The sequence below is a fragment of the Natrialba asiatica DSM 12278 genome (genome assembly GCF_000337555.1).
Lineage (GTDB): Archaea > Halobacteriota > Halobacteria > Halobacteriales > Natrialbaceae > Natrialba > Natrialba asiatica.
The window spans coordinates 1-55,491 of sequence record NZ_AOIO01000028.1; the positions used below are offsets into that span (position 1 = coordinate 1).

60 protein-coding genes (1 of these 60 only partly in view) are annotated in these 55,491 nt (G+C 65.2%); 33 read left to right on the plus strand and 27 right to left on the minus strand.

Translation table 11 applies throughout. The annotated features are described in order from the left end of the window. The 10 genes from bioD to C481_RS10405 all read left to right on the plus strand — a co-directional run. On the plus strand, positions 1-393 hold a 393-nt coding region (gene bioD / locus C481_RS10365), incomplete at its 5' end, for an ATP-dependent dethiobiotin synthetase BioD (RefSeq protein WP_006109151.1). Between the two features lie 110 nt (positions 394-503). Next, complete coding sequence (locus C481_RS10370; RefSeq protein ID WP_006109152.1) at positions 504-1,406, plus strand: 1,4-dihydroxy-2-naphthoyl-CoA synthase; 903 nt, start codon at positions 504-506, stop codon at positions 1,404-1,406. A gap of 198 nt (positions 1,407-1,604) precedes the next feature. Further along, positions 1,605-2,945 (plus strand): DUF7405 family protein, encoded by a 1,341-nt coding sequence (locus C481_RS10375; RefSeq protein WP_006109153.1) that lies wholly within the window; start codon positions 1,605-1,607, stop codon positions 2,943-2,945. A gap of 42 nt (positions 2,946-2,987) precedes the next feature. Next, the gene (locus tag C481_RS10380; RefSeq protein WP_006109154.1) at positions 2,988-4,487 is read left to right on the plus strand and encodes a DUF7350 domain-containing protein; all 1,500 of its coding nucleotides are present in this window, start codon (positions 2,988-2,990) and stop codon (positions 4,485-4,487) included. 90 nt (positions 4,488-4,577) lie between these two features. Next, on the plus strand, positions 4,578-5,519 hold the full coding sequence (locus tag C481_RS10385; protein ID WP_006109155.1) for a 1,4-dihydroxy-2-naphthoate polyprenyltransferase: 942 nt from the start codon (positions 4,578-4,580) through the stop codon (positions 5,517-5,519). A gap of 2 nt (positions 5,520-5,521) precedes the next feature. Next, positions 5,522-6,607 (plus strand): mandelate racemase/muconate lactonizing enzyme family protein, encoded by a 1,086-nt coding sequence (locus C481_RS10390; protein ID WP_006109156.1) that lies wholly within the window; start codon positions 5,522-5,524, stop codon positions 6,605-6,607. Continuing rightward, the gene (locus tag C481_RS10395) at positions 6,604-8,187 is read left to right on the plus strand and encodes a class I adenylate-forming enzyme family protein (RefSeq protein ID WP_006109157.1); all 1,584 of its coding nucleotides are present in this window, start codon (positions 6,604-6,606) and stop codon (positions 8,185-8,187) included. Before C481_RS10390 ends, C481_RS10395 begins: the two co-directional genes overlap by 4 nt. Before the next feature lie 170 nt (positions 8,188-8,357). Continuing rightward, positions 8,358-8,513 carry a rubrerythrin-like domain-containing protein gene (locus tag C481_RS21695; protein WP_006109158.1) on the plus strand — a complete coding sequence of 52 codons (156 nt, stop codon included), beginning with the start codon at positions 8,358-8,360 and terminating at the stop codon, positions 8,511-8,513. A 92-nt stretch (positions 8,514-8,605) separates the two neighbouring features. Continuing rightward, positions 8,606-9,499, plus strand: coding sequence for an NRDE family protein (locus tag C481_RS10400; protein WP_006109159.1), 894 nt, complete (start codon positions 8,606-8,608; stop codon positions 9,497-9,499). Positions 9,500-9,602: 103 nt separating this feature from the next. Then, positions 9,603-9,953 carry a helix-turn-helix transcriptional regulator gene (locus C481_RS10405; RefSeq protein ID WP_006109160.1) on the plus strand — a complete coding sequence of 117 codons (351 nt, stop codon included), beginning with the start codon at positions 9,603-9,605 and terminating at the stop codon, positions 9,951-9,953. A gap of 108 nt (positions 9,954-10,061) precedes the next feature. On the opposite strand, the gene gatA is transcribed toward C481_RS10405, so the two are convergent. Further along, complete coding sequence (gatA, locus tag C481_RS10410) at positions 10,062-11,351, minus strand: Asp-tRNA(Asn)/Glu-tRNA(Gln) amidotransferase subunit GatA (protein WP_006109161.1); 1,290 nt, start codon at positions 11,349-11,351, stop codon at positions 10,062-10,064. Positions 11,352-11,363: 12 nt separating this feature from the next. Beyond that, positions 11,364-11,648 carry an Asp-tRNA(Asn)/Glu-tRNA(Gln) amidotransferase subunit GatC gene (gatC, locus tag C481_RS10415; RefSeq protein WP_006109162.1) on the minus strand — a complete coding sequence of 95 codons (285 nt, stop codon included), beginning with the start codon at positions 11,646-11,648 and terminating at the stop codon, positions 11,364-11,366. A 239-nt stretch (positions 11,649-11,887) separates the two neighbouring features. Between gatC and C481_RS10420 the strand changes: the two genes are divergently transcribed. From C481_RS10420 to C481_RS10455, 9 genes are all read left to right on the plus strand, one after another. Further along, the gene (locus C481_RS10420; protein WP_006109163.1) at positions 11,888-12,913 is read left to right on the plus strand and encodes a transcription initiation factor IIB; all 1,026 of its coding nucleotides are present in this window, start codon (positions 11,888-11,890) and stop codon (positions 12,911-12,913) included. A gap of 135 nt (positions 12,914-13,048) precedes the next feature. Then, positions 13,049-13,174 carry a hypothetical protein gene (locus tag C481_RS22950; RefSeq protein WP_006109164.1) on the plus strand — a complete coding sequence of 42 codons (126 nt, stop codon included), beginning with the start codon at positions 13,049-13,051 and terminating at the stop codon, positions 13,172-13,174. A 95-nt stretch (positions 13,175-13,269) separates the two neighbouring features. Next, positions 13,270-14,193, plus strand: a complete 924-nt coding sequence (locus C481_RS10425; protein WP_006109165.1) for an alpha/beta fold hydrolase — start codon at positions 13,270-13,272, stop codon at positions 14,191-14,193. Positions 14,194-14,318: 125 nt separating this feature from the next. Next, positions 14,319-14,987: a helix-turn-helix domain-containing protein gene (locus C481_RS10430; protein ID WP_006109166.1), complete on the plus strand. Its 669-nt coding sequence runs from the start codon at positions 14,319-14,321 to the stop codon at positions 14,985-14,987. Positions 14,988-15,223: 236 nt separating this feature from the next. Then, positions 15,224-16,861, plus strand: coding sequence for a 4Fe-4S ferredoxin N-terminal domain-containing protein (locus C481_RS10435; RefSeq protein WP_006109167.1), 1,638 nt, complete (start codon positions 15,224-15,226; stop codon positions 16,859-16,861). Then, positions 16,858-18,231: an NrfD/PsrC family molybdoenzyme membrane anchor subunit gene (nrfD, locus tag C481_RS10440; RefSeq protein ID WP_006109168.1), complete on the plus strand. Its 1,374-nt coding sequence runs from the start codon at positions 16,858-16,860 to the stop codon at positions 18,229-18,231. The genes C481_RS10435 and nrfD overlap by 4 nt, the downstream gene beginning before the upstream one ends. After that, on the plus strand, positions 18,228-18,542 hold the full coding sequence (locus C481_RS10445; protein WP_006109169.1) for a hypothetical protein: 315 nt from the start codon (positions 18,228-18,230) through the stop codon (positions 18,540-18,542). Before nrfD ends, C481_RS10445 begins: the two co-directional genes overlap by 4 nt. Before the next feature lie 346 nt (positions 18,543-18,888). Next, a complete protein-coding gene (locus tag C481_RS10450) occupies positions 18,889-19,980 on the plus strand; it encodes an Mrp/NBP35 family ATP-binding protein (protein ID WP_006109170.1) in 1,092 nt (363 codons plus the stop codon). 59 nt (positions 19,981-20,039) lie between these two features. After that, entirely contained in the window at positions 20,040-20,375 is a 336-nt protein-coding gene (locus C481_RS10455) for a cupin domain-containing protein (RefSeq protein ID WP_049904593.1), read from the plus strand. 21 nt (positions 20,376-20,396) lie between these two features. Here the strand turns inward: C481_RS10455 and C481_RS10460 are convergent, their stop codons facing one another. Together C481_RS10460 and C481_RS10465 are read right to left on the minus strand one after the other, a co-directional pair. Next, positions 20,397-21,506: an asparagine synthase C-terminal domain-containing protein gene (locus C481_RS10460; RefSeq protein WP_006109172.1), complete on the minus strand. Its 1,110-nt coding sequence runs from the start codon at positions 21,504-21,506 to the stop codon at positions 20,397-20,399. Next, the gene (locus C481_RS10465) at positions 21,503-22,189 is read right to left on the minus strand and encodes a PHP domain-containing protein (protein WP_006109173.1); all 687 of its coding nucleotides are present in this window, start codon (positions 22,187-22,189) and stop codon (positions 21,503-21,505) included. The genes C481_RS10460 and C481_RS10465 overlap by 4 nt, the downstream gene beginning before the upstream one ends. A gap of 135 nt (positions 22,190-22,324) precedes the next feature. Between C481_RS10465 and purL the strand changes: the two genes are divergently transcribed. Together purL and C481_RS10475 are read left to right on the plus strand one after the other, a co-directional pair. Beyond that, on the plus strand, positions 22,325-24,535 hold the full coding sequence (gene purL / locus C481_RS10470) for a phosphoribosylformylglycinamidine synthase subunit PurL (protein WP_006109174.1): 2,211 nt from the start codon (positions 22,325-22,327) through the stop codon (positions 24,533-24,535). Between the two features lie 106 nt (positions 24,536-24,641). Further along, on the plus strand, positions 24,642-25,301 hold the full coding sequence (locus C481_RS10475) for a HalX domain-containing protein (RefSeq protein WP_006109175.1): 660 nt from the start codon (positions 24,642-24,644) through the stop codon (positions 25,299-25,301). 8 nt (positions 25,302-25,309) lie between these two features. On the opposite strand, the gene C481_RS10480 is transcribed toward C481_RS10475, so the two are convergent. Together C481_RS10480 and C481_RS10485 are read right to left on the minus strand one after the other, a co-directional pair. Then, positions 25,310-27,313 (minus strand): sensor histidine kinase, encoded by a 2,004-nt coding sequence (locus C481_RS10480; protein ID WP_049904588.1) that lies wholly within the window; start codon positions 27,311-27,313, stop codon positions 25,310-25,312. Between the two features lie 142 nt (positions 27,314-27,455). After that, positions 27,456-28,439, minus strand: coding sequence for an ornithine cyclodeaminase family protein (locus tag C481_RS10485; protein ID WP_006109177.1), 984 nt, complete (start codon positions 28,437-28,439; stop codon positions 27,456-27,458). 137 nt (positions 28,440-28,576) lie between these two features. Between C481_RS10485 and C481_RS10490 the strand changes: the two genes are divergently transcribed. Continuing rightward, complete coding sequence (locus C481_RS10490) at positions 28,577-29,770, plus strand: NAD(P)/FAD-dependent oxidoreductase (RefSeq protein WP_006109178.1); 1,194 nt, start codon at positions 28,577-28,579, stop codon at positions 29,768-29,770. 39 nt (positions 29,771-29,809) lie between these two features. After that, positions 29,810-30,361, plus strand: a complete 552-nt coding sequence (locus C481_RS10495) for a dihydrofolate reductase family protein (protein WP_006109179.1) — start codon at positions 29,810-29,812, stop codon at positions 30,359-30,361. 175 nt (positions 30,362-30,536) lie between these two features. On the opposite strand, the gene C481_RS10500 is transcribed toward C481_RS10495, so the two are convergent. Further along, positions 30,537-30,761, minus strand: a complete 225-nt coding sequence (locus tag C481_RS10500) for a hypothetical protein (RefSeq protein ID WP_006109180.1) — start codon at positions 30,759-30,761, stop codon at positions 30,537-30,539. A gap of 137 nt (positions 30,762-30,898) precedes the next feature. Here C481_RS10500 and C481_RS10505 point away from each other — a divergent pair, with 137 nt between their 5' ends. Then, complete coding sequence (locus tag C481_RS10505) at positions 30,899-31,117, plus strand: hypothetical protein (RefSeq protein ID WP_006109181.1); 219 nt, start codon at positions 30,899-30,901, stop codon at positions 31,115-31,117. A gap of 255 nt (positions 31,118-31,372) precedes the next feature. Here C481_RS10505 and C481_RS10510 read toward each other — a convergent pair whose 3' ends face one another. From C481_RS10510 to C481_RS10530, 5 genes are all read right to left on the minus strand, one after another. Beyond that, positions 31,373-31,639 carry a hypothetical protein gene (locus C481_RS10510; RefSeq protein WP_006109182.1) on the minus strand — a complete coding sequence of 89 codons (267 nt, stop codon included), beginning with the start codon at positions 31,637-31,639 and terminating at the stop codon, positions 31,373-31,375. A 264-nt stretch (positions 31,640-31,903) separates the two neighbouring features. After that, positions 31,904-33,142 (minus strand): GNAT family N-acetyltransferase, encoded by a 1,239-nt coding sequence (locus C481_RS10515; protein WP_006109183.1) that lies wholly within the window; start codon positions 33,140-33,142, stop codon positions 31,904-31,906. A gap of 79 nt (positions 33,143-33,221) precedes the next feature. Next, positions 33,222-34,379 carry a pyridoxal phosphate-dependent aminotransferase gene (locus C481_RS10520; protein WP_006109184.1) on the minus strand — a complete coding sequence of 386 codons (1,158 nt, stop codon included), beginning with the start codon at positions 34,377-34,379 and terminating at the stop codon, positions 33,222-33,224. 9 nt (positions 34,380-34,388) lie between these two features. Further along, positions 34,389-34,874 carry an Lrp/AsnC family transcriptional regulator gene (locus C481_RS10525; RefSeq protein WP_006109185.1) on the minus strand — a complete coding sequence of 162 codons (486 nt, stop codon included), beginning with the start codon at positions 34,872-34,874 and terminating at the stop codon, positions 34,389-34,391. Positions 34,875-34,974: 100 nt separating this feature from the next. Continuing rightward, positions 34,975-35,628, minus strand: a complete 654-nt coding sequence (locus C481_RS10530) for a hypothetical protein (RefSeq protein ID WP_006109186.1) — start codon at positions 35,626-35,628, stop codon at positions 34,975-34,977. A gap of 175 nt (positions 35,629-35,803) precedes the next feature. Between C481_RS10530 and C481_RS10535 the strand changes: the two genes are divergently transcribed. Continuing rightward, positions 35,804-36,397 (plus strand): thioredoxin family protein, encoded by a 594-nt coding sequence (locus tag C481_RS10535; protein WP_049904589.1) that lies wholly within the window; start codon positions 35,804-35,806, stop codon positions 36,395-36,397. Between the two features lie 21 nt (positions 36,398-36,418). On the opposite strand, the gene C481_RS10540 is transcribed toward C481_RS10535, so the two are convergent. After that, positions 36,419-36,970: a cupredoxin domain-containing protein gene (locus C481_RS10540; protein WP_006109188.1), complete on the minus strand. Its 552-nt coding sequence runs from the start codon at positions 36,968-36,970 to the stop codon at positions 36,419-36,421. Between the two features lie 95 nt (positions 36,971-37,065). Next, complete coding sequence (locus C481_RS10545; protein ID WP_006109189.1) at positions 37,066-38,172, minus strand: NADH:flavin oxidoreductase/NADH oxidase; 1,107 nt, start codon at positions 38,170-38,172, stop codon at positions 37,066-37,068. 130 nt (positions 38,173-38,302) lie between these two features. Here C481_RS10545 and C481_RS10550 point away from each other — a divergent pair, with 130 nt between their 5' ends. Next, a complete protein-coding gene (locus tag C481_RS10550; RefSeq protein WP_006109190.1) occupies positions 38,303-39,133 on the plus strand; it encodes a BtpA/SgcQ family protein in 831 nt (276 codons plus the stop codon). An 86-nt stretch (positions 39,134-39,219) separates the two neighbouring features. On the opposite strand, the gene C481_RS10555 is transcribed toward C481_RS10550, so the two are convergent. The 5 genes from C481_RS10555 to C481_RS10575 form a co-directional block, all read right to left on the minus strand. Continuing rightward, positions 39,220-40,461 (minus strand): tripartite tricarboxylate transporter permease, encoded by a 1,242-nt coding sequence (locus C481_RS10555; RefSeq protein ID WP_006109191.1) that lies wholly within the window; start codon positions 40,459-40,461, stop codon positions 39,220-39,222. A gap of 90 nt (positions 40,462-40,551) precedes the next feature. Then, positions 40,552-41,229, minus strand: coding sequence for an HAD family hydrolase (locus C481_RS10560; RefSeq protein ID WP_006109192.1), 678 nt, complete (start codon positions 41,227-41,229; stop codon positions 40,552-40,554). A gap of 105 nt (positions 41,230-41,334) precedes the next feature. Next, a complete protein-coding gene (rpl12p, locus tag C481_RS10565) occupies positions 41,335-41,679 on the minus strand; it encodes a 50S ribosomal protein P1 (protein WP_006109193.1) in 345 nt (114 codons plus the stop codon). Between the two features lie 30 nt (positions 41,680-41,709). Beyond that, positions 41,710-42,756 (minus strand): 50S ribosomal protein L10, encoded by a 1,047-nt coding sequence (locus tag C481_RS10570; protein WP_006109194.1) that lies wholly within the window; start codon positions 42,754-42,756, stop codon positions 41,710-41,712. 1 nt (position 42,757) lies between these two features. Then, complete coding sequence (locus tag C481_RS10575; RefSeq protein ID WP_006109195.1) at positions 42,758-43,390, minus strand: 50S ribosomal protein L1; 633 nt, start codon at positions 43,388-43,390, stop codon at positions 42,758-42,760. Between the two features lie 197 nt (positions 43,391-43,587). On the opposite strand from C481_RS10575, the gene C481_RS10580 reads away from it, so the two are divergent. Beyond that, complete coding sequence (locus tag C481_RS10580; protein WP_049904594.1) at positions 43,588-44,199, plus strand: hypothetical protein; 612 nt, start codon at positions 43,588-43,590, stop codon at positions 44,197-44,199. A gap of 209 nt (positions 44,200-44,408) precedes the next feature. On the opposite strand, the gene C481_RS10585 is transcribed toward C481_RS10580, so the two are convergent. The 4 genes from C481_RS10585 to C481_RS10600 all read right to left on the minus strand — a co-directional run bounded on the left by C481_RS10585 (position 44,409) and on the right by C481_RS10600 (position 47,331). After that, positions 44,409-44,882, minus strand: coding sequence for a 50S ribosomal protein L11 (locus C481_RS10585; RefSeq protein ID WP_006109197.1), 474 nt, complete (start codon positions 44,880-44,882; stop codon positions 44,409-44,411). 106 nt (positions 44,883-44,988) lie between these two features. Then, positions 44,989-45,291, minus strand: a complete 303-nt coding sequence (gene cutA / locus C481_RS10590) for a divalent-cation tolerance protein CutA (RefSeq protein ID WP_006109198.1) — start codon at positions 45,289-45,291, stop codon at positions 44,989-44,991. A gap of 192 nt (positions 45,292-45,483) precedes the next feature. Continuing rightward, positions 45,484-45,672 (minus strand): HEWD family protein, encoded by a 189-nt coding sequence (locus tag C481_RS10595; RefSeq protein WP_006109199.1) that lies wholly within the window; start codon positions 45,670-45,672, stop codon positions 45,484-45,486. 147 nt (positions 45,673-45,819) lie between these two features. Continuing rightward, positions 45,820-47,331, minus strand: a complete 1,512-nt coding sequence (locus C481_RS10600; RefSeq protein WP_049904591.1) for a phosphoenolpyruvate carboxykinase (ATP) — start codon at positions 47,329-47,331, stop codon at positions 45,820-45,822. A 342-nt stretch (positions 47,332-47,673) separates the two neighbouring features. On the opposite strand from C481_RS10600, the gene C481_RS10605 reads away from it, so the two are divergent. Both C481_RS10605 and C481_RS10610 read left to right on the plus strand, forming a co-directional pair. Further along, entirely contained in the window at positions 47,674-48,546 is an 873-nt protein-coding gene (locus C481_RS10605; RefSeq protein WP_006109201.1) for an MOSC domain-containing protein, read from the plus strand. A gap of 81 nt (positions 48,547-48,627) precedes the next feature. Next, on the plus strand, positions 48,628-51,441 hold the full coding sequence (locus C481_RS10610; protein WP_006109202.1) for a disk-shape morphogenesis protein volactin: 2,814 nt from the start codon (positions 48,628-48,630) through the stop codon (positions 51,439-51,441). A gap of 36 nt (positions 51,442-51,477) precedes the next feature. Here C481_RS10610 and C481_RS10615 read toward each other — a convergent pair whose 3' ends face one another. From C481_RS10615 to C481_RS10620, 3 genes are read right to left on the minus strand one after another with little or no spacing between them, the layout of a single operon-like run. Then, on the minus strand, positions 51,478-51,867 hold the full coding sequence (locus C481_RS10615) for a cupin domain-containing protein (RefSeq protein ID WP_006109203.1): 390 nt from the start codon (positions 51,865-51,867) through the stop codon (positions 51,478-51,480). A 56-nt stretch (positions 51,868-51,923) separates the two neighbouring features. Next, the gene (locus C481_RS21700) at positions 51,924-52,055 is read right to left on the minus strand and encodes a rubrerythrin-like domain-containing protein (RefSeq protein ID WP_006109204.1); all 132 of its coding nucleotides are present in this window, start codon (positions 52,053-52,055) and stop codon (positions 51,924-51,926) included. 24 nt (positions 52,056-52,079) lie between these two features. Next, a complete protein-coding gene (locus tag C481_RS10620; RefSeq protein WP_006109205.1) occupies positions 52,080-53,324 on the minus strand; it encodes an MFS transporter in 1,245 nt (414 codons plus the stop codon). A 198-nt stretch (positions 53,325-53,522) separates the two neighbouring features. Between C481_RS10620 and C481_RS10625 the strand changes: the two genes are divergently transcribed. Then, positions 53,523-53,702, plus strand: a complete 180-nt coding sequence (locus tag C481_RS10625; RefSeq protein ID WP_006109206.1) for a DUF7501 family protein — start codon at positions 53,523-53,525, stop codon at positions 53,700-53,702. A 34-nt stretch (positions 53,703-53,736) separates the two neighbouring features. Here C481_RS10625 and C481_RS10630 read toward each other — a convergent pair whose 3' ends face one another. Continuing rightward, on the minus strand, positions 53,737-54,204 hold the full coding sequence (locus C481_RS10630) for a hypothetical protein (RefSeq protein WP_006109207.1): 468 nt from the start codon (positions 54,202-54,204) through the stop codon (positions 53,737-53,739). 142 nt (positions 54,205-54,346) lie between these two features. Here C481_RS10630 and C481_RS10635 point away from each other — a divergent pair, with 142 nt between their 5' ends. The 3 genes from C481_RS10635 to C481_RS10645 form a co-directional block, all read left to right on the plus strand. Then, a complete protein-coding gene (locus C481_RS10635) occupies positions 54,347-54,796 on the plus strand; it encodes an SHOCT domain-containing protein (RefSeq protein ID WP_006109208.1) in 450 nt (149 codons plus the stop codon). An 83-nt stretch (positions 54,797-54,879) separates the two neighbouring features. Next, on the plus strand, positions 54,880-55,323 hold the full coding sequence (locus C481_RS10640; protein WP_006109209.1) for a hypothetical protein: 444 nt from the start codon (positions 54,880-54,882) through the stop codon (positions 55,321-55,323). 62 nt (positions 55,324-55,385) lie between these two features. Beyond that, on the plus strand, positions 55,386-55,491 hold the 5' portion of the coding sequence (locus tag C481_RS10645) for a S66 family peptidase (RefSeq protein ID WP_006109210.1). 947 nt of this gene lie beyond the right edge of the window; the window shows 106 of its 1,053 coding nt (coding positions 1-106); the start codon lies at positions 55,386-55,388; its stop codon lies beyond the right edge, outside the window.

Below are 55,491 nucleotides of genomic sequence, written 5' to 3' on the forward strand. Positions count from 1 at the left end.
CTCGACGCGGCGACCCCGGGCGTCGTCGAGGGCATCGGCGGGCTGCGAGTTCCGCTGGCGGACGGCCGCGACGTGCTCGATCTGGTCGCCGATCTCGGCGTGCCCGCGGTTGTCGTCGCCCGATCGGGATTGGGGACGCTGAACCACACCGCGCTGTCGGCGTCGGCGCTTCGCCGTCGCGGCGTCGACGTAATCGGAATCGTCCTGAACCGGTACGACGGCGCGTCGCTCGCGGAGCGGACGAATCCCGACGCGCTCGCGGAGATGGTCGATTGCCCGATCCACACCCTGCCGTCACGTTCCGTCGCGGAGCCGTCGGACGCCGTCTCGGCCGTCAGTGCCGCGCTTCCGCGATCGATCTTCGACGATATTCTCCCCGCGGAGCGCGTGTAACCGCGAGTTCACCTTTCGGAGCCGTTGCACGCTGACCCGCGACGGGTTGCGGACGGAGACGGCCGGCGAGAACCGATACTATATCAGGACTCGCCCCCCACACTCGGGCGATGGTTTCGGAACTCTTCGACGAGGACCGCTGGGAGCCGATCGACGAGTTCGACTTCCGCGACCTTACCTATCATCGAGCGGTCGACTCCGGGACGGTGCGGATCGCCTTCGACCGGCCCGACGTGCGAAACGCCTTCCGGCCGGGAACGGTGGACGAACTGTACGACGCGCTGGATCACGCCAAGCGCCAGACGGACGTGGGCTGCATCCTCCTGACGGGGAACGGGCCGTCCTCGAAGGACGGCGGCTGGGCGTTCTGCTCCGGGGGCGACCAGACGGTTCGCGGCGAGGACGGCTACCAGTACACGGGCGAGGACGAGGAGAGCGAGGCCGCGCGCGCCTCGGAGCAGGGACGCCTGCACATTCTCGAGGTGCAGCGGCTCATCCGCCACATTCCCAAGGTCGTCGTCTGCGTCGTGCCGGGCTGGGCCGTCGGCGGCGGGCACTCGCTGCACGTCGTCTGCGACCTCACGCTCGCGAGCGAGGAACACGCGAAGTTCCTCCAGACCGACCCCGACGTGGCGAGCTACGACGCCGGCTTCGGCTCGGCCTACCTGGCCAAGCAGATCGGCCAGAAGAAGGCCCGCGAGGTGTTCTTCCTCGGCAAAACGTACAGCGCCGAGGAGGCGGCGGAGATGGGCATGGTCAACGAGGCGGTGCCCCACGCTGAACTCGAGGAGACGGCCCTTGAGTGGGGCGAGCGCATCAACGCCAAGAGTCCGACGGCGATGCGGATGCTGAAGTACGCCTTTAACATGACCGACGACGGGATGGTCGGCCAGCAGGTGTTCGCCGGCGAGGCGACCCGGCTGGGGTACATGACCGACGAGGCCGCGGAGGGCAGAGACGCCTTCGTCGAGGGCCGCGAACCGGAGTTCGACGAGTTCCCCTGGCACTACTGAGACGAACTGCTGGAAGTCAGTTCCGGCCCAGCCACGACTTGTCCTGCGGGTGCGCCGGCAAATCGGTACAGCAGACCGTACGAGTCGTAGCGGCGGCGGCAGCAGGCTGTCGCGAGTGCAGCACGGGCGGCTTTTTCGTAGCGGTAGTTCTCTCGAAAAGAGTAACGCTTTGGACCCTGCGCGACGGTAGTGGTGACTGTGACGCTCCCCGACCGGTCCGCCCTCTCCCGCCGGGCGTACGTGCGGGCGCTCGTCGCCGTCGGCGGCGGGGCCGCCCTCAGCGCCTGTCTCGACGTGACTCGCGACGGAGACGACACCGATCCCGTCCCCTCCGGCACGGACGACCCCGACTCGCTCCCGGCGCGCCAGCACGCCTGGAACGAGTTCAGTTCGCGCGACGAGGACGGGAACGTGCAGTTGCCGGCCCATCACGCGCTGGTTCCGGTGTCGCTCGCGTCGGGTGCCGGCGATGCCGATGCTGATACCGAAGCCGGGGCTGCGGCCGAGAGTGACAGCGCGACCGCACCGAGCGAGGACGCCCGCCGGACGACCGAAACCGCGCTGCGGACGCTCGAGCGAGCCTACGAGTGGAGCCCCGAGGGGCTGGTCTTTACGCTCGGCTACACGCCCGCGTACTTCGACCGGTTCGAGGGCTCGCTGCCCGACTCGGTCGATCTACCGGCACCCGAAGCACTGACGGCGCGCGAGGACCCCGCGTTCGACGAGTTCGACGCGTTGCTCCACCTCGCGAGCGACCGGCCGGACGTCGTTCTCGCCGCCGAGGAGGGCCTGTTCGGCGACCGTGATGAACTCAACGGCACCGACCTCGAAACTGACCTCACCGGCGTCTTCGACCGCCACGACGACCGCCGTCGGACCGGCTTCGTCGGCGCGGGGCTTCCGGCGTCGAAGACGGACGTTCCGGGCGTCCCCGAGTCTGTTCCCGAGGACGCACCCTTCTTGATGGGCTTTCGCTCCGGCTTCGCCCGCACGCAGGCGAGCGAGGACCGCGTGACGATCGACGCCGGCCCGTTCGCCGGCGGGACGACCCAACACGTCTCCTCGATGGACATCCAACTCGACGTCTGGTTCGGTCAGGACAACCACCACCAGCGCGTCTCGAAACTGTTCAGCCCGACCCACGCCGCGGACGAACTCGTCGGCGAGGTCGGCGACGAACTCGCGGACACAAGCGGCGTGACCGACGACGGAATCGCATCGGCCGAAGCCGCCGCGCGCGAACACGGCGTCGTCGGCCACGCACAGAAGGCCGCTCAGGCGAGAGAAGACGGCAACCCGCCGCTCCTGCGCCGCGATTTCAGCACCGTCGACGGCGACCGGCCGGGACAGCACTTCCTCGCGCTCCAGCGGGGAATCGGCGAGTTCGTACGCGTCCGCGAGGCGATGACCGGCGCGGACCTCGACGTCTCGTCGGCGAACAACGGCATCCTCCACTACCTGTTCGTCAACAGACGGGGGAACTACCTGCTGCCGCCGCGGTCGTTGCGGGCGCTGCCGCCGGCGGCGCCGAACTCGTGACGGCCCGCAAGACGCCCGTTCGATAGCGAAGACTCCCACACTATGGCTCCCGACGACCCGACCGCGGACGATTCAGCCGATAGCGCCGATCGAACGACAGCGACAGGCGCGGCCCCGGCCACGGACGCGACTACGACGGCCACCCGTCGGACGCTCCTTCGCCGAACCGGTGCGATATCGGGAGCGCTCGCGCTCGCGGGCTGTCTCGGCTTCGGCGGGGGCGGAGACGATAACGGAGAGGAGGACGGAAAGGAGTCGGACGGCGAGACGACCGACGCCGGTGGCGACTACGGCGGTCGACAACCGACGGTGACCGTCGAGGACCCGCCGAATGCGGTCTTCCTGCCGACCCACCGGGAGGCGATGCGAGTCGAAGAACCCGTGACGGCCGGCGAGTTCAGGTTCGTTCCGATGCTCTCGTATCCGCATCCGTTCTGGACGATCGCCGGCAGCGACGACGCGGCGGTCGAGCGCGAAACGCCCGAGGTCGGCCGCGGCGTGCACATGATGATCACGGTTCAGGATCGAGAGACGGGACTCGTGGTGCCGGTCGACGACGGCATTCAGTTTCGGGTTCGATCGGACGGCGAGCGGGTCGGCTCGCCGGTGTCGCCGTGGGCGATGCTCTCACAGGAGATGGGCTTTCACTTCGGGGACAACGTGGGGTTGCCGGGAGACGGGACGTACGAAGTCGAGGTGACGATCCCGCCGCTTTCGGTCCGTCGCACCGGCGCGCTGGCGGGACGAGGCGAGGAGCGCGTCACGGGTACGTTCGAGTTCGAGTACGACGACGAGTTCAGACACCAGGTTATCGACGGAATCGACTATCTCGAGCGGAATCGGCGGGGGGAGCGGGGGGCGTTGGAGCCGATGGGAGCCGGTGCCGATGGCGGTGATGGGAGTGGTGAAAGTGACGGTGACGGAAACGCCGGACACGCAAGCGAGATGGATCACGCGCACGTGCCGTACGCGACCGTTCCCGCGGTCGATGCGTACGCGGGAACTCGGCTCGTTGGCGGCGCGTCCGCCGGCGGCGCACCTTCCGCCGGCGCGGACGGCGAGGCGACTGCCGCCGACGAACTCCCGCGCAGCGACGATGCGCCGATCGTCGCCGTCCTGTTCGAGGCCGACGCCGACGAATCTGACCTGGCGCGCTTGGCCGGCGATGAGAACCGGGCCCAGAACCCCGCGCAGTACCTCCTCGTCTCCCCCAGAACTCCCTACAACCGGGTGCCGCTTCCCGACGCCGCGCTCACCGCTTCCACCGAGCGCGACGGTGAACTCGTCGCGGAGTACGAACTCGAGCAGACGCTCGATAGCGAGTACGGACACCATTACGGCGTCGTGGTGTCGGGGACAGGATCGGATACGTCCGATTCGGAGTCGTCGTCGGCCATCCGTTCGGGCGACTCCGTAATCGTTTCCGTCGACTCGCCGCCCCAGGTTGCCAGACATCAGGGCTACGAGACGGCGTTTCTGGAGATGGAAGCGGTGACGTTCGAGGTGCCAGACGGTGCTGAGGGCGGCGACACCGAAAATTAGTCGATTAGCGTCGACGGTAGCCGTGCTGACAGGGCACATGTTCGGCTGCAATGCCAACGTTGACACTCTCTCGAGTCGGACACTCGACCCATGAGCACGGCTGAGGTCGAACTGTCACGTCCGAAGGCGTGGCTACTGGCTGCACGCCCGCAGACCCTGCCCGCGGCCGCGGCACCGGTCATCGTCGGCTCGGGCGTTGCGGCCGCCGAGGGCGTCTTCGAACTGCTGCCGGCGCTGTTTGCGTTCGTCGGTGCTGCACTGATTCAGATCGGGACGAACTTCGCGAACGACTACTACGACGCGATCAACGGTGCGGACACCGAGGATCGGGACGGGTTCACCCGCGTCACGCAGGCGGGACTCATCCCGGCCCGGCAGGTCAAACTCGCGACGATTATCACGTTCGCGCTCGCAATCCTTTCCGGCACCTATCTGGTCTACGTCGGCGGCGTGCCGATCCTCGTCGTCGGTCTCGTGAGCGTCTTCTGCGGCTGGGCGTACACCGGCGGCCCCTATCCGCTCGGCTACCACGGGCTCGGCGATCTCTTCGTCTTCGTCTTCTTCGGCGTCGTCGCCGTCGTCGGTACGTTCTACGTGCAGGCTGCCGCTGCCGCCGTCGAACCGCTCACAACGACGCTTCCCGAGGGAACCGTCACTCGCGAGGCGATTCTCGCGAGCCTTCCCGTCGCTGCCCTCTCGACGGCGATCATCGTCGTCAACAACGTCCGCGACTTAGAAACCGACGCGGAGACGGGTAAACGCACGCTCGCCGTCCGACTCGGCTATCGCGGCAGCCGCATCGAGTTCACCGCGCTGCTCGCGCTGGCGTACCTCGTTCCGGTGTGGCTCTGGCTCGGCGAGGGGCTCGGAGCGAGCGCGTTGCTGCCGCTCGTTTCGCTGCCCTACGCGGCGTCGATCGCGCGGACGCTCTGGACTAGAACCGACGGCGAGGCGCTCAATCCCGCGCTCGAGGCGACCGGAAAGCTCCTCGCGCTGTACGCGGCGTTGTTCGCCGGGGGACTGGTGATCTAACCGTGGGGGCGAACGCCGACTGCGATCTCGAACTCGCGTATCGGCGGTTCTCGCTCGCGCTGACGTCGCCGCTCGAAACTGCGGCCGGCTCGATCGACGCCCGCGAGGGGTTTCTGGTTCGGATTGTCGACGGCACCGACACTGCCTCCCCGACCGCCGGCTACGGAGAGGCGACACCGCTTCCCGGCTGGACGGAGCCGATCGAGGATTGCGAGGCGGCGCTCGACCGCGCCGAGCGGGCACTCGCAGGTGGGGGACCGGAAGACGCACTCGAGGCTGTCGCGGGAAACGGCGCGGCCCGACACGGCGTGTCGCTCGCGCTCGCGGATCTGCAGGCGACCCGCCAGGCGACGCCGCTGTACCGGTATATCGGTCAGGGACCGATGATCGGCCGCGTTCCGGCGAACGCGACGATCGGCGACGGACCGCCGGACGAAACCGCCCATCAGGCAGCAGCCGCGGTCCAGCGCGGCTTCGACTGTTGCAAACTCAAAGCCGGCCGTCGGTCGGTCGAGGCCGACATCGACCGCGTCCGGCGAACGCGTGAGGTCGTCGGTCCGGATGTCGAACTCCGGGTCGACGCGAACGAAGCCTGGACGTTCGAGGAGGCGGCCCGAGCGCTCGATGCGGTCGCCGATCTGGGCGTCTCGATTCTCGAACAGCCGCTTCCGGCCGGCGCGCTCGCGGGACACGCCGACCTCCGCGAACGAGCGGCCGGAACCGTCTCGATCGCGCTCGATGAAGGCGTACTCGAACACGGCGTCGACGCCATCTGCGAGGCCCAGGCTGCCGACGCAGCCATCTTGAAGCCGATGGCACTCGGCGGGATCGATATCGCACGGAAGATCGCAGCCTGGTTTGCCGAACTCGGCGTGACACCGCTGGTGACGACGACGATCGACGGCGTCGTCGCACGAACGGGTGCCGTCCATCTCGCGGCTGCGATCCCTAACGTTCCGGCCTGCGGACTCGCAACCGGCGAGTTGCTCGCCGAGGACCTCGGCCGCGACCCCGTCCTCTTCGAGAGCGGTGCCGCCGTCGTCCCGCAGGCAAAGGGCCTCGGCGTCGAAGGGGTGTGGCAGGAATGACTCCCGCGTCCCTCGAGTGGCCGACGCAGGACCTCCTCGCCCACCGCGCGGCGGCGACGCCACAGCGCCGGGCGCTGATCGACATCGAAACCGAAACCGCGTGGACCTTCGCCGAGTTCACCCGGCGGGTGGATCGAACGGCCGCCGCACTCGAGACAACCGTCGGTCGCGGCGACGGCGGTCACATTGGCGTCCTCACGGACACCCGCCCCGCCTTCGCGACCCTCTTTTTCGCCGCGATGCGACGCGGCGCGACCGTCGCCCCGCTGAACGTCCGCGAAACCGCGTCCGAACTGGCCGCCAAAGCCGACCGGCTCGACCTCGACGCGCTCGTCTGCGAGCGCGAGACGGCATCGACCGCGAGCGAACTCGTCGACGAACGGACGCCGATCCTGTCCGTTGACGACCCGACGACCGACGGCGTGACGGCGCTGTCGGCTGGCCATATCTCTCCCGACTCGGACGAGTCGACCGCAGGCGAGCCGGAGGTCGAGGTCGAACCGGCTCCACTCGACCGCGAGGACGTGCAACTGCTCATGTTCACGTCCGGAACCTCCGGCGAACCGAAGATCGTCCAGTTGACGGTCGGCAATCTGGTCGCTAGCGCGACCGCCTCGGCGTTTCGGCTGGGCGTCGATCCCGCCGACCGGTGGCTCTGCTGTCTCCCGATGTACCACATGGGTGGAATCGCGCCCGTGATCCGGTCGACGCTGTACGGAACGACGGCCGTCGTCCAGCGAACGTTCGACGACCGCGCGACGGCCCGCGCGATGGACGAGTTCGGGATCACCGGCGTCTCGCTGGTGCCAACGATGTGTAAGCGGTTGCTCGACGCCGGCTGGGAGCCGCCCGAATCGCTCCGGTTCGTCCTCCTCGGCGGCGCGCCGGCCTCGACGGAGTTCATCGAGCGCTGTCGCGAGGCGAGCGTGCCGGTCTATCCGACCTACGGGATGACCGAGACGGCCTCCCAGATCACGACCGCGACGCCGACGGAGGCGACGGCCCACGAGGGGACCGTCGGCCAGCCGCTCGTCGTCACCGACGTGTCGGTCGTGGGCGAGACCGGCGATCCCGTTCCGACCGGCGAGCCGGGTGAACTCGTCGTTTCCGGGCCGACGGTGACGCCGGGCTATCTCGACGCGGCGCGCACGGCGGACGCCTTCTGCGACCGGGGATTACGGACGGGGGATGTCGGGTACCGGGACGATGAGGGACGGCTGTGGATTCTCAATCGGCGCAGCGACCGCATCATCACGGGCGGCGAGAACGTCGACCCCGGCGAGGTGATCGACGTCCTGCTCGCCCATCCGCGGATCGAGGCAGCCGCCGTCGTCGGCCTCGAAGACGAGGAGTGGGGCGAGCGGGTGGGTGCGCTCGTCGTGCCGGCCGAAGGGACAGCATCGCTCGCGGTCGAGTCGGTCCGGAACCACTGTGACGACCGCCTCGCCGGCTTCAAGCGCCCGAAGACGATCGGTGTCGTCGACGAACTTCCGCGAACGCATTCGGGGACCGTCGACCGGGACGCGACTCGGGATCGGTTGCTCGAGGTCGGCGTCGACGTGACGGAGCCATCCCGGTAGTCCCTGGCCGGTGTCGTCGGTCCGCTCTCGGGCCCGTTAGTGCATTCCGCGTCGGAGGGTGACTCCGAACCGGGCCGCATACAGGGCTATCCTGCACGGAATTCCGTCGAGGAACGTCAGCGGACATAACACGCGGTTAGTATTTACAGCTGGGAGTCATACACGAGCGTATGCCGCACGGTCAAGACATCGAAGACGACACCTCAGAAATGACGTCGGAGTACGAGTGTCTTCAGTGCGGGCGCATAGTCGAGGCCGAGACGAACCCCGGCGAGTGCGAGGAGTGTGGCGGCGACTTCCAGAACCGGGCAAAATCGATCGAGTAACGAATTCTAGTCGCCTCCGATACTCCTCCCGCGTACTCCGAGCGTGCAGCAGCGGACCCGGAGTTAAGACGCTCGACCTCCTCCCTCGAAACGTGTGTACACTGACGCTCGCCTGGCAGGTCTTCGACGACGCACCGGTCGCCGTCGCCGCGAACCGTGACGAAGCTCTCGACCGCGACTCGCGTCCGCCCGAGCTATACGGCGAGGACCCGCTCGTCGTCGCCCCGCGGGACGCCGATGCCGGCGGCACCTGGCTCGGCTACAACGAGTTCGGCGTCGCCGCCGGCATCACGAACAAGTGGACCGACGCCGACCTCGCCGGCGACCGCTCGCGGGGGCTTCTCGTCGCGGACGTCCTCGAGGCGCGCTCCGTCTCGGACGCAACCGCGATCGTCGAGGCGCGCTCCGTCTCGGACGCAACCGCGATCGTCGAGGACGCGACGGCCGCCGACGAGTACGAGGGCTTCTCGCTCGTCATCGCCGACGCGGCCACGGCCGTCTGCTACCAGTGGGACGGCGACCTCTCCGTCACCGAGTTCGACCCGGGCGTTCACGTCGTGGTTAACGTCGCCGTCGACGACGACGTCGATCTGCCGTCGAGTCGACCCGATGTCGGACGAACGCAGGCCGACAATGCACGGCGCGTTCGCGCTGCACTCGCCGCCGACGCGGACGAATCCGTCACCGAGTGGCTCACCCGCGCCGGCACCGTCCTCGGCGATCACGAGTTCGGCGTCTGCGTTCACGGGGACGGGTACGGGACGCGGTCGTCCTCGCTGCTGGCGGTCGGGCCGGGGTCAGCAGCGCCGGAGCGGCCGCCCGAAGCGACCTATCGGTTCGCCGATGGGCCGCCCTGCGAAACGCCGTACAGACCGGTCGAACTCGGGCGGGAAGACGACGGGAATGACGGCGATACGGAGCGAGTCGCCGCGCTCACAGCGGCGCCCGCGTCAGCGTTCGGAACGACGACTCATCGAAACGAATGACACTGGCGTCGAAGGGCACATTTAAGCGGCTCCCTGCCTCTCATACGCACATGGACGCACACCTGCCTGTCGCGACGAGCACGGATACGAAGTGGTGGTCGCCGTGAGCGTCTCTGCAGCCGAAGCAGAACTCTCCGAGGACGAATACGCCGGTCTGGAACTCGTTCGCGAAACCGGCGGTATCCACCAAAGCGACTTCTGGAAGGAACTCGACGTCTCCTCGCGCAAGGGCAGTCGGATCGTCGAGTCGCTCGTCGAATACGAACTCGTCGACCGGGAGGACACGGTCTACAACGGGCACAACACCTACTACATCACGCCGACCGCTCGCGATCTGGATTTCACGCTCCTGATGGCCGGGGACATGCTCTCGCCGTTCATCGGTGAGGAGGAGGTCGATCCCAACAGCGATGCGTTCTCGCAGTGGATCATGAACCTCGCGTACGAGGAATAGATCGAATAGAGCGGCCGCCGCTTCGATTTTACGGAACGGCCGATCGGGTGCGTGAGACGCCAAATTGACAACGAAAAGCTCCGGCCCCGGCTCACCTCCGTTGCTCGATTATTCGAGCGCGCTTGCGGCCCGGATGAGCCGTTCCTCGCCGAAGGACGGGCCGACGAGTTGCAGGCCGACGGGGAGGCCGTCGACATCGCTTTCGCCGGCCGGAACCGAAATCGCGGGCAGATCCGCGAGGTTCACGGGAACGGTATTCGCGTCTGCAAGATACATCTGCAGCGGGTCATCCAGGCTTTCGCCCTGTTCGAACGGCGTGACCGGCATCGTCGGCGAGGCGAGCACGTCGGCTTCGGAAAGCGCCTCGTCGAAGTCCTGTTTGACCCACGCACGGGCGTCCTGCGCTTTTTTGTAGTACTTGTCGTGGTAGCCGGCCGAGAGCGCGTACGTCCCGAGGAGAATTCGGCGCTTGACCTCGTCGCCGAAGCCCTCCCTGCGGACCGCCGAGAAGGTCTCGTTCCAGTTGCCGTCGGCGTCGGTGGCGGGTCCGTACCGAACGCCGTCGAAACGGGCGAGATTGGACGAGGCTTCGGACATCGCGATCACGTAGTAGGCCTCGACGGCGTGCTCGACGGACGGTAGCGAGACTTCGTGATACTCCGCGCCCTGGGCCTCGAGTTCAGCGATGGCGTCCCAGAAGGTGTCGACGACGCCGTCGTCCGCGCCCTCGACCAGTTCGGTGGGGACGCCGATCGTAAGGCCGTCGACGTCGCCGGTTGCGGCGTCGGCGTAGCGTTCGCCCTCGAGTTCGGCTTCTCGAGTCGTCGCGTCTCGTTCGTCCGGTCCTGCGATGACGTCGAGCAGCGCGGCGGCGTCTTCGACGGTCTCGCCGAAGGGGCCGATCTGCTCTAGGCTGTTGCCGTAGGCGACGAGGCCGTAGCGCGAGACGAGGCCGTAAGTCGGCTTGATCCCGACGACGCCGCAGAACGCGGCCGGACAGCGGATCGAGCCGCCCGTATCGGAGCCGAGCGCGAGTTCGGCTTCGCCGGCGGCGACGGCGGCGGCTGAGCCGCCGGAGGAGCCGCCGGGAACGTGGCCCGGCGCGGCGGGGTTGTCGGTCGGACCGAAGGCCGAGGTCTCGGTGGTCGTACCCATGCCGAACTCGTCCATGTTGGTCTTGCCGACGATGGTCGCGCCGGCGTCTTTGAGCCGGGAAACGACCGTGGCGTCGTAGGGCGGGACGTAGTCCTCGAGCATTGCCGACCCGCAGGTCGTCCTGACGCCCTCGGTTGAGATGTTGTCTTTGATGGCGACCGTGCGGCCGGCGAGCGGGCCGTCTGCGTCGGTGTCGGTATCGCCGTCGATTCGCTCGTCAGTGATGAAGATGGTATCAGCCATTGGGAGCGTCGATCAGGAGACGTTCGGCCCCTTGAAGAAGCCGTCCTCGGTCTCGGGTGCGTTCTGGAGTGCCGCCTCGCGGTCTAAGGAGTCACGTTCCTCGTCGGGGCGCATGACGTTCGTGAGGTCGGCCTCGCGCTCGACTTCCGGAACCTCGTCTAAGGTCTCGAAGTACTCGAGGATGTCCGCGAACTGGCCGGTAAACGCCTCGACCTCGTCGGCTTCGAGATCGACGCGAGCCAGGTCCGCAACGTGGCGGACAGCCTCGGGATCGACGGTGTCGGCGTCGTCGCTCATACGTGTCCGAACCGCCCTGCAGGGAGTAAGCGTTTCGATTACAACTGTCGCGGCCGCCGGTGCAGTCGAGTTCACTACGCCTGCCATCGCGCGGTTCGGATATCATAGATCGTAGCGAACGAATTACTCGCTCGGACGCGCGTTCACTACCTGTACGATCACAGTCTTTAAGTTTCCGACAGCCGTTATACTGGCTACGAGAGAGCGTTTTCAGCGACGGTTCGATCGGATTCATTACAATGACTGATTCCAGCATTCGAACTCGCAGCGACGAGCGGCGTCAGACCGAGCGAGTGGGCTCCGGTGAACGGACGAGTCAGCCGGCAGAACGCGAGCAGGACGAACAAGAACAAGAACAGGAATACGAGCACGAACAGTGTCCGGAGTGCGGTGGTCGCCTCGTCTCCGACGCCGAGCACGCCGAAACCGTCTGTACGGACTGCGGACTCGTCGTTCAGGAAGGAGAGATCGACCGCGGCCCGGAGTGGCGGGCGTTCGATGCCGCAGAGAAGGACGAAAAGTCTCGCGTCGGTGCCCCGACGACGAACATGATGCACGATCAGGGGCTCTCGACCAACATCGGCTGGCAGGACAAGGACGCCTACGGCCGCTCGCTATCGAACCGCCAGCGCCAGAAGATGCAGCGGCTGCGAACCTGGAACGAGCGCTTTCGCACCCGCGACTCCAAGGAGCGCAACCTCAAACAGGCGCTCGGCGAAATCGACCGCATGGCAAGCGCGCTCGGTCTTCCCGAGAACGTTCGGGAGACGGCGTCGGTCATCTACCGACGCGCACTCGAAGAGGACTTGCTCCCCGGTCGCTCGATCGAGGGCGTCTCGACCGCGTCACTGTACGCCTCGGCTCGGCAGGCCGGGACCCCGCGAAGCCTCGACGAAATCGCCGGCGTCAGCCGCGTCGAGAAGGACGAGATCGCCCGCACCTACCGCTACGTCATTCGCGAACTCGGGCTCGAGGTCCAGCCCGCCGATCCGGTGAGCTACGTCCCCCGGTTCGCGAGCGATCTCGAACTCTCCGACGAGACCGAACGCCGCGCCAGGACCCTTCTCGAGACGGCGAAGGAGTCGGGTATCCACAGCGGCAAGTCGCCGGTCGGTCTCGCCGCCGCAGCCGTCTACGCCGGCGCGCTGTTGACCAACGAGAAAGTAACTCAGAACGACGTCAGCGAGGTCGCGAGCATCTCCGAAGTGACGATCCGCAACCGCTATCACGAGTTGCTGGAGGTCGACGGCGGCGCGCCGGCGTAGGGGCTCGCCGATTCCCGTCGTCAAGCCGTTCAATGTGTTATTTACCGGTCGCCATCGCGGGCCCACGACGACCGTTGCGAGTTCGGGACGCGCTAATAAGTGCATACTCAAGCGGGTTGTCGTGCTGGTGCAGGTATGGAGTGCGATAACTGCCGGGCGAACGACGTTGCATACACCCTTACGACGCACGTCGCCGGGGCGGCGGACGAACAGGTCGACTTACACTTCTGTTCGACGGAGTGTCTGCGCGTCTGGACGTAGCGCTGGTGGCGGCTATTCAGCGTGGTCGCGCCGCAGTCTACGCGACGAGTTCGTGTTGGCTGACATTCAACTAGTCCCGCGTGAATGCTCTCCGTATGGCACGCACCGACAGTCCCCCGCCCGCGACCGACGCGTCGGCCCTCCCGTCAGTCGCCGTCGAATCGACGACGCGCGACCTTCCGAACGTTCGCTTGCACGCCGTCGTCGGTGGAAACCCGGACGGGCCGCTCGTCGTCCTGTTACACGGTTTTCCCGAGTTCTGGTACGGCTGGCGACACCAACTCGAGGCGCTGCTGGATGCGGGCTACCGGGTCGTCGTTCCCGACCAGCGCGGGTACAATCGCAGCGAGAAACCGACCGACGTCGGCGCGTACCGGCTGCGATACCTGACGCGGGATATCGTCGATCTCATCCGCGCCGAGGGCCGCGAGGCGGCGTCCGTCGTCGGCCACGACTGGGGCGGAATCGTCGCGTGGGACCTCGCGACGCGCTACCCCGACGTCGTCGACCGGCTCGTCGCCGTCAACGCGCCGCATCCGGCCGCGTTCCAGCGCGTCCTTCGCTCGACGCCCGAGCAGGCGGGGCGAAGCTGGTACGCGTTCGCGTTCCAACTCCCCTGGATCCCCGAACGGTTCCTCGAAGCCGGCGAGTTCAGTCCGCTCGAACGGATGCTTCGAGGCACTGCCCCGCCGGGGACGTTCTCGGCGTCGGAACTGGCACGCTACCGTCGCGCCTGGAGCCAGACCGGTGCACTCACAGGCATGCTCAACTGGTATCGTGCGAGCGGCCGCTACCCGCCGATCCGAGCGCGCGTCGGGACTCGGGACGCCCTCGTCGACGCGCCGACCCTCGTCGTCTGGGGCGACGGCGATGTCGCGCTGGTTCCTGAACTCGCCCACGAGAGCGTCGGCGTGTGCGCACAGGGGAGACTCAAGCTCTATTCCGGAACCAGTCACTGGGTTCTCCAGGAGGAACCTGCGAGACTCACTGCGGACGTTCGGTCGCACCTCCCGCTGTGACTCCACGACCGCGACATCGGTGCTGAACGCCGTTCGACTGCCCGTCTCGAGCGACGATTCCCACGGAATAGGAACGCACCGAACCTATTCGTTCGTCTCCTTCCAACCATCGTGTACCGATTGCCATGGCGCAGGCGACACTCACCCTCACGTTGCCAGACCACGTCTGGATTCAGCAGGTATCGGCGGCGCATCCGAATACCACGTTTCGAGTTCTTGCCGCCGTTCCCGACGCGGAGACGGGGTTCGCACTCGTCCGTCTCTCCGGCCCATCGGTCGAGCACGCGCTGCAGGACATGAACTCCCACCCGCAGCTCACCGAACTCACGCTCACCCAGCGCAGCGATGGCGAGGCAACCGTCCACTTCGAAACGACCGAGCCACTGCTGTTGTTCTCGTCTCGCGACGCCGGCATGCCCATCGAACTCCCCGTCGCGATCCAGGACGGCCGCGCCACCGTCACGGTCACCGGCTCGCGCGACCGGCTCGCTGAACTCGCCGAACGGTTCGACCACCTCGGGCTCCAGTACCAGATCGACACCGTCAGCGAACAACTCCACGAGAGTCAACTCCTCTCGGACCGCCAGCTCGAAGTCCTCGTCACCGCCGTCAGGGAGGGTTACTACGACACGCCCCGGCGGTGCTCGCTGACGGATCTGGCCGACCACCTCGGTATCGCCAAGTCGACCTGCAGCGAGACGCTCCACCGCGCCGAGGAAGCGATCATCAAACGGTTCGTGGACCAGATCCCCGAGACGACGGCCGACGAGTCACTCGAAGAGCAGTTCGCCTGAAACTGACGGATGGGATTTGTCCGACGAGAGAGGAGTTCGCGCGTCCGTTCTCCGTACTGACTTATATGTGCGAATATGTTCGCCCCAATTCTCACGACGTGGAAATCGGCTCGACGGTTCATCGGGCTCAAGTTGTGAGTGCGCTGTAGAGGAACCGCAAATGAACGTATTCAAGTGGGTGCCGTTGCGTACTCACGTCATGACTGGAACCGCATGTCAAGAGGTGTTCTAAGCAGATGAGTACGGACGATGAATCGTTCCACCCGCTCGGCCAAGAGTGGGAGGATGAACTCGAGACGATGCTCGACGATACCGAGTACGATAGCGACCTCGGTATGGAGATGGCCAAGGACGCGATGCGCGTCACCAAGGGCGAGCTGTCGGAAGCCGACTTCCACGAGAAATATCACGAGGACGTGATGGATGAGTTCGGCGTCGACGACCGCCCGACGGAGGAAGCTTACGAGGAAGCCAAGAAGAACGCCGGCGGCTTCGCCGAGATGCTCAAGAGCTTCGACGGCGACGGCGACGAGAGTCGCCGCGACGTGATGAAGAAGATGGGCGTCGGCGCGGCGGCCGTCGGTCTCGGTGCCTGGGGGACCGCTGAAGGCGGTCAGCCGAACGTCGCCGACGAGTCGGGAGGACACTCAAGCGAAGCCCACCGGGAAGGCGACACCCAGTGGGGCATGGCGATCGACCTCGAACGCTGTGACGGCTGTCTCTCCTGTGTCGTGGCATGCGGCGAGGAGAACAACCTCGACCAGGGCGTCAACTGGATGTACGTCCTCGACTACGAGGACGCCGGTGCGGACACGAGCCGCAACCGTCTCGTCCGGCCGTGTCAGCACTGTACCGACGCGCCGTGTGAGAAGGTCTGTCCGACGACGGCCCGCCACACGCGGGACAAGGACGGCCTCGTGCTGACCGACTACGACGTCTGTATCGGCTGCCGGTACTGTCAGGTCGCCTGTCCCTACGGGGTCAACTACTTCCAGTGGGACGAACCGGACGTCTCCACCGAGGAGATCGCAGAGGCGAACGATGGCGAAGGCGATATGATGGTCGACGATCGCGGTCGATGGGTCGACAGTCGCTCGCCGCGCGGAACGATGAGCAAGTGTACCATGTGCCCGTCCCGCCAGGACGGGTTCAGTGGCGAGGAGAAGGTCGGTACCTCCGCCTGCGAGGACGCCTGTCCGCCGGACGCGATCCAGTTCGGCAACATGCGCGACGAGAACAGCGACCCGCAGCGGTACATCGAGAACCCGAGCCGCGGTCGCGCGCTCCGCGATCTCGGTGATAAGGAGACGACGGCACCGTCGCTTAACGCCATCGAGGAAGATATCGCGGATGCCGACGCCGATCTCGCCTCCGTTCTCGAAGCCTCCGAAGACCTCGACGAGGAGACGCTCCGGACGATGAAGGCCATCGAGATCGTCACCGAGGACTTCGGCGAGGGCGATGCCGACTCCGTCGACTACGAGGTGCACATCAGCGACATCTTCGATCTCCTCGAAGAACACGGGCTCGACCTCGACAGTCAGGAGGTCCTCGTTGAACTCGATCTCGCCGACGAACCCGACGAGGGTGAGGAGTTCGACGGTGCAGACGAAGGCGATGCCCAGGACGCAATCGACGACTACGACGGGCGTCCGTCCTCGAGTTTCAAGCTGCTCGAAGACGTTGGGACCAACCCGAACGTCGTGTACTTCGGGAACGAACCCGGTCCGAACGCCGAGCAGGTCGAGGGCCCAAGCGCCTATGCAGACATATCATACGAGCGCGCCGACGGATCCGAGCCGAACCTCGTCGACAACCGCAAGGAGGAAGTCCTCGACGAGGGCACCGTCGGTGACGCCGGGGTGAGTTTATGAGCACCAAGACGCCATCCAAGGCGGATATTCTTCGCCCCATCGGGACGTTCTCGAAGAAGTACCTCGCGGTCTACAGCATTGCAGCACTGGGACTCATCGCCTTCCTCATCGCCTGGGCCTACCAGCTCCAGAAGGGCCTGATCGTCACCGGCCTCGGCGACTGGGGTACCGGTGGCGGTGCGACCTGGGGACTGTACATCGGCGCGTTCATCTGGTGGGTCGGCGTCGCACACGGCGGGATCATCCTGTCTGCGTCCGTTCGACTCCTCGGGATGGACCGGTATATGCCGGTCGCTCGTATCGCGGAGATGACGACGATCGGTGGTCTCTCGGCCGCCGGATTCTACATTCTGGTCCACATGGGCCGTCCGGACCGGATGGTCACAAGCGTTCTCGGCCACTTCCACATCACGGTTAACAACTCGCCGCTGGTGTGGGACGTGACCGTCATTACGGCCTACTTCGTGCTGTCGGCGACCTACCTCGGTCTGACGATACGGTACGACGTCAACCGGTTGCGCGACGATCTGCCGGATAAATTCGAGCCGATCTACAAGATTATCACGTTCGGCTACTCCGAGAAGGAAGACGAAATCATCCAGCGGATGGTCTGGTGGCTCGCGGCGGCTGTCATCATCATGGCTCCGCTCTTGCTCCACGGCGGCGTCATCCCGTGGCTGTTCTCGCTGCTGCCGGCGATGCCCGCCTGGACTGGTGGCATTCAGGGGCCGATGTTCCTGAGTATCGCGCTGATGTCTGCGATCAGCGGCGTGATGATCATCTCGTATACGTTCCGACGCGTTTACAACTGGGAGCACATCATCACGGACGACATCTTCCGCGGCCTGCTCCTGTGGCTCGGATTCTTCACCCTGTTGTTCCTGTGGTTCCAGCTGCAGTCGGTCCTCAACGGCGTCTTCCTCGGCCCGCTCAACACGGCACACGCGGCCGAGGGGAAGATGGCCCACCCGGCCTATCAAGTCGCGATGACGATGATCTTCCTGACGCTCGTGTACATCTTCCTGCAGGCAATCCGTCCCGCCCTGTTCAGTAAGACGCGAGCGCTCATCGCCAGCTGTGCGATCCTGGCCGGGACGCTGACCGAGAAGATCCTGTTCGTCGTCGAAGGGTTCTTCCACCCGACGTTCGACATCTACAGCGCAACGCCCGGCACGTACTTCCCGAGCCTGATCGAGATCCTGTCGCTCGTCGGAACGGTCTCTCTCGTCGCGCTCCTGTTCCTCAACCTCGCGAAGCTCGTCCCCGTGGTCGAGCTCCACGCGATCGAACACCTGACCGGCGGGCACGACCACGAGCATGGTCACGAAGAGACAACTAAAACCGAGACCGAACCGGAGGTGAAAGCATGAGCCTCATCCCAACACTGATGACCGCCCTCTCGACCGTTCTGTACCACAACTACGACGGTACCGAGGGCTTCACCGGCTTCGCCAACGAAGGGACCTGGGTCATCTTCGCCATCATCCTGGTTCCCGTCTACATCATGCTCATCGCCTGGTTCGTCGGGAAGCCGCGCGATACGAAGACCGGACTGCTCGGCGTGACCTACCTCGTCGGGTTGACCACATCGATGTGGGTCGGAATGTTCTTCGTTACCATGCTGATCGGCATCCTCTTCTACGGCGGTATGCCCGAACCGATCACCGCTCCCGGCCCGTAACGGAGCCCGTTCACCGACGAGTTCGGTTCAGTTCGGTTTTCGGTTTTTCTCCGTCGATACGCACGCGAGTTCGTCTCGAGTGGAACTCGGAGCGATCATCGTCGATCATCGTCCGTCGACCGTCCAGTCCGGTCGCTTGGGTATCGTAACTGTTCCCTTCTGTCTCGTTCTGTTTCGTTCAACCGTTTGTCTCCGCAGTTTCCGGGTTCCAGTTTCCGGGTTCGGGTCCCGAATGTATTCGATGATCGGCACGCGATGGGGCTCCGTACACCGATCGATGGGTCACCCTGAACCATCACACGTATCCCGCTCGACGCCCTCCAATTGACTAACAGACACAGACAGCATGAGTATCACAGAACACGAACTCAAGATCAAACTCGAGGGGATCGAAGACCCGGACATCGGCGAGGACATCATTTCGCTGGGACTCGTCAACGACGTTCGGATCGAGGACGAAACGGCCCGTATCTCGCTCGCGTTTAACGCGCCGTACGCGCCCTCCGAGATGGAACTGGGGAACCAGATCCGCGAAATCTGTGACGAGGCCGGGCTTGAGGTGGACCTGCGGGCCCACGTCGGCGAGGAACACGGCTTCGACGACGAGGTGCTCCCCCGCGTCCGCAACGTCATCGCGGTCGCCTCCGGGAAGGGGGGCGTCGGAAAGACGACGGTCGCGGCGAACCTCGCGGCCGGCCTCGAAAAGCGCGGTGCGATGGTCGGGATTCTCGACGCCGACATTCACGGGCCGAACATTCCGAAGATTCTGCCGGTCGAGAGCGAACCCGGCGTCACGCCGAGCGAGGACATCGTGCCGCCTCGTTCCGACGGCGTGCGCGTCATCAGTATGGGCTTCATGACGGAGGAAGACGACGATCCGGCGATCCTTCGCGGCCCGATGGTCAACAAGTTCATGATGAAGTTCCTGGAGGGCGTCGAATGGGGTCGCCTCGACTACCTCATCGTCGACCTGCCACCGGGGACCGGCGATGCGACGCTCAATCTCCTCCAGTCGATGCCGGTGACGGGATCGGTCGTCGTCACGACGCCCCAGGAGATGGCCCTGGAGGACACTCGAAAGGGAATTCAGATGTTCAACAAGCACGACACGTCCGTCCTGGGCGTCGTCGAAAACATGAGTTCGTTCGTCTGCCCGAGCTGTGGCGACCAGCACGGCCTGTTCGGCACCGACGGCGCGAACTCGATCGTCGAGAAGTACGACGTGCCGCTGATCGGTCAGATCCCGATCCATCCCGACTTCGGCGCGGAGGGCAGCGAAGGCGCGCTCGTCAAGGACGACGAGAGCCCGGTTCAGGAATCCGTCGAGGAAGTCGTCGGCGAAATCGCAAACCGGATCGGCGAGACGAATCGCCGGACCGTCAACGAGCACACTTCTGACGAACCCGACGACCGGTTGCCGACCGAAGTCGAAGACTGACGGCGGTGTCGCTCCGTCCGTGGCGCTTTATCTTCCTCGAGTACGAACCACTCGGGTACATGTCCACCCCACTCGACAGTTACGACGACGCCGTCGCCGACCTCGATCCGGAACCGGGCGACCTCGAAACGGCCGAACTCGTCGTCAGCGACGACGCGCTCGTCAAGGCATTCGCACTCGGGCCCGGCGCTGAACTCGATGCGCACGAACACGGGACGAGTACGAACGTCTTTCACGTTCTCGAGGGAACGGTAACGGTCTTGCAAGGTACCGAGCAGGAATCGATCGAAGCGCCGGGTGTCGTCCACCACGAACGGGGCGTCGCTCACGGCGCGAAAAACGAAACCGACGAGACGGTGGTCTTCACCGCGAGTCTGTGTCCGATGCCGTCCTGACCCGAACGGACAAGAGCCGCTCTAGTCGTCCAGCAGCGACTCGACGTACGTCGTCACGTGGTCGTCCATCCGGCGTTTGTACCCCGCCTGCCGGGCTAGCCGATCGAGTTCACGAGCGACGAGGCTGCCGTACTGGACCGCCTTCTTGTCTCTGTCCGCCACAGCGTCGGGCAGATAATTCGCCGCGACCGCCCGGAATCCGCGCTTTCGCGTCTCCTCGTCCGCGAGGAGTTCGTCGGGGAGCCAAAGTGCCGCACTGACCACGTCGTCGTGGAGCAAGGGCGCGACGGGTTCGAGCCCGGTCGCCTCGATGGCGCGAACGTCTCGCGGAAGCTGATCGGGGAGGCTCAGAATCTGTTCGCGGACGGCCCCGCGAGTCGTCTCGGCCGCGACGCGGTGGTCGAGTCTGACCACCTTCTCGTAGCCGCCGAAGAGTTCGTCCGCGCCCTGGCCGACTGCCAGCGCGTCGAAGCCGTCGGCGGCGACGCGCTCGCCGACCAGATACAGGGGAAGTGCGATCTGGACGTCCATCGCGTTCGTGCGGCCGGTGGCGCGTGCGACCGCGGGGACCGCACGTTCGAGGTCGGCCGGGTCGAGTTCGACGACGGTTAGGTCGCGGTCCATCGCGTCCGCGGCGCTGCGGGCGGCGGCGATGTCGTGGCTGTCGGGGAAGCCGACGACGTACAGCGGGGCGTCGAGGAGTTCGGCGACGAGCGCGGAGTCGACGCCGCCGGAGAAGGCGACGGCGATGTCCGCGTTCGGTGCGGGTGGGGCGCTGAACTCGTCGGCCGCGGATCGGACGGCGGCGTCGAGTTCGTCGAGCGCGCGAGCGCGGTCGGCGATCGGGTCGGGATCGGGAAGCGTCCAGCGCCGTTCGGGCGTCGAATCGTCGGGACCGGCGACGGCACCGGCGGGGAACTGGACGGGGTCGTCGAGTTCGGACGGGTCGAAGGCCCACGCGTCAGTCGGGTCACGGTCGGCCTCGACGAACAGCGGGACGCGCCCGAGTGTGTCGCGGACGAGTTCGCCGTCGAGTTCGCCGGCGAAGCCGGCGGTGCCGGGGAGCGGGTCGCCGGCGTCGAGCGCCGCGCGAACTGTTTCGGGGGCGGTACCGCGGAGTCGTCGTGTCATTGGAACAGTCCCATGACGCTGTTTCGGACGCGGCGGGAGACGCCGCCGGCGGCCTGACGGAAACTGATTCGCCAGGGCGTTCGTTTGCCTTCGACGGTGGTTCGGCCGGCCGCGATGGCGTCGAGGATGGCGTCGACGGACCGCTCGTCGGCGTCGACGCGGGTGACGGCCTGACCGACCATCTCGCTGATGTGAGCGTCGCTACCGGCGGTCATCGGTAGGTTTCGGGAGGCGGCGTAGCGCTCGGCCTGACGATTGGCGCGACCGGTCAGGAGCCGCGAGTTGTAGACCTCGATGGCGTCGCCCATCGCGAGTTCGTCGCGGGAGATGCGGGCCATGACGCCGTGGCGGGATTCCTGGAAAGGGTGGGGAATCACGGCGAGGCCGCCCTGGTCGTGGATCTCATCGAGCGTGGTTTCGTAGGAGAGTCCGGGCGGGACGGCTTCTTCCAGGCCGAACCCCAGGATGTGGCCGGCTTTGCTCGAGATTTCCATCGCCGGGATGCCGATCAGTCCGTACGCGGGGGCGCGGTCGGCGGCCTCGAGACTCGCGTCGATCTCGTCGTGGTCCGTCACGGCGATCGCGTCGAGGCCGACGGCTTCGGCCTGTTCCAAGATGAGTTCGACCGGGTCCCGGCCGTCGTACGACAGCGCCGAGTGGGCGTGAAGTTCGACCGACAGCACGCCCGTACGTTTATCTCGCCTGATGAAAAGCGCCTCGGTCCGCCGGGCGGTTCGGAATTCGCTGGCACACGCACGAGTATCCACGATTGTGGATATAGAAACCCATTTACTCCCCGACTTTCATCATCTAGGTGAATGAGCCTTGCCGATTCGGATCGCGAACTCGTCGTCGAGGAGTTGGAGCGAGAGCCAACCCGTGCGGAGGCGGCGCTGTTCGAGAACCTCTGGAGCGAACACTGCGCGTACCGCTCCTCGAGACCGTTGTTGTCGGCGTTCGAGAGCGAGGGCGAGCAGGTCGTCATCGGACCGGGTGACGACGCGGCCGTCGTTGCCCTGCCCGAGCGGGACGACGGTGCGGGAGACGGCACGAACGAGGGGCCGGGCGCAACCGAGAGCGGAGACGGGTCGCGGACCTACATCACGATGGGAATCGAGAGCCACAACCATCCCTCCTACGTCGACCCGTTCGACGGCGCGGCGACCGGCGTCGGCGGTATCGTCCGGGACACCCTCTCGATGGGCGCCTATCCGATCGCGCTCGCGGACTCGCTTTACTTCGGCGAGTTCGGGCGCGAGCACTCGCGGTACCTGCTCGAGGGCGTCGTCGAGGGGATCAGCCACTACGGCAACTGCATCGGCGTCCCGACGGTCGCCGGCAGCGTCGATTTCCACGCCGACTACGAGGGCAATCCGCTGGTGAACGTCGCCTGCGTCGGCCTGACGAACGAGGAGCGACTGGTCACCGCCGAAGCCCAGGAGCCGGGCAACAAACTCGTTCTCGTCGGCAACGCGACCGGCCGCGACGGCCTCGGCGGCGCGAGCTTCGCCAGCGAAGACCTGGCGGAGGACGCCGAAACCGAAGACCGCCCCGCGGTCCAGGTCGGCGACCCCTACGCCGAGAAACTCCTTATCGAGGCCAGCGAGCAACTCGTCGACGAGGGCCTGATCGAGTCCGCCCGCGACCTCGGTGCCGCCGGCCTCGGCGGTGCCTCCAGTGAACTCGTCGCCAAAGGTGGCCTCGGTGCGGAAATCGAACTCGAACGCGTCCACCAGCGCGAGCCGAACATGTCGGCGCTGGAGATATTGCTCGCCGAGTCTCAAGAACGGATGTGCTACGAGGTCGACCCCGAGAACGTCGATCGCGTCCGCGAGATCGCGGAGCGCTTCGACCTCGGTTGCTCGGTCATCGGCGAGGTCACCGGGGAGAACTACACCTGCACCTTCGAGGGCGAGACGGTCGTCGACGTCGACGCCTACTTCCTCGGCGAGGGTGCGCCGATGAACGACCTCGAGACCGAGGACTCGGCCGAACCCGAGACCGACCTGCCCGACGTCGACCTCGAAAACGCCTTCGAGGCGGTCGTCTCGAGTCCGAGCACGGCCTCGAAACGGTGGGTCTACCGCCAGTACGACCACGAAGTCGGCGTTCGGACGAGCGTCGGTCCGGGCGACGACGCCGCCATAATCGCGATCCGGGAAGCAAACACCGGCCTCGCCATCTCGTCCGGCGCGGCACCGAACTGGACCGCCGCCGCGCCCTACGAGGGCGCACGCGCAGTCGCACTCGAGAACGCGACGAACATCGCGGCCACGGGCGCGAAGCCGCTCGCCGCCGTCGACTGCCTCAACGGCGGCAACCCAGAGAAAGCCGACGTTTACGGCGCGTTCACCGGCATCGTCGACGGTCTCGCCGACATGTGTGCGACCCTTTCGACGCCCGTCGTCGGCGGCAACGTCTCGCTGTACAACGACTCCGTCGCCGGCCCCATCCCGCCCACGCCGACGCTCGCGATGGTCGGGACGAAAGCGGGCTACGATGCGCCGTCGCTGTCGGTCCGGGCCGACGACGAGAGCAAACTCCTCCTCGTCGGCGACCGCGCGCTCGACGGCGACGCCGACGAGTTCAGCCTCGGCGGCTCGGAGTACCTCGCGCAGTTCGGTGGCAGCGATCGGTTCCCCGCGCTGCCGAGCGAACCGGCCGAACTCGTCGCGACTCTAGCCGACGTTGCAGACGACGAGGCGACGCTCGCGGTGCACGACGTGAGCCACGGCGGCCTCGCGGTCGCGCTCGCGGAGATGGTGACCGACGACGCCGGCCTCGACGTTTCGATTCCAACGAGTGATCCGCTGGGTGCGCTCTTCCACGAACGGCCGGGTCGCGCGCTGATCCAGACCAACTCGCCCGCAGCGGTCCGGGAGGCGTTCGACGGCGTCGCCCCGGTCGTCTCCCTCGGCTTCGCGACCGACGACGGCACGCTCACCCTTTCCGTCGACGACGACCAGATCACGATCGCGGCGGACGAGATTCGGGAGCGACGCGCGACCATCGAGACCGAACTCGCGTAGGGCGAGGGGGTCGTCTCGTTCCATCCCGATATGTTGATATATTTGTAGGGAGACTGCCCTGACGAACCGGTCGTCACCGCGACGACACACCGGAGGACCCCGTTTCATGGCTACCGATACCCCGACCGTCCTGATCGTCGAGGACGAGCCCGATCTCGCGACCCTCTACACCGTCTGGCTCGGCGACGAGTACGAGACGAGAACCGCATCCGACGGCACCGAGGCACTCGACGCGATCGACGCGGCCGTCGACATCGTCTTGCTCGACCGTCGGATGCCCACCCTCTCGGGCGATACCGTCCTCGAGACGATCTGCGAGCGCGACCTCGACTGTCGCGTCGCGATGGTTACCGCAGTCGAACCGGACTTTGACATCGTCGGCATGGGCTTTGACGACTACCTCGTCAAACCCGTCTCGAAGGACGAACTCCTACAGGTCGTCGACCAACTCCTGTTGCGCTCGACCTACGACGACCAGCTCCAGCAGTTCTTCTCGCTGGCCTCGAAGAAGGCCCACCTCGACGCTGAAAAGACCGATGCCGAACTGCTCGCCAGCCAGGAGTACGCCGCACTCGAGGATCGCCTCGCCGTCTCCCGCGTCCGCATCGACGAGACGATGATCGCCCTCATCGACCAGGACGCCCACCGCCAACTCTGTCGCGAGTTCATGCGCGAGTCGACGGCTGAACTCGCACATGCACGGGGAGATGGCGAGCGCGGGGGCGAGGCGGAGACTGCAAGCGACGAGAACGGGAGTGGGAAATAGGGTGCCGTCTACAGCGGTTCGAGCGTCGTTACGTCTCGCACTTCGATTCGAGTGCCGTTTGTCGCGTCCTCGACCGAGAGCGTCCAGTCGTGTGCATCGGCGATGGCACGAACCAGCGTGAGACCGAGACCGTCCATTCCTCGTTCGTCGTCGGCCGTCGGATCGAACGCGCGCTCGTCCAGCGTCGCGGGTCGTTCCGCGGCAGTATCGAGCAGGTAGAACCCGCGGGTCTGCCCGCGGCCCGTCTCGGTGCCGATGACGGCCTGCGCTTCCTCGCGTGTCGGCTGGTCGTCCTCGTCGATTCCGAGGAGACCGACGCTGACACGAACGGGAGTACACCGTCCATCGGTGTCTTCACTGCTGGCCCCAGCCTCGTCTCTCGTCTCGTTTGCGTCCTCACTCTCCGAGACCTGTGCGCGGGCTGCAATGTCGTCGAACGCCGTTTCCAGCAGGTGGCCGAATCGCTCGGCGTCGGCTCGGAGCGCCGCCGCGTGCTCGAAGTCGAGGTCGAGCGCCGACTCGTCGAGCCGCGAGTTCGTCGCGGCGTCTCTGATGGCGCGTTCGAGGAGGATGCGGTTTCGCGGACCGACGGTGGTCGCGTTCCGGGCGAACTCGCGCACGTCGTCGACGAGGCGCTCGGTGCGGTCGAGCATCGTCGTGACCGAGTCCTCGGCGAGCGGGAACTCCCAGGAGTCGTTGCCGGTCCGCGCTCGCTCGTCCGCCAGGGCGTCGGCAACGGCATCGAGTTGGCGTTTCAGATCGGTCGAGAGAACCTCGGCGATGCCTTCGAGGCGTTCGGTCTGGCGTTCGAGTTCGGTCGTGCGGTCGCGAAGTAGTTGTTCGCGGTCGGCCCGGTCGAGGGCGGCGCGGATGTTCTCGACGAGCGTCGAGAGCAGTTCGACATCGGTGTCGTCGAATCGCTCGGGTTCGAGGGAGCCGGTCATCAGGACGCCGTGGGTGCCGATCGGGGCGATAACTTCGGACTGGATCGGCGAGTCGGGATTGTACAGGCCGTCGACCGTCGACAGGTCGTCGAATCGCTCGACGCTGCCGGATTCGAACACGTCCCAGATGAGCCCCTCGGGCGGGGTAAACCGAGGGAGCCCACCGAACTCTTCGTAGGCACCGGCGGTTCCGGCCACGGGGTCGAGATACCCCTGTTCGTCGTCGAGCAACCAGACGCCGCTGATCGGCAGATCGAGCAGGTCGCTGCCGGCGTGAACGGCGATCGAACAGATCTCCTCCGGATCGTCCGATTCGAGCAGCCACCGGGTGATCTCGTGGAGCGAGGCCGCGACGCGCTCGTACTCGTACTGATCGGTGACGTCGCGGACGATACCGGCGATCGTCGCCCGAGTGTCCTCGACGGGAACGAATCTGAACTCGCCCACTCGATTCGCTCCACTGGCGTCAGTAAACGGTGCCTCCACCCGGCGCGTCTCGGCCGTGCCGATGTCTACGTCGGTAATCGCGCGCCCGATCTCGACGGCGTCGTCGTCGTCGATTGCGGCTCGCTCCGGAATTATCTCGACGTGTTCACCGAGCAGATCCGTCCGCTCGACGCCGAGGAACCGTTCCATGGCCTCGTTGACCGAGATGATCTCTCGGTCGCCGTTGAGCGTGACGACGCCGTCCGAAATAGCCTCGACGGCAGCCGCGTGCTGGGCGAGCGTCCGCTCCTGTTGTTTGCGTTCGGTCACATCGCGCATGTACACCGAGAGCCCGGTTTCGGAGGGATAGGCCGTCGCCTCGAACCAGGTTTCGAGTCGCGCGTGATAGATGTCGAACGAGACCGGCGTCTGGGTATCCATGGCGCGATGAAACCCGTCCGGAAACTGCGTCTCGACGGTCTGGGGGAACTCGTCCCACATGACGCGTCCGATCAAATCCGCCCGCGAGCGTTCCAGCAGCGTCTCGGCTCGGTCGTTGAGGTAGGTGAACCGAAAGTCCGTATCGAGCGCGAAAAACGCGTCCGTGATACGGTCGACGACTGGCACAGACCGCAGTGTCACGGTCGCTCACCCATCGTCACCGCTACGTCCACGTCGGCCCCTCCCCCGAGGGAATCGACTCTCGTGATAGCCATTACCAGCTACTCTAGGGATACTTATCGAAGCCCGTATTTCAGTGTCGCGGCCGAGAGCGCAACACGGGTCACAGTGCAACCTTCGTGCCAACGTCGCGCGACACCGCCCGGTCGAAGATCGCCTCGGCGCTCGCCGCGTCGAGAACCGCCGACCCGACGCTCTCGACGACGAGGATTTCGTCGTCCGCCTCGCGCTCGCGACCACCCGCGATGACGGCCCCGAACGGTTCGACCTCGCGGTCGGCGTGGTCTCGAAGGTCACCAGTCTCTACGGCTTCTTCGGGCACGTCTCCGAAGAGTCGGGCCGCACGGCCGATCGTCTCGTCGTCGAGTTCACGCGTCTCGGGCGTGTACGCGCCCACGGCGATCACGAGCGTTCCCGGCGCGAGTTCGTCGCCGGGGAACACCGGTTCCGAACTCGTCGTGGCGGTGACGACGACGGTCGCGTCCGCGACGGCATCGCGCGGGCTCGAAACCGGCTGTACGGGAACGTCCAGTTCGGCCTCGAGTTCGGCGGCGCAGTCGACCCGCGAGTCGCTGGGGGCGTAGATGCGGATCGACTCGAGGGCGTCGGTCGCGGCGGCGATGGCGCGGGTCTGCCAGCGGGCTTGCTTGCCGGCGCCGATGACGGCCAAATCGATGGGACCGTCGACGGCGAGTTCGCGGGCGGCGAGCCCGCCGATACAGCCGGTTCGGGCGTTGGTAATGCGGTTGCCGGCGAGGTAGCCGACCGGTTGTCCGGTTTCCGCGTCCGTCAGGGCGAGCTGTGCGGTGACGGTCGGGAGTCCGCGAGCGACGTTGTCCTCGCAGACGGCGACGAGTTTCGTCGCGACGTAGTCCGCACCGTGGACGTACGCCGGCATACAGAGTCCGGTGCCGGTCGGTTCCGCGGGCGCGTCGGGGTCGAGACCGATCCCGAACGGATAGTGCGGTCGGTCGGGTCGTTCGACCGCGCCCGCGTGTTGCTTTTCGAACGCCTCGGCGACGACGGGTAGGAGCGCGTCGATATCGAGCACCGACGCGACGTTATCGGCAGAGAGTACGCGAACCATTGCGCTGTTCTACTCGACCGTTGGTCGGCGGCTACTTCAGTTTATGTCGCCGATCGGGCGGCTCGATTCTGAACGGCGGGAAAGATCGGTCGCAGCCGAACGCTTATTGATACCGTGGTGATAACCAACAACGTACAATGAAGGGCGTCGTCATCGGCGGTGGGATCGTCGGCCTCTCGAGCGCACTCGAACTCGCCGAACGCGGTGTCGACGTGACCGTCTGTGAACAGGGATCGATCGGCACCGGGAGCACGGAACGATCCGTCGGTGGCATCCGCGCACAGTTCTCGACGCCGATCAACGTCGAACTCTCCCGCGAGAGTATGCGCGTCTGGAACGAGTTCACGGAGCGGTTCGACGCCGAGATCGACTACCGGAAGACGGGGTATCTCTTCCTCGCCCGCAGCGAAGAAACGGCCGCGGCGTTCGAAGAGCGAGTCGCGATGCAAAACGACCGCGGGGTTCGGAGCGAGGTTCTCGATCCGGCCGAGGCGTGCGAAATCTGTTCCGGGATCGATCCCGACCAGTTCGTCGCGGCGACGTACTCGCCGACGGACGGGTTCGCCGACCCGCACCTGGCGCTGCAGGCGTACGCCCGGGCTGCGGCTGCTGCGGGTGTCGACGTTCGGACGCAGACGCCCGTTAGCGACGTGATTCGAGCCGGCGACCGCGACCGCGGCGACGGTACCGGCGGGGCGCGGGTAATGGGCGTCGAAACACCTGACGGACGCCTCGACGCGGACATCGTTGTCAACGCCGCGGGACCGTGGGCGAGCGACATCGCCGCGATGGCCGACGTCTTCTTGCCGATCACGCCCAAGCGCCGACAGATAGCCGTCGTTCAGCCGGAGACGCCGGTCCCCGAGACCGACCCGCTGACGGTCGACCTCGAGAGCGGCTCGTACTTCCGGCCGGACCGCGACGGCGACGCGCTCGTCGGCGGGCATTTCGCCGACAACGATCCGGCGTCGGATCCGGACGGGTATCCGCGGTCCATGGACTTCGAGTGGTCGATCGACGCGCTCGAAGCCGCCGCCGAGTGGACGACCTACTTCGGCCCGGAATCCGCGGTCAAGCGCGGCTGGGCGGGTCTGTACGCCGTGACACCGGACGATACGGCCATCGTCGAGGAGACGATCCCCGGTTTCATCACGGCGGCCGGCTTCTCCGGGCACGGCTTCCAGCACGCCCCCGCGACCGGCCAACTCGTCGCCGAACTCGCCGTCGACGGCGAGGCGTCGCTACTCGGTATCGACGCGCTCTCGAGCGACCGCTTCGAGGGGACGGACGAGGAGAAGGCTGCCGGACGAACGGAACGCAATGTCGTCTGAGTGCGGCCGTCGAGTAACGCGAATACTTCAACTGAGACGATGAGCGACCTGATCCTCTACATCGCGGCGAGCGTCGACGGCTTCATCGCGACGCCGGACGGCGGCGTCGAGTGGCTCGACGAGTTCCAACAGGAGTCGGGCGGCGCGAATTCGGACGACGGCGGCTACGACGAGTTCTTCGCGAGCGTCGACTGTCTCGTCATGGGATCGCGGACCTACGAACAGGTGCTCGAATTCGGCGCGTGGCCCTACGAAGACCGGCCGACGTACGTTCTCACGAGTCGCGAGTTGCCCCTCGCCGACGACGCCGTGTCGCTGGTCGACGAGGAGCCGGGTGAACTCGTCGCCGACCTCCGAGCGAACCACGACAGAATCTGGCTGGTCGGCGGTGGCGCACTCGCCCGGTCGATGCTGCGTGCGAACTGCGTGGACGAACTTCGATTGCACCTCGTTCCAGTGATGCTCGGCAGCGGGATTTCGCTGTTCGGAACGGACGAGCCGCGACGCGACCTGGAGTTACTCGAGACGACGACCCGCGGGGGCGGCCTCGTCGAACTCCGGTACCGAATCGAGTCGGCGACCGGGCGCTGACTCCGGTCGTGTCGCTTTCTATAGTAACAACTGCAACTAGTCACACCAATCGCATGATGGCTATGCGACCGTGTGTATCTTGACTCGCAGTGAGGGTGTTATAGAACAGGTTTCATACTCGCTATTCGGCTACCGGAGTCCGATACGAACAGGCGCTAGAATAGACGAGTAATAGTCACAGCCGATCTCCGTAGGCTGAATCAAAGCGAGTGTACACTGCCGCAAATGCGATGAAGACGCCGATTGCTCCGACAGCGACACCAATCCAGTCTCCGTATGGAACGCCATATTCTAACAGGCCGATACCGAGTCGTTCCCCAACAACTGCCATCGCCATGATAACGCCGAATCCGAGGAGAAATCGCACAGCGAAATTTCGCTCTACGAAGTTCTGTTCCATATTTAATGCTTCTCGTGAAACATCATAGGTTTTCCTTTGCTATTCAGTGCATCGGTCTATGCTTTTATGGCGTCCTTTTGCAGCGGTTACTAGAGGGTACCAGCATCCTTTTCTCGTCCGTCTCGAAACAGGGCGCTATGGGCCTTCAAGATCACTTTGAATCCGATATTCGCTTTTATTACGCGATCGGAATATTCATCATTCTGGTCTATCTCGGTGGCATCGCCGCGGCGGCGGTTCTGGAACTCGCCGTTATCGATAGACGACTGATTCCGCTCACCGTCGGCTTCTTTCTGTTCATGTTCGTCTACTTCATCGCGATCAGCGTCCAACGGCTCGAACCGGACGAGGCGTAACCGTCGTTCCAGTGGGCGATGAGAGAGAATACGGGTCGAAATCGCGTCTACTCGTACTGCGAGTTCACCGTTACAGATTCGGGTCGCCCAGCCACTCGCGTCGCGATTCCGGGCCGAGTGCATCGACGGGTGCGAGTGTGGTGGGTTCGATGTGGTTGTGGTGGTTGTGATTCTGGTAATCGTCTCGAACACCCGCCGGCAACTCGGCTGTCCGCCGCGACGCGAGTTCAGTTCGTGAACTCGTTTCGCGGTGGCTCAGTCCGGCCCGGATCGGTCGGGGGCGGGGTCGGTGTCGGAGCCTAAGTCTGAGTCTGAATTGGGGGTGCGATCGGGGTCCGGCGGGGCGACGCGACAGCCGCAGGGACCGGCGATGGCCTCGCCGGGGCCGATCATGGTTTTCTGTGCGATTGGCGTCCCACAGCGGGGACAGCGCGGCGGTTCGAACGGCTCGGAACGGCTGGGATGGTCGGCGTCGTTCGCACTGCTGTCGGTATCGCTGTCAGTGCCAGCGTCGTCACTCATCCCAACTGCCACCCGTTGTACCCGCAATCGCGCGGGAGAAGCTCGCTGCTGGTCGAATCGCACGATACATCAGTCGTGCGGGATGTTTATATCCCGTGAGAATGTACGCAAACATGGCTACAACCGCTAGGGTTGGAAGCCACGTCTCGGATGCTCCTACATCCGGGACACTTTCGTGTCCGGTGTGGCTTCCGTTCTAATTTGTAACCTATTGTGACTTATATCTACCGCTGAGTGTCGGGAAGGAGTGTCACCAGTCGCGGCTCAGAAGAACTCGCCGAGGTACACCGCCGTCTTCGGCACGAGTTCGGCGAGCGTCGACACGGGTTCCCGGTCCGTCGCCTCAAGGCGGTTCGTCCGCGCGAGTTCGGTCGCGGAGCGGGTGCCGACGGCGAGTTCGGAGAGCGCGGCGACGTCGAGAGCGATGTCGACCGTCGCGTCAGTGGACGGGGATTCGCGCACCAGTTCACAGTCGCCGCGGCCGTCGGCCACCGTCAGCTCGAACAGCCCGTCGTTCCAATCCGCGAGCGGGTCCGTCACCGAGAGCGTGAGCGCGGCTTCTGAACTCGTCGGGTAGGAAAGCGACGACAGCACCTCCGCAACGTCGACGATCCGAACCATCGGCCCGTTCGTTACCGTCGTCTCGACCGCGTCGGGTTCGCGGACCGTCTCGCGGAACGGGGCGTCGGTCGGCAGCCGAAGCCGCACGCGCTCGACCTGCGAATCGTGCGTGTGGCAGAACGACAGCAGCGCTAGGAACGCCTCGTGGTCCGCGGCGACGAGTTCCGAAACGGTCATCGTCCAGTCGCCTCGGTCCCCGTCGATCGTGTGGACGAGATAGCCGGCGACGCGGCCGTCGCGCTCGAAGGCGTAGACGTAGGGATCGACGTCGTGACCGGCGAAGGTGCGGTGTCGCCACCAGTCCTCGTCGCGGTCGAGTGCGAGTTCGTACCGTTCGGCGTGGCGCTCGTAGACCGGCACGAGTTCGCCGAACGCGTCGGCCTCGACCGGACGGAACGATCCCGTCGACGCCACGTCCACCGCCGCCGTCGCGAACGAGCACACCTCGGGATCGAACTCGTGGGTGACGATCCGGTTGCTCGTCTCCCAGCCGTACTTGTGGTAGAAGTCGTAGGAAAAGGGCCACAGGACGGAAAACCGACGGTCCCGCTCGCGGTACTCGGCGAGCGAGTTCGCGAGCAGTTCGCGGACGTACCCCTGACGGCGGAACTCGGGCGGCGTCGCGACGGAGGCGAGGCCGGCGATCGGATGCGTCTCGCCGCGGACGGTGGCGTCGAGCCAGTAGTGCCGACAGACGCTCCGCGGATCGTCATCGGCGGCGTCCGCGCTCTCGTAGATCCCGCGGCGCGCGCCGCGCAGCGCACGCGGCGTGTCGTGCTCGTCCGGTTCGTACGGCGGGACGCCCGCATCCGGTCTGAACGCGTAGCTCCTGAACTCGTGAAAGACGGCTCGCTGATCCGAAAGAGGGCGGTAATCGACCATACGAACGCAAGCGACGGCGACCGGGAAGAACGTTCCTGTAGTGTGTGGGTGCGTGGCTCGCCCCGTCTCGATCCGTCGGTTAGACGTGTTCGTCGACGAACGCCTCGATCCGGTTCAGCGCCTTGCGGAGGTCACCCAGCCCGGTCGCGTAGGACACCCGGAGGTGGCCCTCGCCGCCCGCGCCGAAGACGTCGCCGGGCACGACTGCGACGCCCTGCTCGCGGAGCACGTCCTCGGCGAACTCTTCCGCGGTCCAGCCCTCGGGAACCTCCGGGAAGCAGTAGAACGCGCCTTCGGCCTCGAAGACGTCCAGGCCGATCTCGCGAAAGCGCGAGAGGACGAACTGGCGGCGGCGGTCGTACTGATCGACCATCTCGACCACGTCGTTCGCACAGGAGTCGAGCGCCGCGATCGCCGCGTGCTGGGCCGTCGTCGGCGCTGAGAGCATCGTGTACTGGTGGATCTTGTTCATCGCGTTGATCGCCGCCGACGGGCCGAGCGCGTAGCCCAGTCGCAGGCCGGTCATCGCGTGGGCCTTCGAGAACCCGTTGAAGACGATGGTGCGCTCGCGCATCCCCTCGAGCGTCGCGATCGAGGTGTGTTCCCCGTCGTAGGTCAGTTCGGCGTAGATCTCGTCCGAAAGCACCGTCAGGTCGTGCTCGCGGGCGAATTCCGCGATCGGTTCGAGTTCGGCCTCGCTCATGATGGCCCCGGTCGGGTTGTTGGGATAACAGAGGACGAGCAGGTCCGCGTCGGCGGCCCCGGCCACCTCGAGTCCCTCCGCCGTGAGCTTGAACTCGTCGGCCTCTCTAGTGGGGACCGACAGCACCTCGCCGCCGGCGAAGATCACGCCGGGTTCGTAGGAGATGTACGACGGTTGGGCGATCGCGACCGTGTCGCCGGGATCGACGAGCGCGCGGAAGGCGAGGTCGACGGCCTCGCTGGCACCCGCGGTGGCGATGATCTCTTCGGCGGGGTCGTAGCCCAGCTCGAAGCGGTCCGCGACGTAGTCGGAAATCTTCTCCCGGAGTTCGCGTTTGCCCCGATTTGCGGTGTAGGAGGTCTTCCCCGCCTCTAACGAGGCGATCGCGGCGTCGCGGGCCGCCCAGGGCGTCGCGAAGTCGGGTTCGCCGACGCCGAGCGAGATCACGTCGTCCCGTTCCTCGGCGATTTCGAAGAACCGCCGGATACCGGAGGGCGGGACCGTCTGCACGCGGTCTGAGAGTTCGATGGGCATAGAAATGGGTTAGGGTGAGAACGAGAGTCGGTCGTCGTCCTCGCCGTCGCCGAACTCGATCCCGTGTTCCTTGTAGGAAGTCATCACGTAGTGGGTGACCGTCTGGGTGATCTCGGGGACGGGCGCGACCTGTTCGCTGATGAACTGCGACACTTCGCGGATGGAGTCGCCCTCGACTTCCATGTCGAAGTCGTAGTCGCCGCTGACGAGTCGGAGGGCTTTGACCTCCGGGAATCGAGCGAGGCGCTCCGCAATGTCGTCGTAACCGGTTTCGCGGTCGAGGCGGACGTTCAACTCGACTTCGGCCCGGACGCGTTCGGTTTCGAGTTCGTCCCAGTCGACGACGGCCTGGTAGCCGCGGACGACGCCTGCTGCCTCTAGATCGTCGATTACTGCGGCGACCTCGTCCTCCTCGAGGTCGGTCATTCGCGCGATGTCGGCCGTCGAATAGCGCGCGTTCTCACGAAGCAACTCGAGCACCTCGCGTTCGCTCATACCACTGCGAAGCGCGACCGCGAGTAAAAACGTTGTTCTTTGTCGTTTTTCGTTATAGTGTTCGCGGCGGGCGAAGACCGCGAACTGCGGCCGCAGCCGATTACCGATAATTCTTGAACAACAGCGCCCGCACGTCGTCTTTCGTCTGTACGTCTTCCGTCGACCCGTCGGGAAGGGTGACGGTGTAGCGATAATCCGATGAGGACGATTCCTCCCACTTGTCATCGTGGGTTTCGAGGAGGCTCATCATCTCGTCTAACATCTCGTCGTCGTCGGCGTCGCCGTCGCCGTCACCGTCCTCGCTCTCGTCGGCCTCATCGGTTCCGTCCTCGCTCTCGTCGGCCTCATCGGTTCCGTCCTCGCTCTCGGCGTCCGCTTCGTCCGTCTCGCTACTCCCACTGCTACTACTCTCACCACTATCGCCAGTCTCGTCAGCACCGTCGCTCTCATCCGCATCGTCATTCTCGTCACCGTCGAGTTCACCCGACTCGTCGTAGGAAATTTCCTCGAGCGCGTGGGGATCGGTCTCGCCGTCGATCGCCGCGCCGACGGACGCCGCCACGTCATCGGTCGCCGAAAATTCGGCGTCGATGTCGATCGCGTCCGCGACTTCCTCGTCGATGTTGTCGATCAGGAACTGCAACGCGTCCCGCTCGCGAACGAACCCGTACCGGCCGACAACGTCTCGAGAGATTTCCTCGCGGAGTCGTTGGATGAACTCGTACTGTTCGTCGGTAACTTCGAGCGTTTGCATACCCCATCGATGCGGCGGCGGGTACAAATATGTAGGTTGTCGTGTTAGCCCCGCATTCCTGACTGTCTCACCTCCCGAGCGCTTTCGTACGCTCACATCCGATCAATCAGCGTCTCATTCACAGCAGTTGGCGTATTGCGAGGGATATATGATCGCCTATCGGGAAGACAGCCACATGGCCAAAGAATCCGACACCCAACTCGAAGCCGGTGACGCCGCCCCCGCGTTCGAACTCGAGGGAGCGGACGGCGAGACGTACACACCCGACTCGTTCGCCGACAACGAGGCGCTGCTCGTCGTCTTCACCTGCAATCACTGTCCGTACGCGCAGGCGAAATTCGACCTGTTGAACGACCTCGCCGCCGAATACGACGAGGTCGCCGTCGTCGGCATCAACCCCAACGACGAGGTGGCGTATCCGGACGATTCCTTCGAACGCATGCAGGAACTCGTCGACGACGGAACGATCCGATACGACGCCTACCTCCGCGACGAGTCCCAGGATGTCGCCGCGGCCTACGGTGCAGCCTGCACGCCGGATCCGTTCCTCTTCCGTCGGACCGACGACGACGGCAGCGACAGCAGCAGTGACGGCACCACCGCATTCAGTCTCGCCTATCAGGGTCGACTCGACGACGCCCTGAACCCGGACGAGGAGCCGACGCGCTTTCACATCCGCGAAGCCATCGACTCTGTCCTCGCCGGCGAGGAGGTCGAACTCGAGTGGCAGCCCTCTCGCGGTTGTTCGATCAAGTGGGCGGACGAGTAGCTGAGAAATGGTTCCGCAGTACTAGTCGCTCTCAATCCGAACGTCACCTTGCATGGTGTCGTGTGGCTTACACCGATAGGTGGTGATCTCCTCGCTCGCCGTGACACCGTCTAACGTCTGCGTTTCGCCCCGTTTTTGCATCAGATCGGTTCCGTAGTCGTCATCGACGAGTTCGCCGTTTTCGTTCCAGAGTTCGATATTGTGCGGGCGCCCGTCACCGTTGGTCCAGGTGAACGCGTATTCCCGGCCTGCAAAGAGAACGAGCGTCGGGTTGGTCTCTCCGGCGATCGGATCGGGGGCGACGCCCTCCCAGCCGTTCATGACGCCGCGGAGTTCGATCGTCTCGACGTCCCTCCATGCATCGGGATCGATGTCCCGGTCGGTTTCGTTCTCACCTTCGGCATCCGCATCGCCGTCGGTCGTCCCGTTCGCGCCGCCGTTCTGGGTTTCGGTCTCGTTTTCGGTTCCGTTCCCGTCGTCGGCCCCGCTCAGACAGCCCGCAGCGAGGACGGTTCCCGCCGTCGCGCCCACGGTCCGCAGCACGGTCCGCCGGCGCTGATTTCGATCGCTCATCGTGTCGTCTCCGAGTATCCGCCCTAGCTAGTTGAAGCGCCGTGGACGTTCTCACTCGCTGAAACGTCACCGACACGGAGCCCGTCGCCGCGAACTTACTGTACCGCCCGGCGATACTGAATCGGCCACGCCGATTCGCCCTCCTCGTCGAGTTCATCCGCGGCCCGCAGGCCGAAGTACGGATCGCGAAGGAACTCGCGGCCGACGAGGACGAGGTCGGCGCGCCCGTTCCGAACCAGGGCGTCCGCCTGTTCGGGTTCGGTGATGCCGCCGACGGTGCCGACGGCCAACTCTGCGCCGTCGTCGACTCGTTCGGCCAGCGGGACCTGGAAGTTCGGCCCGCCATCGATTCGCTCGTCGGGATGGAGGCCGCCGGAGCTGACGTCCAGCAGGTCGATACCGATCTCGGCGAGTGCAGCCGCGAGCCGGGCGGACTGCTCGGCATCCCACGACTCGCGGTCGTCGAGCCAGTCGGTTCCCGAGATGCGGACGAAGACCGGCTTGTCGTCCGGCCAAACCTCGCGGACGGCGGCCGCGACTTCGCGGACGAACCGCGTTCGGTTTTCGAAGCTGCCGCCGTAGTCGTCCTCGCGGTGGTTCGTCACCGGCGAGAGGAACTCGTGGAGCAGGTAGCCGTGTGCGGCGTGGACTTCGGCGATTTCGAAGCCGGCGTCGAGCGCTCGTTCTGCAGCATCGCGGTAGGCGTCGATGACGTCCTGGATGTCTTCGACGGTCGCCTTTCGCATCGCCGGCCGATCACCGGGGAAAGAAGGGTAGGCGTCGGGCGACGGCGAGAGCACTTCCCAGCCGCCGTCACCGGGCTGGAGCGGCAGGTTGCCCTCCCAGGGTTTCGCCTTGCTCGCCTTCTGCCCGGCGTGGGCGAGTTGAATCGCCGGGACGGACCCCTGCTCGCGGATGAACTCGGTGATCGGCTCGAGTTCGGCGGCGTGTTCGTCCGTCCAGATACCGAGGTCGTGGGGGGTGATCCGCCCGCGCGGTTCGACGGCGGTAGCCTCGGTCATGACGATGCCCGCGCCGCCGACGGCGCGGCTGCCGAGGTGGACGCGGTGCCATTCGGTCGGGAGGCCGTCGGTCTCGCAGGAGTACTGACACATCGGCGAGACGGCGATCCGGTTCGGGATGTCGAGTTCGCGAAGCGAAAGCGACGATCGCAAATCGGCATCGGAGTCGGTGGTTGCCATCGACGGGTCTAGCGATGGCGCGAAGAAAACGCCCGGGGACGGCGATGGCCTTGCCGACTCGCGATCACGTCGGCATGGCGCACGCCTGAGAGTGCCCCTCATTTATCGGTCCCGCGACGGAGTCTTCAACATGGCACCACGGATTTCGCTTTCGGACCGGTTCGACAGCGACCGACCGGTGATCGGAATGCTCCACCTTCCCGCGCTCCCCGGTGCTCCTGACTCGAGCGGAGATCGGGATGCGATCCGAGAACGCGCACTCGAAGACGCAAGACGGCTCGAATCGGGCGGCGTCGACGCGATTCTCGTCGAGAACTTCGGCGACGCGCCGTTCTATCCCGCGGACGTGCCCGCTCACGTCGTCGCCGATATGACCGCGCTGGCGTCGGCCGTTCGGCGCGCGGTCGACGTGACGCTCGGAATCAACGTCCTCAGGAACGACGCCGACTCGGCGCTCTCTATTGCGGCCGCAGTCGACGCCGACTTTATTCGCGTCAACGTCCACGTCGGCACGGCCGCGACCGACCAGGGAGTTCTCGAGGGACAGGCGCACGATACCGCCCGACTCCGCGACCGAATCGCACCCGCCGTGGCGATTCTCGCGGATGTACACGTCAAACACGCCACACCCGTCGGCACGCCCTCTCTCGAGCGAGTCGCACGCGAAACCGTCGACCGCGGCAAGGCCGACGGCGTCATCGTCTCCGGATCGGGAACCGGTTCCAAGACCGATCGCGGCGACATCGAACGCGCCGCCACCGAACTCGCGGCACAGGATAGCCACGCTCGGCCACCGGTCTTCGTCGGCAGCGGCGTCACCGAAGACACCGTCGCCACGTACTTCGATGCCGGCGCGGACGGCGTTATCGTCGGCACGGCGCTCAAGGAAGACGGAGAAACGACCAACCCCGTGTCGACGGACCGTGTCGAGGCGGTCGTCGCAGCGGCGCGCGACCCCTAACTCGCTCATACGGACTGCCGTCAGTCAGTTCCGGCGCAACCGCAACCGTCTGCGAGTGCGCCGACAAATCGGTTCAGTAGACCGTCTTAGAAGCCGCCCAACAACGGGCCGATCAACACGCCCATCAGGTGAACTCGGCGGGCGCGCAACCGGACCGGGACCAGTCCGATCACGGTAGCGACGACGAATATAGCGATGCCGAGCGGCCCCGTGAACAGATACGAGAGCACGAGCAGCAATCCCAGGACGGCCGTCGAAATCTTCCAGTACGCAACGCGGCCGACGAGTTCGAGATACGTCTCGCCGACGACGATCACGAGGACGAACCCGATCAGCCCGGCGAGGACGACGGCCACGAGGAGGATCGGCAGTTCGAGCGGCGCGTTCACGTTCTCGAAGGCGACCATGACGCCAGTGCGTGGCTGGCCGATGGCGACCAGTGCGAACAACGCGAAAATCGTATTCGCGGTGTCGACGCCGCTCGTCGCGACGATATAGCCGCGATCGCCGGCGTTTCCGGGAACGAAGACGAGCACTGCAACGGCGGCGATAGCGGCCGAGATTCCCGGTATGTAGCCGACGACCGCACCCGCCAGCGCACCGGCGAGGGCCGTCGCACCGACGAGTCGACGAGACATCGCAATCTCGCCGTCGTGCTGCGGTGGAACGCCCGACCCGGCGAGTGCATCGATCAACACCGGCGCTCCGAAGAGGCCGGCAAACAGCGGTGCGAGGGTCCCGCCCGCCTCGAGCGGTGCATCCGGCGAGAGGTCGAGCGTCAACAGTCCCAGGCCCGCCGCGAGCGAAAACGAGAGCAGGCCGGCGAGGCGAGCCCGCCAGGTAAACTCCGAGGCAACGAGCGCGACGACGACCATGGCCAGCACGAGCGACAGGTTCGCTCGAACCGTCGGATACACCGCCGTCATCACTCGCGTGACCGGAATCGCGAGCGGCACCGCAACGAGGACGGCGAGCACGCTCCCGAGCGCCGACAGCCGGATCGCCTCGTATCCGCGTCCGTCACGCACCATTCGATGTCCCGGCAGCGCTGTCACCGCCATTTCAGCATCCGGCACGCCGAGTGCCATCGCCGGAACGACGTTGAGAAAAGTATGGACGACGCCGGCCGCAAGCATCGCACAGCCGACGAACAACGCCGGTCCAGGGACCGAGACCGCGACGCCGGCAAGCAGGAGTGCGAAATTGTTCGCGTGGAGACCGGGAATCAGTCCGCTCAGACTGCCCAGGCCTGCCCCCGCGACCGTCCACGCGAGCAGTTGCAGGGTCAGGGTTGGGTTCGTGACGAACTCGACCGGGGCAACAGCCATCGCTTCATCTGGCTGCGCCTTCTGATTTAAACTCGCGCCCGCGGCGCGCGCTCTCGCCGATTCGCTTCCGCTCGGCTCGTCCCGACCCGCCTACGCCTGCGATGCGAACGGCCCCTCGAGCGCCGCGGGAAGCGAATCGTCGTCGAGCAACTCACCGACGCTCGAAACGATGCCGTCCGCAGCGGCGGCGTCCTCGGCGGCGACCGAGCCGCCGTCGACGTACACGGTCCGAAAGCCGGCCTCGCGAACCCCGACGATGTCCTCGTCGTAGCTGTCGCCGACGTAGACGAACTCGTCCGCATCGAGGCGCGCTTTCGCGAGTTCAAAGAGTTCGCGGTCGGGTTTGCGCACGCCGTGGCTGTTCGAGACGAGGACTTCGTCGACCCGGTCGTCGAGCCCGTGGAACTCGAGTTTCGCTCGCTGCTGCTCGCCGTCGCCGTTGGTGATGATGCCGGTCGGATTCGTCGCGGCGACAGTATCGAGGACGCGTTTCGCATCCGCCGTCACGACCGTCGCGTCGACTTCGATGTCGCAGTAGTTGGCGGCGAGCGCGGCCGGCGTCGCGTCGAGGTCGATCTCCTCTGTGACGGTTTCGAACCCGCGACGGTAGGGGTCGGGTTCGCAACGATCGAGCGCGGTGAGCAGGCGCTCGACGTAGGCTTCGTACGCTGCGTCGGTCGGCGTTCCGTGGGGGGAGACGGCCCGTCGAAACAGCGACTCGAACGACTCGTCGTACGTACAGAGCGTCCCGTCGAGATCGAAGTACACGGCGGTTGTCACGAGTACGCAGTTACGCGAGACCGAGAAGTAACTGTCGGCGATGGGCGTCGAAAGAAATCGGAATTGACCGTGTCGTCGCGATAGCGAGCCGACTTAGCCGAAGAGTTCGCCGAGGCCTTCGCCGTCTGCGTCGTCGTCCTCGTCGTCTTCGTCCGTGGTGTCCGGGACGTCGCTGGTTTCTTCTGCTGCTTCTTCCTCGCCCTCGTCAGCAGCCTCGTCGGCTGCGGCGGCACCGCCTGCAGCGCCACCGGCGGCGGGAACGGCGGCGGCCTCGGAGACGGCGTCGTCGATGTCGACGTCTTCGAGTGCGGCGACGAGCGCCTTGACGCGGGATTCTTCGACGTCGACGCCGGCGGCGTCGAGCACGTCGGTGAGGTTGTCTTCGTTGATCTCTTCGTCCGATTCGTTCAGGATGAGTGCAGCGTAAACGTATTCCATTGGTGTATCCTCCAGTTGCGTTGATGTTGATTAGCCGAACATTGCGCCGAGTCCTTCCGCGCCGTCACCGTCGTCTTCGTCGTCATCGTCGGTGTCGGCGTCGTCGGTCTCGGCGTCCTGGTCGTCTGCCGATTCGTCTTCGCCCTCGGCCTCGTCTGCGCTCCCGGCCGCGTCTGCGGCGGGTGCGGAGACGCCCTGTAGTTCCTCGGGCAGGGCCTCCTCGTCGTCAATCTGGGCGGCGAGCGCACGGAGTTGTGCGTCGGCCTTGCTGACGAGGTCGGGCATGAGGTCTTCGTCCTCGATGGCGGCCTGCAGGCCGAGGCTCTTGGCCTCGCCCGTGGCCTTGGCGATGAGCGTCGGTGCCGTCGTCGCGGTCGGGAACGGTGCGTTAAGCGAGAGGTTCCGGGCGCGAGCGGCGGCCGTCTGCACGTCGCTTTCGTAGGCCTCGATGTCGATGTCGAGGTCTTCGGGGTCGAAGAGCACGCCCTCGGCGACGACTGCGCGAAGGTCGAGCCCGACTTCCTTGGGCTCGATGCCGAGTTCGTTGAGGACGTTCGCCAGATCCGCAGAGACTTCCCCGCCGGCCTCTAAGACCGTCGAGTCCTCCATGACCTGGATCGAACCGTCCTCGATGCGTGCGTTCGCGCCGATGCTCTGGAGTTCACCGACGAACGGCCCCGGGTCGACACCGGTGTCACCCTCGGGGATGACGATGTCGTTCGGAGCAACTTCGCCCTCGTTGATCGGGGCGGGCGTCTTCGAGGCCTCGAGTTCCTTGTAGAGGGCGAACGGATTGTCGTTCGTTCCGATCAGGCCGACCTGGCCCTCGACGTCGTCGACGAGATCGTCGAGACCAGCGGTTTCGAGCGCACGGACCTGCAGCGTGTTGCGGCTGACGCGCAACTCTGCGGTGCCGTGGAGATCACGGCGCATGTCCTGGAGCTGCTTCGAGGGAATGCCGGCGATGCCGACGATGCCGACGCTCTCGTAGTTCTCGATGAGTGCTTCGAGGTCGGCGACTTCCTCTTGCTTCCACTGGGGAAGGTTCTCCGTTTTGCGATCTGCCTGGGCGCTCATATTAGGCCACCTCCACGGATGGGCCCATGGTCGTCTTTATGTAGACGGCATCGATGTTCTGGGGCCCCTTCTCGAGGTCGGCGTGCAGACGGCGCAGGATGACGTCGATGTTGTCGGCGATGTCTTCGGCATCCATATCTTCGGCGCCGACGAGCGTGTGGAACGTTCGCCGGTCGCCGGAGCGAAGCTGCACGGTGTTCTTGAGTCGGTTGACGGTCTCGACGACGTCGTCGTCGGGCGAGAGCGGGTCCGGCATTTTCCCTCGCGGACCGAGGATGGTACCGAGATGCCGGGCGATATCTTGCATCATCGCCTCTTCGGCGATGAAGAAGTCGGTCTCGTCCGCCATATCTTTGGCGTCGTCGTCGTCCAGATCCGCGACGTCGTCGACCGAAAGGACCTCGTCCGCGGCCTCTTCGGCGCGGACACCGGTCTCTCCTTCGGCAATAACGACGATACGCGTCTCCTGTCCGGTGCCGGACGGGAGGACGACGGACTCGTCAACACGATTCGACGGTTCGTTCAGGTCAAGGTCGCGCAGATTTATCGCGAGGTCGACCGTCTCGGTAAAGTTCCGATCGGGCGCGTCCTCGAGTGCGCGATCCACTGCGGTTTCGATATCCGAATCTGCCATCGTTCACCTCCGTAGTACGCAGGAGTGCTCCTACGGGTCAGTGAAACAGGCAATGCCTGTCTCTGTTGAGAGAAGTGCCATGTCGAACTTAAACCCGTCGAACTGGAGTCCCGACCGGTTCAGTGTTCGACTCTCGGTCTCCGAAGAGTATGCACCGACCAGAAGTTCTATGAAGAGAGACAGTGATGAATTCGAATATGTGGCCAGCAGATTTATACGTGGGGATGAGCGGATCCGAATCCGAGTCCGCGGTCATCGAGGTGCTCACGTCGGGGGCAGCGGTTGAGGCGTATCGGTCGCTCGGGTCGCTCGGGCGGGTTGGGTTTCAGTTCGCCGCGACGGTCGTTCTCGCGTTGGTCGTCCTGGGGTTGATTCAGGGATACGGCACGCGGACCGTCGAAACGGCGCGGCGAAGTCCCGTAATTTCGATCTGTATCGGCCTTCCGAGCGGGCTGGTCCTCGCCGGACTCGCAAGTACCGGCTATGTTCTCGTCGGACAGAGCATCGGGATCTTCTTTGGCATTCCACTGGTTCTTCTCGGCGGAACGACCCTCCCGGTACTCCTGGTGCTCGGATTCGTTGCTGTCGGGCGGACAGCGATGGCCCGACTCGGTCGAGACCGGCTCGGCTCCGGGATTCTTGCCGGGGGAGTCCTCTGTGGAGTCGCAGGATTCTCGGTAGGGGTCACCGTCCTCCTCGCCGTCCTGGTTGCCTCGCTCGGTATCGGCGCGTTCGTTCGCGTGCTGATGAGTGCAGGCGGCACGACTGCTCCGGATGAGCGCACCGTTCCGCCCGCGAACAAGATTTGAGAAATCGATTGCCGCCTCTTCTCAGACACCTGTGTTCTGAATATCCCTCATTTACCGCCTCTACGGCGCTATTTCAACGGTTTACATCCGCGACGTGGGTGGCCGTGACAGACGACTCTCGGCGCTCGATATCGACGAGCGAAAAATGAACTGACTCGTGACCACGGCCCGCCATCACGCGCCGTTACTAGCGGTCGGTCATATCCCGATTAGGCGAGTGCGTCGTCGTACTCGCCGTCGTCGACTTTCGCTTTGAACTCGCGGGCGTCGACGCCTTCGATGGTGACGCCCATCGAGGCGCAGGTGCCGACGACTTCCTTTGCAGCGTTTTTCGTATCGTACGCGAGCAGGTCGGGGTGTTTCTGCTCGGCGATCGTCTTTACCTGGTCGATCGAGAGGTCCGCGACGAAGTCCTCCTGGGGTTCGCCGCTACCTGTCTCGAAGCCAGCCTCGTCCTTGACGAGTGCCGCCGTCGGTGGGACACCAACGTCAATTTCGAAGGAGCCGTCGTCCTCGTAGTCGACGGTGACGGGCACTTCCGTGCCGTCGAACGCTTCCGTCTGGTCGTTGATATCCTGTACGACCGCCTGCACGTCGACGGGGGTCGGTCCGAGCTCGGGACCGAGCGGTGGGCCAGGGTTAGCCTGGCCACCCGGAACGAGCACTTCGATGGTTCCAGCCATACCCGTCACAACCCGTGCGCGAGTTTTAAGGGTTGCTTTTTCGGGCAGTCCTCGCCTGTGACGGTCTGACGCACGACTCGCAGCGAACCGCGGGCACGCGACGGTGCTACTCGACGCTCTCCGCACGCCACGCCGCGAACGACTCGAGTACGTCTATCTCGTCGAAGCACTCGATGCACGGCACGTCGTAGGGATGTTCCGCCCGGACGCGAGCGACGAGTTCGTCGGAGGCGTCGTCGGTGGTCTTCGCGAGGAGGATGGCCTCCTCATCGCGGTGTACGTCGCCGTCCCAGCGGTACGTCGAGGTCGTCGAGAGGCGGTTGACACAGGCAGCGAGGCGCTCATCGACGAGCATCTCGGCGAGTTCAGTGGCCGATTCGGGCGGCGCGGTGATGTAGACGGTTGGCATCGGGCGTTCTGTACGGCGTCGGGATACAAAGATGAAGCCGGAGACGGTCGGGTCGGTGCGAGAGCGACCGACGCGCATCGTGGGCGCGGCCGTTCGAGTGAACTCGAGCGGAATAGCGTCCTTGGAGGACTCGATTGCTGCCGGCTGTCGGGCGTCAGCGATCGGCTATCGCCTTCCGCAGCCGTTCTCCCGTTACTCGTCTGTCGCAACCGGGTTGAAGTTCCCGTTGATGTCCCACTCGTGGAGACAGTGCGGGCTGCCGACCTGTTTTGTGCCGCTCTCGCGGGCGATTTGCCAGGCTTCGAGGTCGTCGTCCCAGTGCTCAGCGCGCCCGCACGACTCACAGACTCGTGCGGTTGGTTTCCGCAACTGTGCGCTCATTACCGGTGATGCGAACTGGACGCACATAACAGTATGGCTGTGCGGCAATGTCTGCCGTCGACGCTCGTGAACTCGACGCCGGCTTTCGAAACCGATCGTCACGTTCAGGACTCGATCCGAACCCGACACCGATCGAACGTTCGACGCTCAGTAGACGGCGTCGACGATGTCGTCGCGAAGGTCGTCGAACTGGGCGAGATACTCCTGTCGTTCAGCACGGAGTTCGGCGATCGCTTCGTCGTAGTCTTCGACGTGATCGGGGACGTAGTAGTCCTCGATATCGAGTTCTGGAACGGACTCGGGGACGGTGAGACCGGTTCGGTCGTCGTCGGTCCACTCGATCGTGCCGCGGGCGGCTTCGGTGAGAATCGTGACCGATTCGGTGACGCCGATGTCCTGGGATTGCTCACCGAGGTAGCCGGTGTTGATAACGTAACAGTCGACATCGAGGATGTCGATCAGGTCGTGGAAGATGTTGCCTTCCTCGCCCTCGGAGCCGATGATGAACGGGTTCGTTCCGACGACGCGGATCGACTCGCCGGCCCGCGAGGGATCGCCGGCGCTGGTTTCGATCGATTCGCCGAGCATGAACGCGGCGGCAGCCTGGTCGTTGCGGAGCTTCGCCACGGGGGGCATCAACGGGTTTCGGGTGATGAAAAAGACCTGGTCGATGTCGTCCAGGTCGATCTCGTCGTCCGCGCTCTCGAGTTCGTCGCGGCGGACGACCGCGCGCGAGTTCGTCGTGTATCGGTCCTCCTCGAAGTGGACGGTGCCGTCGTCGTCGACGGCGACGTTCTCGAGAATGGCGGAGTCGTCGGTGGCGGCGCGGTAGAGGCCGGGCTGTTCGTCCTCGTCGAGACCGATGGTTTTGATGAAGAGGCCGGTGGCCTCGCTACCGGCGACCGAGCCGTCGGGAAGGAGCGCACAGACGTCGTCCTGGCGCATCGAGGCGTCTTCGGGGTCGTCGAGCCAGCAGCCGTGGGAGGTAAGCGTCGACTTGCCGGTCGCGGAGAGGCCCATGAACGCCTGGCCGACGTTCTGGAGGTCGCCGTCTTCGTCGCGGACGCGGACGTGCTTGCTCCCGGCGTGAAGGCCGAGCCCGCCCTGTTGCTTGATCCGGAACATGAACAACCGGAGGAACGACTTCTTGGCTTCGCCGATGTAGTCGGTTCCGAGCACGGCGGTAAAGCCGGTCTCGGGAAGGACGCGGATCGCTCGCTCCTCGTAGTCCGGCAGGTGGACGGTGTACAGGTCGGGCTCGCGGCCATCGGACGGTTCGAATAGGTTTGCCCAGCCCAGCGCGAGGCGGGCGTGTTCGACGGGCACGAACAGTCGGCAACAGAAGGTCGCTTCCGGGTGTCGCCCCATCAGCCGGTCGACACAGACCAGTTCGCGCTCACCCGCGAGTTCGACCGCGTCCTCGACGAGCGCGTCGTCGGCCGCGGTGAACTCGTGGTCGACGGCGTTTTTCGTCCGGTCTGCGCTCCGCGAGCGGATGTCGCTGACGAAGGACGGCGATCCGAACTCGGTGGTCGTCTCTTGGTGGGAGGCGAGGTCGCGAAGTTCGGTGAGCGATGGATTGTGCCGAACATTCGACGCTGTTACTGGGTCGGGAAGCTGTTGATCCAGCGGACGGGGTTCCGTCCCGGTTTCGGACATATACATAACCCACCATCATCCTGATGTATAAACGTGGAGGATTTTGCGCTGAGTGTGTCATGACTTCCCGAACCGGAATTCAATGTTTGGCGTCTCATACATCTCTACGTCCGATATATAGTCGCTTCCTTCTCAGCGGTATTATTATCTGAATACAGAGGTGTTCCGATGAGAACTCACATCAGAAATAATTCTAACTCCGAGGGAAAGACGTACCGTTGTTTCTCGATCCGCTGTGTTCGCCCCGGCAGTAATCCGTGCGTTCTGTCCTGTGCTACGTTGACAACTACCAACTGAAACTAATGGGCATACATAAACAATAGTAACTCGTTACTACGCGCGATGGCCTCCCTGGATCGAATCCGTATTCACCCGATCAAGTCCCTCGATGCAGTGACGCTCCGAACAGCCACAATTCAGACCGGGGGTGGGTTGGCATGGGATCGGCGCTACGCGATCGTCGAGCGAAACGGTGAGAATGAGCCCCTCGACGACACGCCACCGATTTCGAGTTCAGATCTCCCTCTGCAGGCGAGTGATACCTACGTCAACGGCAAGCGCGAACCGGCGGTTCACGGACTGCGCGCCGAGTACGATCTCGAGCGCGAGACGGTGACGCTCTCGGAGACCGGCGACCCGACTGCAGACGGCGATACGTTTCACCTCGAACTCGACCGGGACTGTCTCGCCTCGTGGTTCTCCGAGTACCTCGGCTATCCCGTTGACCTCGTTCGTAACGAGGCGGGCGGATTTCCGGACGATACCGACGCGTCCGGCCCGACCGTGATCGCCGGGGAGACGCTCGAGACCGTGGCGTCGTGGTACGACGACATCGGTTCGCCGGAACTGTGTCGGCGGCTTCGACCGAACCTCGTAGTCGAGGGCGTTCCGGCGTTCTGGGAGGATCGTCTCTACGGCCCTCCCGGACAGGGAGTTTCGTTCACTATCGGAGCAGCCGCGTTCCAGGGGATCAACCCGTGCCAGCGGTGTGTGGTTCCGACGCGAAACCCCGACACCGGCGAGCAGACCGACGGTTTTCGGGAAACCTTCGTCGAACGCCGCCGGGAGACGTTGCCGGACTGGGCGAGCGAGGAGTGGTTCGATCACTACTTCCGGTTGATGGTCAACACGAATGTCCCCGAGTCGTCGTGGGGAACAGCGATTGAGACCGGGGACGCGGTTTCGGTCGGTAAGCGACAGCGCGTCCCGCAGTAACTCCGTCAACAGCCCCGCGCCCGTTTTCACATCTGGTACTCGGGGGCAAAGTACCAAGAGTAACCCCTGGGTTGTCGTCGCATGGACTACGGTCTCGATATCGGTGCGGACGCGATTCGGCTGGCGAACGGCCAGCCTTCGTCACCGTCCGTCGCGTCGACGCCCGCGCTCGTGCTCGCGGCCTCGTCGCTCGAAGCGACGCCGCCGGCGAACGATACTGAACTCGTCGAAACCGCTGACGCGGCGTATCACGTCGGTTCGGACGCCCTCGCAGCGGCGGAGACGGAAGACGCCGAACCCGCGTCGCTGTTCCGGAACGGCGTGCTCCCGCCCGACCCTCACGGCGACGCGGCGTTTGCCGCACTCGTTGAGAGCGTCTTCGCCGAGCAGGAGACCCAGGGGCAGGCACAGGCACAGTCGGCCGAAACCGGCGGTCGGCTCTGTTACACGACGCCGGGAACGCTCGTTGACGCCGACGCACCGACTGATTCCCACCGAGAGACCGTTGCTTCGACGATCGAAACCGCCGCGAATCGCCGCGGAAACGGGAATGGGAACGGGGACGGAGACGGGAACGAGTTCAGCGTCAGTGTGACGCCGATCAGCCGGGGCTTTGCGGTCGTCTACGACCAGTTCGCTGCGGACAACTACACCGGACTCGGCATCTGTCTGGGACCGCAGACGACGAGCGTCGCGCTGGCGTACTACGGCGTCCCGGTCCTCGCGTTCGCCGTTCCGCGCGGCACCGACTGGATCGTCGACCGGGCGGCCGATGAAACCGAACATGCACCCGAACGGGTCCGCAGCGTGCTCGAAACGTTCGAACTCGACCCCGACGCGGACCCCGGCCCGGTCGAGCGCGCACTCGCAACGGCGTTCGACGACCTCGTCGGTGAACTCGGCGATGCGCTCGGTGTGCGGGCGACCGAGGCCGACCTTCAGCGGGGCGTCGCCGTGCCGATCGCAGTCGCAGGATCGGGTGCCGTCGAGGGGCTCGAGTTCCTGTTGGGCGGTCGATTCGATGCGGCGGGACTGCCGCTATCGATCCGCGGCGTGCGACTCGCCGACGATCCCGAGGCGAGCGCGACGCGCGGCGCACTCGCAGCCGCTGCGGACGATGTCGAGCCCTACGAGGACGTGACGTGGGGCGATGCGCCGAAGGACGGGCCATCGGGCGAGACGCCGGAAAGCGAGCGTGCAGCGCCGACGGCACAGGCCGATGACGCGACGCTGTCGTTCGACGACCCGGCTCCCGATAACGACGCCGTCGGAGATGTCGCAGACGACGCTATCGACACCCTGTTCGACCGACTCGCGAACCGGGACGACGAGATTCAGGGCCTCACGGACGACCTAGACCGACTCGAAGCCACCGTCGAAACCGTCAGCGATCGAACGGCTGACACCACCGACCTCGATGCCGTCGAAACCGAACTCGAGCGCGTCCGGGAGCGCGTCGACGACCTCGAAGCCGCGAGTAACGATCACGCCGAGGCGGACACCGTCGCCACCCTCGACTCGACGCTCGCGACGCTCTCGGAGCACGTTGCGGACCGCGAAGACGAAATTGATACCGCGCTCGAAACCGCCGAAACGCGGGTGGACGGCGTCGCCGGTCGGCTCGAAGAACAGGCGACCCGACTCGACGCCGTTTCCGGACGGGTCGAGGAACTCTCGACCCGTGCCGACTCGCGAATCGACGATGCCGACGCTGCGCGCGATGCGCTCGCCACGGACCTCGATGCGGTCGAAGAGCAACTCGCGGAGACGACGGCGGCGCTCGAAACGGATCGTGATACCCTCGAGACGCTCGAAGCGACGGTCGACCGACTCGAAACGGACACAGCGACGAGGACGGCTCTCGACGACCTCGGAGCCCGCGTCGACGAGTGCAGAACCGACCTCGACGACCACCTGAAGCGAGTCGACGACCTGGACGAGACTCTCGAGACAACGACGATGGCCCTCGACGCAGTCGAGACCAGGACCGACGACATCGCGGCCGATACCGACCGCCTCGCCGACGAGTTCAACGCGCTTGCCGATCGCTGTCCTGAGGGTGACCTCGCAACCCGCAGCGCGGTTACGGCGCTCGAAGACGAACTCGAATCCGTTCGGACGACCCTCGAAGAACTCGAGGACCGCGTCAACGCGGTCGAAGCCGACAGCGAAACCGGAGACGCGACCTTCGAGGACCGGCTCGCGACCCTGGCCGACCGACTCGACGCGATCGACGAGCGAGTGGCCGACTCCGGTGACCGCCTCGAATCCGTCGCCGCTAACGCGGATTCCGTCGAAGCGGACGTGACGGGCGTTACCGGTGACGTAGACGACATTGAGAGCGAACTCGCCACCGTTGTGGCCGACGTTGCCTCCCTCGACGATGACGTAACGACGCTCGACGAGCGGACAACCGCTCTCGAGGACTCCGAAACGGCGCTCGACGACTCCGAAACCGCACTCGACGAGTTCAGCCGTGAACTCGAGACGCTCTCGGCTGCCGTCGAGTCCACCCCCGACGCCGCAACGGTCGACGACCTCGCTGCTGAGACGGACCGGGTAGCCGCCGATATCGACTCGGTCCGCGAAACTGTCTCGGCCGTCGACTCCGAGCAGACCGCAGTCGAGGAGCGACTCGACGACCTGGACGAGACCCTCGCGGATACCGTGAGCCAAGACGAGTTCGCCGCGCTTCGTTCGGAACTCGAGGACCGCGAGGAACGGGCGTCGTCGCCGAGTGAACTCGGCGGCCCGCTGCTCGCCGGTGGCGGCGGCGCTGGTGTCGTCGCCGGCGCGCTCGTCGCACTCGCGGTACCCGGAACGGGCGGGGTCGGTGTCGCCGCAGCCGCGATCGGTGCCGTGTTGCTCGCGGCTGCTGTCGCGGTGGCTCGATAGGACGACCCCGTTCCGGCCGCGGGTGGTCGCTTCCTCTCAGCTTCGAGCCGTCGTTTCGTCCTCGACGATCGAATCGTCCGCGACGTTCGGCGCGCCGATCGCGAGCACGCGGCTCTCCTCGACGGCCTCGAGTTGCCGCCAGGACTCGGGCGGGACGACCATGAACTCGTGTTCCGTGAGCGTGACGACGTCGCGTTCGGTCTCCCGTTCGACCGTCACATCGACGGTTCCCTCGAGAACGACGTACAGTTCCTCCTGCTCGTCTTGCCGGTGGTAGGTGCTTTCCTCGCCGCGGTCGTAGTGCCAGACGCTCGGACGGGTCTGCTCGGGTTGCAGGTCGAGTCCGACGGGGAGCAGCGTCGGTTCGAGTTCGTCCAGCTCGCGCGACTCGACGGTATCGAGGGACGCAACCGAGTATAACGACATGGACGATGGTTCGACGACCGGTGGCAAAAAACCGCGGCAGGGACGAGACGGTCTACTCAGTCGTGGATCAGTTCGACGTTTCGCATCTCGCCCCCGCACTGTCGACAGGTACTGACGAGCGCGTCGGCGACCGCTTCCCGGCGGCCGCACTGGACGCACTCGAACTCGACCGGTTCGACGAGTGTCATACCACTCGTAGGGATTGGGGTGTGTTAACTCTTTTCGTGATATGGCGGTCGGTCGGTATGCCAGAGAACGATAGCAAGACCCGTCGCGACGGTAACGGAGGCGGTCAGCAGCCAGAACGCCGGCTGGAAGCCGACGGCGTCCGAAATTACGCCGACGATCGCCGGTGCGATCGCACCGGCCCCCATTAGCAGCGTTCGGACGACGCCGAGCCCTCCGCCGGCCACGTCGTCCGGAATCGCCGACATCAGATACGCGCCCCTGACGGGCCGAAACCCGTGCGAGCCGATGCCTGCAGCGATGAGCGCGCCGCCAAGCACGATCGGACCGGCGGTGTTCGTCAGCGAGACGAACGCGATCAGTGCAACCGACGCGAGACCAAGGGTTGCGGTAATAAGCGGCAGTCGACCGACCCGATCGCTCAGATCGCCGGTCACCAACTGCACCAGACTCGCCAGAAAGAGCCCGCTGAAGAGGACGTTCGCCGTCCCGTCGGTCAACCCGGCTTCCGTCGTCAGGTACTGCGGCGCGAACGAGACCAGGCCGTTGTACGTGAACGAGAACAGCACGGTCAACAGTGCGAAGGCCGCAAACCGCGGGTCGCGAAAGAGCGACGCGTACTGCCTGAACTCGTCGAGACTGACGCCGTTGGTCGTGCCGCCGTCCGCCATTTCGTCCGGGATGCGCCGTGGAACGCGGGTCCAGAAGAGCACGGTCAGAACGAGTCCACAGAGCCCGGCACTCAGGAAGACCAGCCGCCAGCTTGCCCCGAGCACGAACGGCACGCCTGCAACGAGGACGACGGCCCAGGGCGCGACGACACCGGCGAACGCACCGAACGTATCCAAAACCCCGAGTGCGCGGCCGGTTCGTGCCGGATACGCTCGCGAGAGCAGTCGGACGGCGACGGTCTTGTGCGCGCCAGTTCCCGCGCCCATAACGAGCATCACGCCGACGAGGACGAGAAACGACGAGTCGACGACGAGGGCGAGCGAGGAAACCGCGGCGACGAACACCCCGGTCGTGATGACCGTCACCGAGCCGAGGCGATCGGCGAGCACGCCCGACGGAAACTGCATCGCCGCGTACACCAGCATAAATCCGGAAAACGCCATCCCTAGGGCGGCGTTCGAGACATTGTAGGCGTCCTGAAACGAGCCGAAAAGCGGCGGGAAAACGTATCGCAGAAACTTCGCCAGAAACCAGATTCCGGCGGTCAGCAACAGCGCATCGAAGTGGGCGACTCGTCGTGCCGCTGTCGTGACCGACATTCGGTTCTCGTTTCCTGTAGGACGCCCGCCGGACGAGAAGCCACCGATCCCGGCAGATCTCTTGGCAACTACCGCGACCCGCGGGTGCCGTCACTGCCGACTCGCGACTCGAAATAATATGTGTGTATATCACATATTATTGTATCCCGTCCTAGCAGGCAGTATTCATATACTGGTCCGTTGTACGCGTTCCAACTCATGGCAGTGACTACGACCGACTGGTCCGATCCCGTTTCGTGCCCGTTCTGTGGCGACGATCTCGCCTCGCCGGGCGCTGGCTTTGTCGACCACATCCACGAGAACGAAGCCTGCGAGGACGAGTTCACGTTCTGGCGCGAGAACGTAAGCGGCGATGTGGCGGGAGAGTGGTCGGGCTAAGCCGAGACTAAACCGACTACAATCCACCGAGCCGTCAATCGAAATCCGGCAGGTCCTCCGGCGGTTCGTACGCCGCCTCCCAGTCGATATACTCCTCTTTTAAGATCACCGAGACGACCTGTCCGAACTCGGTCAACGCGGCGTTGATCGCCGAGACGGTGCCCCAGGTATCGAGTTCGGGATGGTACTCCCGCGCCTGCCAGTCCTCCGGAATGCCGGGCGCGTGGTAGCCGACCCGGTCGGCGAAGTCGTCCCAGAAGAAGTCGAACTCCGCGAAGAGATCGAGGTCGCGAGCGATACCGAACTCGCGTTGATCGAGGTTTGTGTCCGTTCGCCACTCCTCGAAGGCGTCCTCCCAGGCACCGTTCTCGAGGAACTCCTGGAGTTCTTCGCGGCGGTAGTCGATCTCCTCGGAGCCGCCGCTGATCGTCGCATCTTCGTACTCGTTGGGATCGACGAAATCGAGCGTCGGCGGTTCTGGGGTGTCGACCGCGAGTGTCATACGTCACGCTCGGACTGCCGAGAGGTAAATACCATCGGTCGTTCGACGGGTTCGGCGGGTTCGACGTTCGTTCGGCGAGTCGGTCGGAAGACCGTTCGGCGGTTTCCCCCACAGTTATTCGGCTCGCCCGAAACAGTTTCGTATGGGCAATCGTAGTGGGCGCGGCGCTGAGCGCGCCCCCGAAACCGGAAGCCGAGGCTACGGCTACAGCCTCCCGGAAATCTTTGCAATTACGTTCGTCCTTGCGGACGTAATCGTCATCGCGGTGGCGCTGTTCGCCGGTCCCCTGTATGCGGTCGTTCTCACGGTGTTGCTCGTCGCCAGTGCGTTACTCGTCTGGTTTCTCGCGCGACAGGCGTCCAAACAGGAGCGCGAGGCCGAGATCAGTCGTTCCGCCGACCGCGAGACGAGCGAGGACGCTGACTCGCCCACCGGAACCGACCCGGTGACGACGCTCCAGCGCCGGTACGCCGAGGGCGAACTGACGGAAGCCGAGTTCGAGCGCCGACTCGACCGCGTTCTCGACGCGAACGAGCGCGCGGCCGACGCGGACGTCGATACTGCCGATCTCGAACTCGAGCGGTCGTCGTGACAGGCGTACGACGGCGCACCGTTTCGAACGACGACACGTAGAACTCCGCTAATATTTATGAGTGGGTGACACGAATCGCGAGTATGGAACGGCTGCGGATCGCCCATACGATCCGAACGAGTTCGTACGCGCTCGCACTCTTCCTGGTGGGTGTGATTCCAGGGAGTATCGTCCTCGGGTCGATAGTGGGATTCTTCGGCTGGTCGCTCGCTGGCCTCCCGATCGATGGCGAGACGGCGACGATCATCGTGTTCGTCGTGGTGCCAGCGTTGCTTCCGCTGTCGTTGGTCGCCCGGGCAGTAGTCGGCGGGAGCGCCGCTGAGCAGGTGTTTGGGGCGCTGTCGGTGCCGTGTCTTTGCGTCCCTCTGTGGGCTGGCTACAGTAGTGTCGCTGCGTCCGGAATCGTCGGCCTCGGCGGGATAATCTCGTTCGGCGCGGGCGTCTTCCTCGCCCTCATCGTGCTCGCCGACGCCGTCATCGAGTGGCGGCTGGCGGGACCTGGCGCGACGGTGCAGCGTTCCGGGTGACCAGTGTGGACGCGGGACAAGGGTGCGGTATCATTATACAATTCTGCTGAGCAGTGGTCGCTATGTCATCGTTTGCAACCCCACCGCCGCTCGAACGCGGTGACGAGATTGCGGTGATCGCCCCGTCGTCGAACCCGACGACTGAGTTCAGCGAGGTCTACGAACTCG

Bases quoted from the DNA above. Each gene is read 5' to 3' on its own strand.
- C481_RS10455 (WP_049904593.1), top strand. From the start codon at position 20,040: ATGTCCACCCCACTCGACAGTTACGACGACGCCGTCGCCGACCTCGAT.
- C481_RS10625 (WP_006109206.1), top strand. From the start codon at position 53,523: ATGGCAGTGACTACGACCGACTGGTCCGATCCCGTTTCGTGCCCGTTC.
- C481_RS10545 (WP_006109189.1), bottom strand. From the start codon at position 38,172: ATGGCAACCACCGACTCCGATGCCGATTTGCGATCGTCGCTTTCGCTT.
- purL (WP_006109174.1), top strand. From the start codon at position 22,325: ATGAGCCTTGCCGATTCGGATCGCGAACTCGTCGTCGAGGAGTTGGAG.
- cutA (WP_006109198.1), bottom strand. From the start codon at position 45,291: ATGCCAACCGTCTACATCACCGCGCCGCCCGAATCGGCCACTGAACTC.
- C481_RS10550 (WP_006109190.1), top strand. From the start codon at position 38,303: ATGGCACCACGGATTTCGCTTTCGGACCGGTTCGACAGCGACCGACCG.
- C481_RS10570 (WP_006109194.1), bottom strand. From the start codon at position 42,756: ATGAGCGCCCAGGCAGATCGCAAAACGGAGAACCTTCCCCAGTGGAAG.
- C481_RS10420 (WP_006109163.1), top strand. From the start codon at position 11,888: ATGACTGATTCCAGCATTCGAACTCGCAGCGACGAGCGGCGTCAGACC.
- C481_RS10485 (WP_006109177.1), bottom strand. From the start codon at position 28,439: ATGGTTCGCGTACTCTCTGCCGATAACGTCGCGTCGGTGCTCGATATC.
- C481_RS10515 (WP_006109183.1), bottom strand. From the start codon at position 33,142: ATGGTCGATTACCGCCCTCTTTCGGATCAGCGAGCCGTCTTTCACGAG.
- C481_RS10620 (WP_006109205.1), bottom strand. From the start codon at position 53,324: ATGTCGGTCACGACAGCGGCACGACGAGTCGCCCACTTCGATGCGCTG.
- C481_RS10460 (WP_006109172.1), bottom strand. From the start codon at position 21,506: ATGACACGACGACTCCGCGGTACCGCCCCCGAAACAGTTCGCGCGGCG.
- C481_RS10475 (WP_006109175.1), top strand. From the start codon at position 24,642: ATGGCTACCGATACCCCGACCGTCCTGATCGTCGAGGACGAGCCCGAT.
- C481_RS10615 (WP_006109203.1), bottom strand. From the start codon at position 51,867: ATGTCGTTATACTCGGTTGCGTCCCTCGATACCGTCGAGTCGCGCGAG.
- gatC (WP_006109162.1), bottom strand. From the start codon at position 11,648: ATGAGCGACGACGCCGACACCGTCGATCCCGAGGCTGTCCGCCACGTT.
- C481_RS10635 (WP_006109208.1), top strand. From the start codon at position 54,347: ATGGGCAATCGTAGTGGGCGCGGCGCTGAGCGCGCCCCCGAAACCGGA.
- nrfD (WP_006109168.1), top strand. From the start codon at position 16,858: ATGAGCACCAAGACGCCATCCAAGGCGGATATTCTTCGCCCCATCGGG.
- C481_RS10575 (WP_006109195.1), bottom strand. From the start codon at position 43,390: ATGGCAGATTCGGATATCGAAACCGCAGTGGATCGCGCACTCGAGGAC.
- C481_RS10495 (WP_006109179.1), top strand. From the start codon at position 29,810: ATGAGCGACCTGATCCTCTACATCGCGGCGAGCGTCGACGGCTTCATC.
- C481_RS10630 (WP_006109207.1), bottom strand. From the start codon at position 54,204: ATGACACTCGCGGTCGACACCCCAGAACCGCCGACGCTCGATTTCGTC.
- C481_RS21695 (WP_006109158.1), top strand. From the start codon at position 8,358: ATGCCGCACGGTCAAGACATCGAAGACGACACCTCAGAAATGACGTCG.
- C481_RS10640 (WP_006109209.1), top strand. From the start codon at position 54,880: ATGGAACGGCTGCGGATCGCCCATACGATCCGAACGAGTTCGTACGCG.
- C481_RS10600 (WP_049904591.1), bottom strand. From the start codon at position 47,331: ATGTCCGAAACCGGGACGGAACCCCGTCCGCTGGATCAACAGCTTCCC.
- rpl12p (WP_006109193.1), bottom strand. From the start codon at position 41,679: ATGGAATACGTTTACGCTGCACTCATCCTGAACGAATCGGACGAAGAG.
- gatA (WP_006109161.1), bottom strand. From the start codon at position 11,351: ATGGCTGATACCATCTTCATCACTGACGAGCGAATCGACGGCGATACC.
- C481_RS10610 (WP_006109202.1), top strand. From the start codon at position 48,628: ATGGACTACGGTCTCGATATCGGTGCGGACGCGATTCGGCTGGCGAAC.
- C481_RS10535 (WP_049904589.1), top strand. From the start codon at position 35,804: ATGGCCAAAGAATCCGACACCCAACTCGAAGCCGGTGACGCCGCCCCC.
- C481_RS10490 (WP_006109178.1), top strand. From the start codon at position 28,577: ATGAAGGGCGTCGTCATCGGCGGTGGGATCGTCGGCCTCTCGAGCGCA.
- C481_RS22950 (WP_006109164.1), top strand. From the start codon at position 13,049: ATGGAGTGCGATAACTGCCGGGCGAACGACGTTGCATACACCCTTACG.
- C481_RS10580 (WP_049904594.1), top strand. From the start codon at position 43,588: ATGTGGCCAGCAGATTTATACGTGGGGATGAGCGGATCCGAATCCGAG.
- C481_RS10435 (WP_006109167.1), top strand. From the start codon at position 15,224: ATGAGTACGGACGATGAATCGTTCCACCCGCTCGGCCAAGAGTGGGAG.
- C481_RS10430 (WP_006109166.1), top strand. From the start codon at position 14,319: ATGGCGCAGGCGACACTCACCCTCACGTTGCCAGACCACGTCTGGATT.
- C481_RS10540 (WP_006109188.1), bottom strand. From the start codon at position 36,970: ATGAGCGATCGAAATCAGCGCCGGCGGACCGTGCTGCGGACCGTGGGC.
- C481_RS10605 (WP_006109201.1), top strand. From the start codon at position 47,674: ATGGCCTCCCTGGATCGAATCCGTATTCACCCGATCAAGTCCCTCGAT.
- C481_RS10370 (WP_006109152.1), top strand. From the start codon at position 504: ATGGTTTCGGAACTCTTCGACGAGGACCGCTGGGAGCCGATCGACGAG.
- C481_RS10525 (WP_006109185.1), bottom strand. From the start codon at position 34,874: ATGAGCGAACGCGAGGTGCTCGAGTTGCTTCGTGAGAACGCGCGCTAT.
- C481_RS10510 (WP_006109182.1), bottom strand. From the start codon at position 31,639: ATGAGTGACGACGCTGGCACTGACAGCGATACCGACAGCAGTGCGAAC.
- C481_RS10530 (WP_006109186.1), bottom strand. From the start codon at position 35,628: ATGCAAACGCTCGAAGTTACCGACGAACAGTACGAGTTCATCCAACGA.
- C481_RS21700 (WP_006109204.1), bottom strand. From the start codon at position 52,055: ATGACACTCGTCGAACCGGTCGAGTTCGAGTGCGTCCAGTGCGGCCGC.
- C481_RS10520 (WP_006109184.1), bottom strand. From the start codon at position 34,379: ATGCCCATCGAACTCTCAGACCGCGTGCAGACGGTCCCGCCCTCCGGT.
- C481_RS10380 (WP_006109154.1), top strand. From the start codon at position 2,988: ATGGCTCCCGACGACCCGACCGCGGACGATTCAGCCGATAGCGCCGAT.
- C481_RS10555 (WP_006109191.1), bottom strand. From the start codon at position 40,461: ATGGCTGTTGCCCCGGTCGAGTTCGTCACGAACCCAACCCTGACCCTG.
- C481_RS10585 (WP_006109197.1), bottom strand. From the start codon at position 44,882: ATGGCTGGAACCATCGAAGTGCTCGTTCCGGGTGGCCAGGCTAACCCT.
- C481_RS10385 (WP_006109155.1), top strand. From the start codon at position 4,578: ATGAGCACGGCTGAGGTCGAACTGTCACGTCCGAAGGCGTGGCTACTG.
- C481_RS10445 (WP_006109169.1), top strand. From the start codon at position 18,228: ATGAGCCTCATCCCAACACTGATGACCGCCCTCTCGACCGTTCTGTAC.
- C481_RS10395 (WP_006109157.1), top strand. From the start codon at position 6,604: ATGACTCCCGCGTCCCTCGAGTGGCCGACGCAGGACCTCCTCGCCCAC.
- C481_RS10500 (WP_006109180.1), bottom strand. From the start codon at position 30,761: ATGGAACAGAACTTCGTAGAGCGAAATTTCGCTGTGCGATTTCTCCTC.
- C481_RS10425 (WP_006109165.1), top strand. From the start codon at position 13,270: ATGGCACGCACCGACAGTCCCCCGCCCGCGACCGACGCGTCGGCCCTC.
- C481_RS10505 (WP_006109181.1), top strand. From the start codon at position 30,899: ATGGGCCTTCAAGATCACTTTGAATCCGATATTCGCTTTTATTACGCG.
- C481_RS10595 (WP_006109199.1), bottom strand. From the start codon at position 45,672: ATGAGCGCACAGTTGCGGAAACCAACCGCACGAGTCTGTGAGTCGTGC.
- C481_RS10450 (WP_006109170.1), top strand. From the start codon at position 18,889: ATGAGTATCACAGAACACGAACTCAAGATCAAACTCGAGGGGATCGAA.